This window comes from Cellulomonas sp. APG4 (assembly GCF_009996735.1).
Taxonomy (GTDB): domain Bacteria; phylum Actinomycetota; class Actinomycetes; order Actinomycetales; family Cellulomonadaceae; genus Actinotalea.
The window spans coordinates 1-57,039 of record NZ_JAACYI010000015.1 but is presented as its reverse complement, the minus strand read 5'-3'; the positions used below and the strand labels follow the sequence as shown (position 1 = coordinate 57,039).

The following is a 57,039-nucleotide window of genomic DNA, read 5'->3' as shown; positions in this document are numbered from 1 at the left end:
CGAGCTGCTGCTCATCGACGAGGACACCACGAGCCGCGGGTTCGCCCGCGAGCTGCGGTGGAACCAGGCCTACCACCGGCTCGCCCAGGGGTTCTGACGAGGGGCGCCGGTCGCGGCCGGAGGGTCGCTGTGTGGTTGTCGTGACTTTCGATATGACAACGTGCGGATCGGAGGAGCGAGGCGTCGAGAGCGCGCCGTCGCTGACCTTGGGCTGCACGTCGTCGCAGGTCACAGCCCCTACGTGACGCGCTGTGCGCCTCGACTCTGCCTCGTCAGGGCGAATGTGTCGGACGTTATGATTTCGCAATCAAAAGTTGACTTCAGGAAGTTGACGCAGCGTTGAAGCCTCCTCCACAGTTGTCCCGTGCTCAATGAGGAGACCGAGGTCCTGCCGGTGAACCTGCGGCGTGAACGCATGCTGCAGCAGGTCACCGAGCGCGACTTCGTGCGCGTCACGGAGCTGGCCGAGGCCTTCGGCATCTCCGAGGTCACCGTGCGCGCGGACCTCGCCGCCCTCGAGCTCTCGCACGGCCTGCGGCGCGTCCGCGGCGGCGCGATGGCACCCGCCCGCTCGAGCCGCACCGAGCCCTCCTTCGAGGAGGCCCTGGTCGAGTACGCGGGGGAGAAGCAGCGCATCGGCGAGTATGCCGCCTCGCTCGTGTCGTCGGGGATGAGCGTGATCCTCGACGTCGGGACGACGACCACGGCCGTCGCACGCGCACTCGTGGCCCGCGCGGACCTCGACCAGGTCACGGTCATCACGAACGGGCTCAACATCGCCCTCGAGCTCGAGGCCGCGATCGGACGGTTCACCGTGGTCGTCACCGGCGGGACGCTCCGCAGGCTCCAGCACTCGCTCGTGAACCCGCTCGCCAACGTGCTGCTGGGCGGCCTGCGGGCGGACCTCGCATTCATCGGCTGCAACGGCGTGGACGCGGAGCACGGGGTCACGAACCTCAACCTCCCCGAGGCCGAGGTCAAGCAGCAGATGGTCCGGGCCGCCGCGCGCGCGGTCGTCGTGTGCGACGGCTCGAAGCTCGGTCAGGCCCACCTGGGCAAGGTCGTCGACGCGTCGGCCGTCCACACCGTGCTCACCGGGGCCTCGGCCCCGATGCACGAGATCACCCGTCTGCGCCGTGAGGGCGTCGAGGTGGTCCGGGTCGAGTAGACCCACGCACTTCCTGGCCGGTCGAAGGTCAGGTCGCTCGGCCGGCCGTGGAGATCCAGGGCCAGCCCCCACAGGAAGACAGTTCTCGAGGAGGAGACATGAGCACCAGGAAGTTCGCCGCGGTCGCGGCGGGCATCACGCTCGCGATGGGCCTCGCCGCGTGCGGCGGCGGCGGCGCGGGCGACACGAGCGGTGACACCGACGCCGGCGGCGACTCGGGCACCGTCGAGGAAGGTGGCCTGATCGGCGTCTCGATGCCGACCCAGACCTCCGAGCGGTGGATCGCCGACGGCGAGGCCGTCGAGGCCGGGCTCACCGACGCGGGCTACGAGGTCGAGCTCCAGTTCGCCAACGACGACATCCCGACCCAGTCGCAGCAGATCGACCAGATGATCACCAACGGCGCCAAGGCGCTGATCATCGCGGCGATCGACGGCACGGCGCTGACGAGCCAGCTCGACGCGGCCGCGGCGGCGAACATCCCGGTCATCTCGTACGACCGGCTCATCCGCGACAGCGAGAACGTCGACTTCTACGTCACGTTCGACAACTACAACGTCGGCGTGCAGCAGGCGACCTCGCTGCTGGTGGGCCTCGGCCTGCTCAACCAGGACGGCTCCGAGGGCGACGCGACCGGTCCGTTCAACGTCGAGCTCTTCGCGGGCTCGCTCGACGACAACAACGCGCACTTCTTCTGGAAGGGCGCGATGGACACCCTCCAGCCGTACTTCGACGACGGCACGCTCGTGGTCCCGTCGGGCCAGATGGACATCGAGCAGGCGGCGATCTTGCGCTGGCAGCAGGAGACCGCGCAGAAGCGCATGGAGGACCTGCTGACCGCGTCGTACAGCGACGGCACCGAGCTGCACGGCGTGCTCTCGCCGTACGACGGCCTGTCGCGCGGCATCATCACCGCGCTCCAGGGCGTGGGCATGGGCCCGACGATCGCCGAGGGCCTGCCGGTCGTGACCGGTCAGGACGCCGAGATCGCCTCGGTCAAGCTCATCGCCGACGGCGTGCAGTTCGCCTCGATCTTCAAGGACACCCGCAAGCTCGCCGAGCAGGCCGTGGTCGCGGCCGAGGCATACCTGCAGGGTGAGGAGCCCGAGGCGAACGACACCGAGACGTACGAGAACGGCGTCAAGGTCGTCCCCTCGTACCTGCTCGAGTCGGACATCGTCTACGCCGACAACATCCAGTCGCTGCTCGTGGACTCGGGCTACTGGACGGCCGAGGAGGTCGAGTCCGGCGTCGCCGAGTGATCGGCTGACGTGAACCCGCGCCCGGCCCGGCGGTCCCCCTCCGCCGGGCCGGGCGCACCGGACGGCCGGGTTCCCGGCCCCGAGCAGTGAGGACCCGTCGCATGAGCGACAACATTCTGGAGATGCGCGGCATCACCAAGACGTTCCCCGGCGTCAAGGCGCTCCAGGACGTCACCCTCGAGGTGCGGCGCGGTGAGATCCACGCCATCTGCGGCGAGAACGGCGCCGGCAAGTCGACCCTCATGAAGGTGCTGTCGGGTGTGTACCCGCACGGCACCTACACCGGCGAGATCGTGTTCGAGGGCCAGGAGGCCCGGTTCGGCTCGATCAACGCGAGCGAGGACCGCGGCATCGTCATCATCCACCAGGAGCTCGCGCTGGTGCCGTACCTGTCGGTCGCCGAGAACATCTTCCTCGGCAACGAGACCCGCGGCCGCGCAGGGCTCATCGACTGGCACAAGGCGAACTCCGAGGCGGCGGCGCTGCTCGAGCGCGTCGGGCTCGCCGAGCTCCCCGTCACGCCCATCAGCCAGCTGGGCGTGGGCAAGCAGCAGCTCGTCGAGATCGCCAAGGCGCTGTCCAAGGAGGTCAAGCTCCTCATCCTGGACGAGCCCACGGCGGCCCTGAACGACAACGACTCCGAGCACCTGCTCGAGCTCCTGCGGCAGCTCAACGCCCAGGGCATCACCTGCATCATGATCTCGCACAAGCTCAACGAGATCGCCGAGATCGCCGACCGGACGACCATCATCCGCGACGGTCGCACGATCGAGACCATCGACATGAAGGACCCTGCCTCCACGCAGGACCGCATCATCCGCGGGATGGTCGGCCGCGACCTCGAGCACCGCTTTCCCGAGCGCACGCCTCAGATCGGCGAGGAGATGCTTCGCGTCGAGGGCTGGACGGTGCACCACCCCACGCAGCACGAGCGCGTCGTCGTCGAGGACGCGAGCTTCACGGTGCGCGAGGGTGAGGTCGTCGGCATCGCCGGCCTCATGGGTGCGGGGCGCACCGAGCTCGCGATGAGCCTGTTCGGGCGCAGCTACGGGAGCAACATCACGGGCCGCGTCTACAAGCGCGGCGAGGAGATCAGGCTGCGGTCGGTCTCCGAGGCCATCGCGCACGGGCTCGCGTACGCGACCGAGGACCGCAAGCGCTACGGGCTCAACCTCATCGAGGACATCCGGCGCAACATCTCCGCCGCGGGCCTGGGCAAGCTCGCGCGTCGTGGCTGGGTCAACGGCAACGAGGAGCTCAAGGTCGCCGAGGAGTACCGCCGGGACCTGAACATCAAGGCTCCCAGCGTGCTCTCGGTCGTCGGCAAGCTCTCGGGCGGCAATCAGCAGAAGGTCGTCCTGAGCAAGTGGATCTACACCGATGCCGACGTGCTGATCCTCGACGAGCCCACGCGCGGGATCGACGTCGGGGCCAAGTACGAGATCTACACGATCATCAACCGGATGGTCGCCGCCGGGAAGGCGGTCGTGGTCATCTCCTCCGAGCTGCCCGAGCTGCTCGGCACGTGTGACCGCATCTACACCCTCGCCTTCGGCCGGATCACCGGCGAGGTCCCCGCCGAGGGTGCCACCCAGGAGCGCCTGATGGAGCTCATGACCATGGAAAAGGAAACGGCCCGATGACCGCCATCGCCTCCCTGCGGGAGATCGCCACCCGCAACCTGCGGCAGAGCGGGATCATGATCGCCTTCGTGGCGATCGTGGCCCTGTTCTCGTTCCTGCACCCCAACTTCCTGAGCCCCGGGAACCTGACGAACATCGTCCTGCAGTACTCCTACATCCTGATCCTCGCGATCGGCATGGTCATCGTGATCATCGCGGGTCACATCGACCTCTCGGTCGGCTCCCTCGTGGCCCTCACGGGAGCCGTCGCGGCGACGGTCGTGGTCCGCGAGGGGATGCCCTGGTGGATGGGTGTGCTCGCGGCGATCGTGGTCGGCCTGATCGCCGGGCTCTGGCAGGGCTTCTGGGTGGCCTTCGTCGGTATCCCCGCGTTCATCGTGACGCTCGCGGGCATGCTCCTGTTCCGTGGGCTGACCTGGCTCGTCCTCGACAGCATCTCGCTCTCGCCGTTCGGCGGGACGTACTACCAGATCGCCAACGGCTTCCAGAACGGCCTGCTCGGTGGCTACGGCTACGACGTGTTCACCCTGCTGATCTTCGGCATCGCGGTGGTGGGCTACGCGGTGAGCGCGTGGCGGAACCGTCAGGGAGCCCTGCGCTACCAGCAGGCGGTCGAGGCGCTGCCGCTGTTCGTCCTGCGCATCGTCGTCGTGGGCGCCGTCGTCATGTGGTTCGCGTACCAGCTCGCGCAGAGCCGTGGCCTGCCGAACGTGCTGATCCTGCTCGCGATCCTGATCATCGTGTACTCGCTCGTGACCCAGCGCAGCGTCTTCGGGCGCCACGTCTACGCCATCGGCGGGAACCTCAACGCCGCGCAGCTGTCGGGCGTCAAGGTGCGCAAGGTCAACTTCGCGATCTTCGTGAACATGGGCTTCCTCGCGTCGGTGGCCGGCATCGTGTTCTCCTCGCGCATGAACGGTGCACAGCCGGGAGCCGGCGAGATGTTCGAGCTCGACGCGATCGCCGCGTGCTTCATCGGTGGCGCCGCGGTGACCGGCGGCGTGGGCCGCGTGACAGGCGCGATGATCGGCGGTCTGATCATGGCGGTCATGAGCAACGGCATGCAGCTCATGGGCGTCGACCAGTCCGTGCAGCAGGTCACCAAGGGTCTGGTGCTGCTCCTGGCCGTCGCGTTCGACGTGTTCAACAAGCGTCGCGCCGCCGGCGGTCGCTGACCCCACGCACCGGCGGCCCACCCCGCCGGCCCGACGCCCCACGCGTCGCACGAAGGCCCCGGACACCCTCCGGGGCCTTCGTGCGTCCCTGCACCCGGCCTGCTGCCGAGACGACGGCGTCCGGGGCACGTCGCTGCCGCACGCCGAAGGACTCCCGTGCCGGCCGCCGTCGGCCCACGCGCGCCGCGGTCGGCCCACGCGCGCCGCGGTCGGCCCACGCGGGGCGTGTGACGGGCGTGCCCCGTGAGGCGCGGGAGTCCACCCAGCCGCCCCGAGGGCCACTCTCGTCACGCGCACCGCATGGGCGGACCGCGCGGGCGAGTGCCGACCGCGGGCGACCTGTTGAGCGAGACGCGACCACGGGTGACCCGTTGAGCTGGGCACGACCGCGGGTGACCCGTTGAGCGAGTGCCGACCGCGGGCGAACCGTTGAGCGAGCGCGGCCGGGAGCGGCAGGCGGCGAGTGGGAGCGGTTCCGCACGCGTCGCGTTGCACGGCGTTATCGGAATGTGACCTGGGCGTCTTGTGAGCGCCGTTGTGAGCGCTAACAATTGGCGTCGACGGGTCGAGGACGACTCGTCCGGTCACACGGACCGCCCGCCAACCCGCGACGTCGCGGGTGTTCGGGCAGGTCGTGGCCGAGGGGCGCGCGACGAGGAGGACGCACGTGACGCCGCGGCGGACCGCGCTCTCGGCCCTCGGTACAGCGCCATGTGACGGAGCCCGAGCGCCCGACCACCCCGTCTCCCGCCCTCGGACGCGGCACCGCACGCCAGGAGGTTGCCCCCTCCCGACGTGCGGCGGCCACAGCCGGACGTGACCAGGAAGGAGATCCCGAACCACGCCCCCTGCGGGCGACTCCCCACCCTTGCCGAGCGTTGGAGCATGATGATCCTCTCTCACCGACGGGCCCGCGGGCCCGCTGATCCCACGTCCGCCTCAGGATTCACCCGGCGGCCCCTCGTCGCCGCTGCGACGTCCCTCGCGCTGGCCGCCGGACTGGCCGCGGCCGTGCCCACCGCTGCAGTGGCAGAGCCCTCGTCCGACGGCCTCGTCCTGCACTACGCGCTCGACACGCTCGACGGCACCACCGTGCCCGACCTGTCGGGTGCGGGCCGCGACGGGACCGTCGTCGGCGGCGCGACCGTCGACGCCACGGGGATCACCCTCGACGGCGTCGACGACTACGTCGACCTGCCCGACGACGTCATGGCCGGCCTCGACGCGATCACCGTCGCGTTCGACGTCAAGGTCGACCCGTCGCTCGGCGGCGTCCACTTCATCTACGGGCTCGGCAACACGACCGGCTCCGCGGGGGACGGCTACCTGTTCGCGGAGGCGAACCCGCTGCGCACGGCGATCGCCTCGGGCAACTGGTCGACCGAGCAGAACCTCGAGACCACGCCGCCGCGCAACCTCGCGCGCGGGGTCTGGAAGCACCTCACCTACACGCTCGACGGCGGCACGGCCGTGCTCTACGAGGACGGCGTCGAGGTGGCACGTCGCACGGACCTCACCCTCACGCCGGGCAGCATCGGCGACGGCCGCACCACGGAGAACTTCATCGGCCGCTCGGTCTACCCGGGCGACCCGCTGTTCAAGGGCTCGGTGCACGACTTCCGCATCTACGACCGCGCGCTGGGCGCCGACGAGGTGGGTGAGCTGACGGCGGCCAACGCGGCTGCGGCCCTCGCGGCCGACGTCGCCGCGTTCACGATCGGCGACACGTCGGCGGTCGAGGCGGACCTCGACCTCCCCGCGGTGAGTGCGGGAGGCTCGAGCGTGACGTGGGCGACGTCCGACGCGGGAGTGGTCACCGCGACCGGCGAGGTCACCCGGCCCGCCGCGGGGGAGGACCCGGCGACGGCGACGCTCACCGCGACGCTCTCCCAGCGCGGTGCCACCGCGACCAAGGACTTCGAGGTGACGGTGCTGCCCCAGCTCGACGACACGACCAGGGCACAGGCCGCGGCTGCGGCCCTCACGGTGCCGAACCTCGACGACGTCCGCGGCAACCTCACGCTGCCCACCGGCGGCCCGGACGGCAGCTCGGTGGCCTGGGAGAGCTCGGTGCCCGAGGTGATCACACCGACGGGTGAGGTCTCCCGCCCGGCGACCGGCGAGGACGCCGTCGTCGTCGAGCTCACCGCGACCGTGACGGTCGGCACGGCGTCGGTGACGCGGGTGCTGCCCGCGACGGTCCCGGCGCTGCCCGAGCGCGCGGACTACGAGGGCTACCTCTTCTCGCACTTCCTGGGTGAGGGCCTCGAGGACGGAGAGCAGGTCTACTTCGCGCTCAGCGAGGGGAACGACCCGCTCGCGTACACCGACCTCAACGACGGTGAGCCGGTGATGGTCTCGCGCAGCGGCGAGATGGGCCTGCGTGACCCGTACATCATCCGCTCGCCCGAGGGTGACAAGTTCTTCCAGATCGCGACCGACCTGCGCATGTGGAACTCCTCGAGCGGGAGCTGGGACGACGTCCAGCGGCACGGCAGCCGCAACATCGTGGTCTGGGAGTCGACCGACCTGGTCACGTGGTCCGAGAGCTGGGTGGCCGAGGTCGCGCCGTCCGAGGCGGGCAACGCGTGGGCACCCGAGGCGTTCTGGGACGAGTCGATCGGGGCGTACGTCGTGTTCTGGGCGTCCAAGCTCTACGCCGACGACGACCCCGACCACGCGGGCAGCACGCACAACCGGATGATGTACGCGACGACGCGCGACTTCCGCACGTTCAGCGAGCCCCAGGTGTGGATCGACCCGGGCTACTCGGTGATCGACTCGACCGTCGTCGAGCACGAGGGCGTCTACTACCGCTACACCAAGGACGAGCGGAACAACACCTCGAGCACGCCCTGCTCGAAGTTCATCACGGGCGAGCGGTCGGCGGACCTGCGCTCGACCGACTACGAGCTCGTGGCCGACTGCATCGGCGCCGGGACCGCCACGAGCCCCGGCATCGACCGCGGCGAGGGCCCCCTGGTGTTCAGGTCGAACACCGAGGAGCGCTGGTACATGTTCATCGACGAGTACGGCGGCCGCGGCTACGTCCCGTTCACGACGACGGACCTGTCCACCGGCGAGTGGGAGATGGTCGCCGAGGGCGAGTACTCCTTCCCGAGCCGGTACCGCCATGGCACGGTGCTCCCCGTGACCGCCGCGGAGTGGCGCGCGCTGCAGAACGCGTACGGCGAGGCCGACGACGCGACGTCCGTCGCGCGCGACCTCGCGGCCCTGGACATCCCGAACGCCGACGACGTGCGCGGCAACGTCACGCTCCCGGCCGAGGGTGAGAACGGCACGTCGTTCACGTGGGCGTCGAGCGCGCCCGCGGTCGTCACGACCACGGGTGAGGTCACGCGTCCCGCGCCGGGCTCGGCCCCGGTCGAGGTGGTGCTCGAGGTCGTGGCGGCGAAGGGCGAGGTGTCCGACAGCCGCACCTTCACCCTGCTCGTCCAGCCGGCGGTGGAGCTCGACGACCTCGAGGCGTACTTCTTCCCCTACTTCAAGGGCGAGACGGACACCACGTTCGAGGAGGTGTACTTCTCCGTCAGCAGGGGCGACGACCCGCTGCGCTGGCGCGAGCTCAACGACGGCGCATCCGTGCTGCGGTCCGGGGTGGGCGAGGAGGGCGTGCGCGACCCGTTCATCCTCCGCTCGCCCGAGGGCGACAGGTTCTTCCTCATCGCGACGGACCTCAACATGCACGACCGCTACGGCCGCTACGACTTCGGCTCCGCGCAGGAGCGGGGCAGCCGGAGCATCGTCGTGTGGGAGTCCACGGACCTCGTCACGTGGACCGACGAGCGCGCCGTCGAGGTCTCGTCGGCGTACGCGGGCAACACGTGGGCGCCCGAGGCGTTCTACGACGCCGAGGCCGGCCACTACGTCGTGTACTGGGCGTCGAACCTCTACCCGTCCACGGAGCAGGCGGGTCGCGACGTCGGCACCACCTACAACCGGATGATGTACGCCACCACGCGGGACTTCGTGACGTTCAGCGACCCGCAGCCGTGGGTCGACGTCCGGCGCGGCGCGGGCCGAGGGATGATCGACGCGACGGTGATCCGCGACGGCGACACCTACCACCGGTTCCTCAAGGACGAGGCGTCCATGACGATCCGGCAGGAGCGGTCGCCCGAGCTCGACGCCACGGTCGAGGGCACGCTGCCCACGACGACGTCGTCCCCGTGGCAGCTGGTCGCGGAGCAGGTGGGGACCGGGCAGCCCAACCCGTGGGGCGGGACCTTCACGCAGGGTGAGGGACCGCTCGTCTTCCGGGACAACGCCGACCCGTCGCACGTGTACCTGTTCATGGACCAGCCGTCGTACCACGGCGGGCAGGGCTACATGGCGTTCGAAACCGACGACCTGTCGTCCGGCGAGTGGACCTCGGTGCCGACGGCGCAGCTGCCCAGCAGTCCGCGGCACGGGACCGTCCTGCCGATCACGCAGGCCGAGCACGACAGGCTGCTGGCCGCGTACCAGCCCGATGCGCTCGTGGTCTCGGCCGCGCCCGTCGAGGTGACGGTCGACGTGGGCGAGGCGCCCGTGCTCCCCGGCGCCGTCGCCGTGACCCTCGGCGACGGGGCGACCGAGGAGCGTGCGGTCACGTGGGACGCGGTGGACCCGACGGCGTACGCGGCGCCGGGCACCTTCACCGTGGGCGGGCGGTTCGCCGACGGCGTCTCGGTGCGGGCCGAGGCCGTCGTGACGGTGCTCGCCCCGCTCACGGGGACCAGCGTGCGCGCCCAGGTGGTCCCGGGGTCCGTGCGCGAGGGCTGGCCGGCCCTCGTGCTCGCCAGGATCTCGTCCGACGAGCGGGTCCGCCTGTGGGATCGTCCGTCGGGCCGGATCGAGGTGCTCGCGGGCGACGACGTGATCGGTGAGGGTCCCGTGGTGCTCGGCATCGGCCTGGCCGCCGTGCTCACGGACGGCCTGGCGCCCGGGCGGCACGAGCTGACGGTGCGCTACGGCGGTGACGACCGCTTCGCGACGAGCGAGGACACCGTGACCCTCACCGTCCGCGCGGCACCGAGGGGCAGGTGGTCCCTGCGGTGACCTGAGCGGCCGCGCCGCGCGTCCCTGACCCGCCGCGGGTCAGGGACGCGCGGCGAAGCGCTCGAGCAGGTCCGCGTGGCCCGAGACGATGAGCAGGTCGTTGCCCGAGATGCGGGTCTCCTCGGTCGCGTAGACGAAGTCCTCGCCCGGGGGCTTCACGCCGATCACCGTCACGCCGTACTTCTTGCGGATCTGCGACTGACCCACGGTGAAGCCCTGCGTCTCGCGCGGCGGACGCATCTTGACGATCGTGAAGCCGTCCTCGACCTCGATGTAGTCGAGGAGCTTGCCCGAGACGAGGTGGGCCACCCGGTTGCCGGCGTCGGCCTCGGGGAGCACCACGTGGTGGGCGCCGATCCGGTGCAGGATCCGCGCGTGCTCGCTCGAGATCGCCTTGGCCCAGATCTGGGGCGTGCCGAGGTCCACCAGGTTGCCCGTGACGAGCACGCTCGCCTCGAGCGACGTCCCCACGCCCACCACGGCGACGCCGAAGTCGCGCGCACCGAGCTGCACGAGGGCCTCGGGGTTGGTCGCGTCGGCCTCGACGAGCGGGAAGCGGCCCGTGTAGTGCTGCACGAGCTCGGGGGAACGCTCGACCGCGAGCACCTCGTGCCCGAGGCGCTCGAGCGTGAGGGCGATCGAGGAGCCGAACCGGCCGAGCCCGATGACCAGCACGCCCGCATCGCGCTTGTCGGCGTCCTTGTCCCGGCCGCGAGGTCGCGGCTGCGGGACGGGGACGCCCTCGTCGACGGGCACCTCGAGCGCGCCCAGCAGGCTCGACGGTTCGGGGCGGTGCGTGTCAGCCAATGATCGGCCTCTCCTCGGGGTAGCGGATCACCCTGCGCCGGTCGCGTAGGGCGAGGGCCGCCGCCACGGTCATGGTCCCGGTGCGCCCCACGAACATGAGCGCGGTCAGGACGTACTTGCCAGTCTCGGGCAGGTCGGCGGTGACGCCGGTGCTCAGCCCCACGGTCGCGAACGCCGAGAGCACCTCGAAGAGCACGACGTCCAGCGTCCACCCGGTGATCTCGAGCAGCAACAGGCTCGCGACCAGCACGGTGGACGCGCCGATGAACACGACGGCGACGGCCAGGCGCAGGGTGTCGCGCGGGACCCTGCGACCGAACGCCTCGACGTCCTGGTCTCCGCGTGCCTCCGCGAGGATCGCGAGCAGCATGACGGCGAGGGTCGTGACCTTGATGCCGCCCGCGGTCGAGGCGCTGCCGCCGCCCACGAACATGAGCGCGTCGGTGAGCAGCCACGTCGCCTCGTGCATCTCGCCCGTGTCGACGGTCGAGAACCCGCCCGAGCGCGGCATCACCCCGGCGAACAGCGAGGCCAGGATCTTGGTCGGCAGGTCGAGGCCGCCGAACGTCTCGTCGCGGCGCCACTCGAACGCGCCGATGAGCACGCTGCCCGCGAGCACGAGCAGCCCTGACGTGGCGAGCGTGAGCTTGGTGTGCAGGCTCCAGCGCGCGACGTCACGGCCCCGGTTGGCGATGTTGAGGATCACCGGGAAGCCGAGCGACCCGATGAACACGCCCAGGATGATCGGCAGGCCCATCCACCAGTCACCGACGTAGGGCATCAGCCCTTCCTCGGTCGGCACGAAGCCGGCGTTGTTGAACGCCGAGACGGCGTAGAAGACGCCGTACCACAGCGCGTCGCCCAGGCTGTCGCCCAGCGTCAGGAAGCGCGGCACGAGCACGACGGCGATCGCGACCTCGAGGACGAGCGAGGTCAGGATGACCACGCGCACGAGCGAGCCGACCTCGCCGAGGCGCGCGGTCTTGGTCTCCGACGCCGTGAGGAGGCGCTGCGTCAGCCCGATGCGGCGCGAGACGGCCATGCCCAGCAGCGAGGCGAGCGTCATGACGCCCAGGCCGCCCACCTGGATGCCCGCGAGGATCACGGCCTGCCCGAACCCCGACCAGTAGGTGCCCGTGGGCACGGTCACCAGACCCGTGACGCACACGGCCGACGTCGCGGTGAACAGCGCGTCCGCGAAGGGGGCGCTCCGACCCGACGCCGTGGCCTGGGGCGTCAGGAGCAGCGCCGTGAAGACCGCGATGACGCTCGCGAACACCGTGAGGGCGAGCCGGGCGGGCGACTGGCGGGCGACCTGGTCGACCTTCTCGCGCGCGAGCAGGAACGGACGGGGGACCTCCACGCCGCTCCTTCCCGGGGCCGTCGACGAGCTGCTGCGCGCCAAGGCAACTCTGGCACGTCCCACGGCCACGGGCCCGCACGCGCCACGGCCGGTCGCCGGGCGCTAGCGTGCACCCATGGGCCCACCCGGACAGACCACGGCGCACGTGGTGTGGTCGCCCGAGATGCTGGGCTACGACTTCGGCCGGGGTCACCCGATGGCGCCGGTCCGGCTCGAGCTCACGTTCGCGCTCGCCGACGCGCTCGGACTGCTCGACGCGCCGGGCGTGCGCGTGGTGGGGGCCGCCCCGGCGCCCGACGACGTGCTGGCCCTCGCGCACGACCCGGCGTACGTCGCCGCGGTGCGTGCGGCCTCGCGCACGGGGGAGCCCGACGTGCCGCACGGTCTCGGCACCGAGGACGACCCGGTGTTCCCGGGCATGCACGAGGCGGCCGCCCGCATCGTCGCGGGCAGCGTCGCGGCCGCCGAGGCCGTGTGGTCCGGCCGGGCGCTGCACGGCGTGAACGTGGCGGGCGGGATGCACCACGCGATGCGGGACCGCGCGTCGGGCTTCTGCGTGTACAACGACGCCGTCGCGGCGATCCGTCGCCTGCTCGACGAGGGAGCGGAGCGCGTCGCGTACGTCGACCTCGACGCGCACCACGGCGACGGCGTCGAGCGCGCGTTCTGGGACGACCCCCGCGTGCTGACGGTCTCGGTGCACGAGAGCGGCCGCACCCTCTTCCCCGGCACGGGGCACGCGAACGACGTGGGCGGCGCCCACGCCCGCGGCCGCGCGGTCAACGTGGCCCTGCCGCTCCGCACGTCGGGCTCGCGGTGGCTGCGTGCTGTGGAGTCGGTCGCGGTGCCGCTCGTGCGCGCGTTCGCGCCCGACGTCGTCGTGAGCCAGCACGGGTGCGACGCGCACGGCGAGGACCCGCTCACCCACCTGGACGTCTCGGTCGAGGCCCAGCGCGTCGGGATCGAGGCGATGCACGAGCTCGCGCACGAGGTGAGCGGCGGACGCTGGCTGGCGCTCGGCGGCGGCGGGTACGCCGTCGCGCACGTCGTGCCGCTCGTGTGGACGCACCTCGTGGCGATCGCTGCCCACCGCCCTCTCGACCCGGTGGCGCCGGTGCCCGAGGCCTGGCGCGTGCTCGTGCACGAGCGCCTGGGGCTCGAGGCGCCGCTGACGATGAGCGACGAGCCCGACCTGCGCCGCCCGCGCGCGTGGTCGGAGGGGTACGACCCCGCCGACGACGTCGACCGCACCGTGCTGGCGACGCGCCAGGCCGTCTTCGACTGGTACGACCTCGACCCCCTCTACGACTGACCCGACGCCGACGGGGCTGTTCGGGTGATGTCACATGCGTCGCAGAGGTCGCGCCCTTTCACTCGCGTCCCTCCAGGCCCTAGGGTTCACGTGCGCGGCGCAGGGCCACGCACCGCGGGCCGTGCGCCCACGGACAGTCGGAGCGAGGCGTCATGCAGAACGGGCCCCAGCCGCGGGTGCGCTACCTCACGGTGGCCGAGGTCGCCGAGCTCATGCGCGTCTCGCGCATGACCGTCTACCGCCTCGTGCACGGTGGTGAGCTGCCCGCCGTCCGCGTGGGGCGCTCGTTCCGCGTGCCGCAGGACGCGCTCGACGCCTTCCTCGCGACGTCGTCCGTCGAGCACCTCGAGGAGCCCGTCGACGAGCGCCGCGAGGGCGAGGGCCGCCTGAGCTCCTGAGCCCGGCACCCGTCGTTCCGCGTCGACGCGGGGGACCGGGTAGAGTGGGCGACGGACTTTTCCGCGCGCGGGGTCCTGCCGAGCCGGACGACGGCACGTCGTCGGCACTGACAGCGGTCCGCGCAGACCCGATCAGACTGCGAGGACCCGTGGGCTCCGTCATCAAGAAGCGCCGCAAGCGCATGGCCAAGAAGAAGCACCGCAAGCTGCTGCGCAAGACGCGCCACCAGCGCCGCAACAAGAAGTAGTCACGTTCCCCGAAGGGCCCGGCCGTCACGGCCGGGCCCTTCGGCGTCCCGGGACGGGCCGCCGTCCTGGTCGATTGACAAGCCGGACGCGCTGCTGGGAGCGTGAGCACTCGCTGTTCTACATCGATGCAGAGGCGTCTGCCGTCGGTCTCACGGCCGCGTCGGACCCTGGCAGTGTGGGTACTGCCGCCCCGTGCCCCGCAGGTTGGAGAGTCCGCCGCATGTCCCAGGCCACCGTCGTCCTCGACCCCGCCTTCACCGTCGGCCCCGTCCGGCGACGCACCTTCGGCAGCTTCGTCGAGCACCTCGGCCGCTGCGTCTACGGAGGCATCCACGACCCCGAGCACCCGAGCGCGGACGCGGACGGGTTCCGCGGCGACGTGCTCGCGCTGGTCCGCGAGCTCGGTGTCTCGACCGTGCGCTACCCAGGCGGCAACTTCGTCTCGGGCTACCGCTGGGAGGACGGGATCGGCCCGGTGGACCAGCGTCCCCGCCGCCTCGACCTGGCCTGGCACACCACCGAGCCGAACACCGTGGGTGTCGACGAGTTCGTGCGGTGGTGCACCAAGGCGGGCGTCGAGCCGATGATGGCGGTCAACCTCGGGACCCGCGGCGTCCAGGAGGCGCTCGACCTGCTCGAGTACTGCAACGTGCCCGGTGGCACCCACTGGTCCGACCTGCGGCGCGCGCACGGCAGCGAGCAGCCGCACGGCATCCGCCTGTGGTGCCTCGGCAACGAGATGGACGGGCCGTGGCAGGTGGGTCACAAGACGGCGGCGGAGTACGGCCGGCTCGCAGCCGAGACCGCGCGCGCGATGCGCATGGTCGACCGTGACGTCGAGCTGGTCGCGTGCGGCAGCTCGGGCCGCGCGATGCCGACCTTCGGCGCGTGGGAGCGCACCGTGCTGGGCGAGACGTACGACCTGGTGGACATGGTCTCGGCGCACGCCTACTACTGGGAGCAGGACGGGGACCTCGCGAGCTTCCTGGGGTCGGCCCTCGACATGGACCGCTTCATCGACGACGTCGTGCACACCGCGGACTCGGTGCGCGCCGAGCGCGGCGTCGACAAGCGCATCGCGATCTCGTTCGACGAGTGGAACGTCTGGTACATGAACTCGGGCCCGTCGGCCCCGCCGCGCGAGGACTGGCCGGTGGCCCCCGCGCTGCTCGAGGACCGCTACAACGTCGCGGACGCCGTCGTCGTGGGCAACCTGCTGATCTCGCTGCTGCGGCACACGGACCGCGTGCACGCCGCGAGCCTCGCCCAGCTCGTCAACGTGATCGCCCCCATCGTCACCGAGCCCGACGGGCGCGTGTGGCGCCAGACCACGTTCCACCCGTTCGCCCTGACGTCGCGGCACGCGGCAGGTCAGGTGCTGCGACCCGAGGTCCGCACGCCGACGACGCAGACCGCGAAGTTCGGCGAGACCCCGTTGCTGGACGCGGTCGCGACCCATGACGACGAGTCGGGGGCGATCACGGTGTTCGCGGTCAACCGCTCGGTCGACGGGCCACTCACGCTCGACGTGGACCTCCGGGCGTTCGGTCGCGTGGAGGTGGTCGAGGCGGTCACGCTCGCGAACCCGGACGTCCACGCGCGCAGCAGCGCCGACGACGAGGACTCGCTCGTGCCGCGTCCGAACGCGACGGCCGCGGCCGAGGACGGGCGCGTGCGGGTCGAGCTCCCGGCCGTCTCGTGGTCGATGCTGCGCCTGCGGACCGCCTGAGGCGTCACCGCCGTCGGCGCGGTCAGCGCTGGAGCGCGCGCCGGGCCGCGCGGATCACGAGGCTCGCGGCCCAGGCGCCGCCCGCGAGGCTCGCGGCGTGCGTGCTGCGGCGCACCGCGGTGCGGCGCCGTCCGCGGAACTCGCGCACGGGCCACCCGGCCGCGCGCGCGTGACGGCGAAGCCGTGCGTCGGGGTTGATCGCCACGGGGTGGCCCACGCTCGACAGGATCGGGACGTCGTTCGTCGAGTCGCCGTAGGCGTAGCACGCGCCGAGGTCCAGGTGCTCGACCTCGGCGAGCTCGGCGACGGCGCGCGCCTTGGCGCGCCCGTGCATCATGTCGCCCACCAGGCGCCCGGTGTAGAAGCCGTCGACGTGCTCGGCGACGGTGCCGAGCGCTCCCGTGACCCCGAGCCTGCGGCCGATGAGCTCGCCGATCTCGACGGGGCTCGCGGTGATGATCCACACCTGGTGGCCCGCGCGCAGGTGCTGGGTGAGCAGCTCCTGCGTCCCGGCGAACACGCGCAGCGACAGGACCTCGTCCCAGACCTCCTCGCCGATCGCCGTGATCTCGGCGACCGAGCGGCCGGCCACGATCGACAGGGCGCGCGCCCGCACCTGGTCGATCTGGCGGAGGTTCTCGCCCATCATCAGGTAGCGCGACTGGTGCAGGGCGAAGCCCAGCAGGTCCCGTGTCCCGAAGAACCCGCGGCGGCGCAGACCCACCGCGAGGTGGAACGCGCTCGCCCCTCGGATGATCGTGTTGTCGAGGTCGAAGAACGCGGCGACGCGGGCGGGCCGCAGGTGCTCGTGCGCGGCCTCGACGACGGCCTCGGCCGAGTCCTGCGGAGCCCGTCGGGGGTCGCCGTCGGGGGCGACGCGGTTCGGCTCGGCCACCCGGCCACTGTAGTCACCGGCCTAGGGTTGACCCATGAGCTCACCCCGCGTGGTCCTGTACACGAGGGCCGGCTGCCACCTGTGCGACGAGGCCCGGCCCGTGGTCGCGCAGGTCGCGGCCGAGGCGGGTGAGCAGTGGGTGGAGGTCGACGTCGACACCGACCCGGTGCTCGTGGCCCGGCACGGCGAGTACGTGCCCGTGGTGACGGTCGACGGCGTGCAGCAGGCCTTCTGGCGCGTGGAGGCGCCGCGGCTGCGCCGGGCGCTCGGGGTCACGGGATGACGCGGGCGGTCCCGGCGTCGACGGTCGCGCGCCTGCCCGTCTACCTGCGCGCGCTCGAGCAGCTCGCCCAGCAGGAGGTCACGACGACGTCGTCGGGCGAGCTCGCGGCCCTCGCCGGGGTCAACCCGGCCCAGCTGCGCCGGGACCTGTCGTTCCTGGGGTCGCACGGCGTGCGGGGGGTCGGCTACGACGTCGAGCACCTGACCACGCAGGTCGCGGCGGCGCTGGGTGTGACGGGGGACCTCGTCGTGGTGCTCGTCGGGGTCGGCAACCTGGGGAACGCGTTCGCCAACTACGTGGCGGGTGCGGGCTCGGGCTTCCGGGTCGCGGCGCTGGTGGACGCCGATCCCGCCGTCGTCGGCCGCACCGTCGCGGGCCTGCGCGTCGAGCACGTCGACGGGCTCGAGGGCGTGGTGCGGCGTGAGGGTGCCCGCATCGGCGTGCTCGCGACGCCGGCGGAGGTGGCGCAGGACCTGTGCGACCGGCTCGTAGCCGTCGGTGTCACGGGCCTGCTGAGCTTCGTCCCGCGCGTGCTCCAGGTGCCCGACGGCGTGGACGTGCGCACCGTCGACCTGGCGAGCGAGCTGCAGATCCTCGCGTTCCACGAGCGGCGCAAGGCCGCGCGCCAGGCGAGTGCGGAGCCCGTCGGCTGACGGTCGGCACGTCCCGGGCAGCACGACGCCGCCGGTGCCCGAGGGCGCCGACGGCGTCGTGGTCACCCGGCCAGGGGGAGAGCCGGGGACGTGGGGGGTCAGGCCCGGACGGCCGAGACGTCGATCGCGATCTTGACGGTGTCGCCCACGAGCACGCCACCGGTCTCGAGCGCGGCGTTCCAGGTGAGGCCGAACTCCTTGCGCGAGACCTCCGTGGTCGCCTCGAAGCCCGTGCGCGCGTTGCCGAACGGGTCGGTCGCCGCGCCGTGGAACTCGGTCGCGAGCGCGACCGGGCGCGTCACGCCGTGGATGGTCAGGTCGCCACGGACCACGTAGTCGTCGCCGGCCTGCTCGACCGAGGTCGAGGTGAAGGTCCAGGTGCCGTGGTTCTCGACGTCGAAGAAGTCGGCGCTCTTGAGGTGGCCGTCGCGGTTCGCGTCCTTGGTGTCGATGGTCGCGGGGTCCAGGGTCGCCGTGACCGAGCTCGACGCGAGGTCCTCACCGATGACGATGGTGCCCTCGGTGATGGCCACGGTGCCGCGCACCTTGGCGATGCCGGCGTGGCGCACGGTGAACGAGGCCGAGCTGTGCGAGGCGTCGACGTTCCAGGTGCCGGTGGTGAGGCCGGCGGGCAGCGTGGTGGTGGTCATGGTGTCCCCTTCTCGCCCTGGCGGGCTTGATTGAAGTCTCAACTATCGGTTTCGTTGACGTTTTTACTACAGTTGAGGGCAGCGCGCAAGGGGCTCGTCCCACGTCTCGTCGGAGCGAGGTGGCAGGCTTGCCCCCACGCGCGACGCGACGCACACGCGACGCACCCGGTCCGCACCCGGGTGCCCCGACAGGACGGAGAGGGGACCACCATGGCCGAGACGACCCCCCGTCCCGCGCAGGCCGTGGGACCCGCGGACGAGCCGCGCTGGCTCACGGCCGACGAGCAGGTCGCATGGCGCTCGTACCTGCTGGGGAGCGCGCGCCTCGCCGAGGCGCTCAACCGCCAGCTCGAGGAGGACGCGGGCATCTCGCTCAGCGAGTACGAGATCCTCGTGCGCCTGTCCGAGGCACCGTTGCGCACCATCCGCATGTCCGAGCTCGCCGCCTCGCTCATGCACTCGCGCAGCCGCGTCACGCACACCGTCACCCGCATGCAGAAGCGCGGCCTGGTCGACCGTCGTACGTGCCTCGACGACGGCCGCGGGGTCAACTGCGTGATGACGGAGGCCGGCTGGCAGCTCCTCGTGCGCAGCGCTCCCGGGCACGTGCGCGCCGTGCGCGAGAACCTCGTGGACCTGCTGCCCGCGGGGCAGTTCGCGGCGCTGGGCGAGGCGATGGGCGCCGTCGCACGCGGCCCGGCGCGCGACGCGAGCGACGTCACGGGCTGACCGCGCCGGGCGGCCGGTGCCGCCGCGCGATTCCCGTGCACGCGTGCGCGTGAGCGACAATGGGCCCATGCCCACCACCACGACGGTCCACCTGCTCCGGCACGGCGAGGTCCACAACCCCGAGGGCATCCTCTACGGACGCCTCGAGGGCTACCGGCTCTCCGAGCGCGGCCTCGCGATGGCCGAGCGGGTCGCGGCCCACCTGTCCGGCGCCGAGGGCGGCGCACGGCACGACGTCGTGCACGTGGTCGCCTCACCCCTCCAGCGCGCGCAGGAGACCGCGGCACCGCTCGCCGCCGCGTTCGGGCTCGAGGTCGCGACCGACGAGCGCTTCCTCGAGGCCGAGAACCACTTCGAGGGAATGACGTTCGGCGTCGGCGACGGCTCGCTGCGCTACCCGCGCCACTGGCCGCGGCTGTGGAACCCGTTCCGGCCCTCGTGGGGTGAGCCGTACCGCGCCCAGGTCGCCCGGATGCTCGCGGGCATCGCCGCGGCTCGCGACGCGGCGGCCGGCCACGAGGCCGTCGTCGTGAGCCACCAGCTTCCCATCTGGGTGACGCGGCAGGCGCTCGAGGGCCGCCGGCTCTGGCACGACCCGCGGCGTCGCGAGTGCAGCGTCGCGTCGCTGACCTCGCTGCACTGGACCGACGGCGCCTTCACGGGGGTCACCTACTCCGAGCCCGCGGGCGACCTGCTGCCCGGCGCGCGGCAGGTGCCGGGCGCATGAGCCGGACCGCCCCCGCGCCGCGCCGCGCCGCCCGGCGCGCGCGCACCGCCGCCGCGCTGGTGCTCGTCGCGGCGCTCGCGGGCTGCGGCTCGCAGGTGGGCGGAGGCTTCACCGACGACGGCGAGCGTGCGGGCTACGTCTCGGCGGACACGTCGGTGACGACGTGGCCGGTGGGCGAGCGCGAGGGCCCCGTGACCGTCAGCGGGCTCGACTTCGACGGCGAGGCCGTGGACACCGCCGACTGGGCCGGTGACGTCGTGGTCCTCAACACCTGGTACGCCGCCTGCCCGCCGTGCCGCGCCGAGGCACCCGACCTCGTGGCCGTCGCCGAGGAGTACGCCGACGACGGCGTGCACCTGCTCGGCATCAACTCGACCGACGACGCGGGCGCAGCGCTGGCCTTCGAGCGCACGTTCGAGGTGCCCTACCCGTCGCTGCACGACGCCGACGGCGCCGCGGTGGCGGCGCTCCAGGGCGTCGTCGTGCTCAACGCCGTGCCCACCACCGTGGTGCTCGACCGCGAGGGCATGGTCGCGGCCCGGGTGCTCGGCAAGGTCGAGGGCTCGACGCTGCGCGGCCTCGTCGACGACGTGCTCGCCGAGGGCGAGGGCGCGTGACCCTGCTGTCGATCGGGGACACGTTCGCCCAGACCGTGCTCGGCGGGTCGATGCTGCTCGCGCTGCCGTTCGCCGTGCTCGCGGGCCTCGTGTCGTTCGCGTCGCCGTGCGTCCTGCCGCTCGTGCCCGGCTACCTGGGCTACGTGACCGGCATGGCCGGGGCGACCACCGGGACGTCGTCGGGCGCCACGGGTGGCGCAGCACCCGCACGGCTCGCCGATGCCGGCCGCGGCCGGATGCTCGCGGGCATGGGGCTGTTCGTCCTCGGCTTCACGGTGGTCTTCGTGGCGCTCGGGGTGCTCGCGGGTTCCCTGGGGGCGAGCCTGCTGCGCGCGAGCGACGTCGTGACCCGCGTGCTCGGGGTGGTCGTGGTGCTGCTCGGACTCAGCTTCGCGGGCTGGCTGCCCGTGGGGCAGCGCGAGCGCCGCCTGCACCTCGCGCCCCGGGCCGGCCTGTGGGGTGCGCCGCTGCTGGGCGTCGTCTTCGGCCTCGGGTGGGTCCCGTGCATCGGGCCCACCCTGATCGCGGTCTACACCCTCGCGCTCGACGAGGCGTCGGCCGGCCGCGGTGCCGCGCTCGCGGTCGCGTACTGCCTGGGCCTGGGCCTGCCGTTCGTGCTGGTCGCGCTCGCGTTCGAGCGCTCGACCCGGGTGCTGCGCGTGCTGCGTGACCACCGCGTGCTGCTCATGCGAGCCGGCGGCGTGGTGCTCGTGCTCGTCGGGCTCGCCCTGGTCACGGGCGTGTGGGCCGCGTGGACCCAGTCGCTCCAGGGCCTCGTCGGCGGCTTCGAGACGGTCGTGTGATGGCGGGCGACGAGCAGACCCCCCGCCCACCGGGCACACGGCCCGACGACGCGCCCACGCTGCCGGCCGTGGGCGTCGTGGGGCTGCTGCGCTGGACCTGGCGCCAGCTCACGTCGATGCGCGTCGCGCTCATGCTGCTGATGCTGCTCGCGGTGGTGGCCGTGCCCGGGTCGGTGCTCCCGCAGCGCCCGCAGTCGCCCGCCGACGTCGCGCGGTACCTCGAGGACAACCCGGGCCTGGGCCCGTGGCTCGACCGCCTCGGCTTCTTCGACGTCTACGCGAGCGTGTGGTTCTCGGCCGTCTACCTGCTGCTCTTCGTCTCGCTCGTCGGCTGCATCGTGCCGCGGCTGCGGCTGCACCTGCGGGCCGTGCGCGCGCGGCCGCCGCGCGTGCCGCGCCGGCTGGAGCGCTTCGCGGTGCACGACGAGGTGGTGACCGACGCGACGCCCGCGCAGGTGCTCGCGGCGGTCGAGCCCGTGCTGCGCGGGCCCCTCGCGCGCCTGCCGCGGTTCCGCACCGAGGTCGAGCGGTCGCCGCGGGACGGCGTCGCCGCGACCGTCGCGGCCGAGCGCGGCTACCTGCGCGAGACGGGCAACATCGCGTTCCACCTCGCCCTGCTGGGCATCCTCGTGAGCGTCGCGGCCGGGCAGATGCTCGAGTACCGCGGCCAGGCGATCGTGGTCGAGGGTCGCGGCTTCGCCAACGCGGTCACGGACTACGACACGTTCGAGGCCGGGACGTTCTTCGACGCGTCCACGCTCGTCCCGTTCACCATGCGGCTCGACCGTTTCACGGCCGACTTCTTCGCCGACGCCCGCCCGCGCGACTTCGTCGCCGACGTCACGCTCATCGACCCTTCGACGGGCGGTGAGCCGCGCCAGCGGGAGATCCGCGTGAACCACCCGATCACGGCCGGCGGGGCCAAGATCTACCTGCAGGGCAACGGCTACGCGCCCACGGTCGAGATCCGGGACGCCGCGGGTGAGCTCGCGTTCGCGGGGGCCGTGCCGTTCCTCCCCGAGGACGGCGTCTACACCTCGCGCGGGGTCATCAAGGTGCCCGACGTCTCGACCGGGCCGCAGATCGGCCTCGTCGGCTACCTCCTGCCCACGGCCGAGGTCACCCCCCTGGGTGTGCGCTCGGTGTTCCCGCAGCCGGCGGACCCCCGCCTCGTGCTCACGGTGTGGTCCGGTGACCTGGGGCTCGACGACGGCGTGCCCCAGAACGTCTACGAGCTCGACTCGGAGGCGATGACGCAGGCGGTCGACGACGCGGGGACGCCCGTGACCCTCGTCGTCGAGCCGGGGACGCCGGTCGAGCTGCCCGACGGCCTGGGCACCCTCACGTGGACGGACCTGCCGCGGTTCGTCGCGCTCGACCTGCGGCACGACCCGGCCCTGCCGTGGCTCGCGGGGTTCGCCGTCGCCGCGCTCGTGGGCCTCGCGGTGTCGCTCTTCACGCCCCGGCGCCGGATCTGGCTCCGGGTGACCGAGCGGGACGGACGTACAGTGGTCGGCGCGGCGGCCCTCGCGCGCGGGGACGACGTCGGGCTGCCCGACGAGCTCGAGCGCGTGCTGCGCGCCGTGCGGGACCTGGACGAAGGACGGGAATGAGCCTCGGAGAGATCAGCCAGCTGCTGGCATGGGGTGCGACCACGGCGTACGCGATCGCCCTGGTCGCGTTCGCGATGGACCTCGCGCGCCTCGCCGACCGGATGGGCGTCGAGCGGGCCCGTGCGGGCCGGTCCGTGCTCGCGACCGCGGGCGCACCGGGCGTCCCACCCGCCGCCGACGACGCGCCGGACGCCCCGGCCGCGGTGCTGGCGAGCCGCACCCGCGCCGTCGGCATCGCGATGGCGACGACGACGGCGGGCTTCGGCCTGCACCTCGCTGCCGCGGTGACGCGGGGCCTCGCGGCCGGGCGCGTGCCGTGGGCCAACATGTACGAGTTCGCCCTGGTGGGCGCGCTCGTCGCCGTCGGGGTGTTCCTCGGGCTGTGCCGGCGCCGGGACCTGCGGTTCCTCGGCACGATCGTCGTCGGGATCGCCGTGCTCGCGCTCGGCGTGGGCCTCGCCGTCTTCTACACGCCCGCGAGCGCCGTCGAGCCCGCCCTGCAGAGCTACTGGCTGGTCATCCACGTCTCGATCGCGATCGTCGCGACGGGGCTCTTCGCCGTCTCGTTCGCGACCAGCGTGCTGCACCTGCTCAAGGACTCGCGCGCCGCGGGCTCCCCGCGCCTGGCGGGCGAGCGGTGGCGGGCGCTCGACGTGCTGCCGTCGACGCGTGAGCTCGAGGCCCTGTCGTTCCGCGTCACCGCGGTGGGCTTCGTCCTGTGGACGTTCACCGTCATGGCGGGGGCCGTGTGGGCCGAGCACACGTGGGGCCGCTACTGGGGCTGGGACCCCAAGGAGGTCTGGAGCTTCGTCGTGTGGGTCGTCTATGCGGCCTACCTGCACGCGCGGACCACGCGTGGCTGGTCGGGTCGCCGTGCTGCGTGGTTCGTCGTGGTGGGCTTCGCGACCGTGGTCTTCAACTTCACGGGCGTGAACCTGTTCTTCCAGGGCCTGCACGACTACGGCGGCGTCCCCGGCGGGAGCTGAGGTCTCAGGCGGAGGAGCCGCCCGACTCGTCCTCGGGGGCCGTCTCGTCGCGGGCCCGGCGGCGCCGCTGCTCCTGCTCGAGGCGCCACAGGAAGTCCGGGTCGTCGTCGGGGGCGACAGGCCCGCCACGCCGCGGGCCTGGGCGACCGCCACCACCCGGCCGAGCGCCCTGGGCCCCCGCTGCGCGTCGGCTCAGCACGATCCAGACGATCGGTCCCACCACCGGCAGCAGCACCACGATCGCGACCCACGCGAGCGCCGACAGACCCGAGCGTTCCTCCTCGCGGCTGCGTGCGAGGTCGACGAGCGCGTAGACGGCGAGCGCCACGGGGACGATGTAGACCAGGGCCCTGAGCATGACTCCAGCGTAAGCGGGCTGCGCCTACGCTGGGTCCGTGCCCCTCGTCGTCTACTCGCTGCTCAGGCTGGCCCTGCTCGTCGCCGCGGTCGTCGCGGGCTGGGCCGTGGGCATGCGTGGCTGGCTCCTGGTGGTCGTCGCCACGGTGGTCGCGTGGGCGGTCTCGTACCTCGTGCTCAACGGCCGGCGCGCGGCCGCGGCGACGTGGCTCGCCGAGCGCGCCGAGCGGCGGCGTGCCTCAGGCCGGCGGATCAGCGCGCACGTCGATGCCGACGACGCCGCGGAGGACGCCGAGGCCGAGCGGCTCGGGAGCCGGAGCACCGTGCCGGCCCCGCAGCCGCGCTCACATGGCCAGGCCGAGGCCGAGCAGCACGCCGTAGGCGAGCTCGAGCGCGCCGGTCGCGGCGAGGACGGGGCGCAGCAGGACGCCGCGCGCCCCGAGCAGGACGGTTCCCACGAGGATCCCGGCGGGGACGGTCAGCAGCAGCACCAGCAGTGACCACGGCGCGACGAGCGCGCACGCGAGGCCCAGCAGGATCGCGACCGCGACGAGTCCCGCGTACACGCGCCGGGCGCGCCGGTCTCCCAGGCGTACCGCGAGCGTGCGCTTGCCGGCCGGGGCGTCGGTCGGGATGTCGCGGATGTTGTTGACCATGAGCAGCGCGCAGGCGAGCAGGCCGATGCCCGTCGCCCCGGCGACCGCCGCCCAGGAGACCCGGTCGGCCTGCGTGTAGGTGGTGCCGAGCGTCGCGACGAGGCCGAAGAAGACGAAGACGCCCACCTCGCCCAGGCCGAGGTACCCGTAGGGGCGCCGCCCGCCGGTGTAGTACCAGGCTGCGACGACCGACGCCGCACCCACCGCGAGCAGCCACCAGTGGCCGCTCACGGCGACCAGCGCGAGCCCCAGCGCGGCGCCCACGCCGAGCGCCCCGAACGCCGCCGCACGGACGTGGCCCGGCCGGGCGGCCCCGGACGCGGTGAGCCGCAGCGGGCCCACGCGGTCGAGGTCGGTGCCGCGCACGCCGTCCGAGTAGTCGTTCGCGTAGTTGACGCCCACCTGGAGCGCGAGGGCGACGCCCGCGGCGAGCAGCGCGCGGCCCACCGAGGCGGCACCGAGCTGCGCGGCCGCGCCGGTCCCCACGAGGACGGGCGCGACGGCGGCGGGCAGCGTGCGCGGGCGGGCTCCCTCGAGCCACTCGGCGGGCGTGGCCATGGTCCTCCGGAGGTCGGGCCGGTCGGGCCGGCTGCGTGCGGGGCCGGACGGGCCGGCGGTCTACGGGGCGCTCAGCCCCTCCGGGCCGACGGCGAGGCGGTGGGCTGCCAGTCGTGCCGCCCCGGCCCGGTCGGTCTTGCCGGGCCCCCGTTCCGGGAGGGCGTCGACGAGCACGAGGTGCCGCGGAGCGGCCGCGGGTCCCAGCCTACGGCGCACGGCGTCGCGCACCTGGTCGAGCGAGGGCGCCGCCCCCGCCGGGACGACGACGGCGACCACCGAGCGGCCCCACTCCGGGTCGGGGACCCCGACCACGCACGCCCCGCGGACGCCGGCGAGGGCCGTGATGACGTCCTCGACCGCCGCGGGTGCCACGTTGACACCCCCGGTGACGATCACGTCGTCCGCGCGGCCCAGCACGCGCAGCGCGCCGTGCGTCATCTCACCCACGTCGGTCGTGCGCAGCCAGCGGCGCCCGTCGTGCTCGACGAACAGCCGGGCGTCGAGCTCGGGTCGTCCCAGCACGCCGCGGGCGAGCACCGGGCCCGCGAGGAGCACGCGGCCGTCGGGCTCGGTGCGCACGCTCACGCCGTCGAGCGGGGTCCCGTCGTACACGCAGCCGCCCGCGGTCTCGGTCATGCCGTAGGTGGTGATCACGGGCAGGCCCAGCGCATGGGCGCGGTCGAGCAGCGGCGCGGGCGTCCCGGCGCCGCCCACGAGCACCGAGGTGAGGTCGAGGAGCGGTGCGAGGTCGCCGGTGAGCGCGTCGCCCGCGGCCTCGACCACGCGGTGCAGCTGGGTCGGGACGAGCGCGGTGTGCACGGGCGCACCGTCGGCGGCGGCGCGCGCGACCGCCGACGCGAGGGCCGCCGGGTCGAACCTGCCCGGGCGCACCACCACGGGTGCCCGGCCGGCGTCGAGCGACCGCACGAGCACCTGGACGCCCGCGACATGGTCGGTGGGCAGGGCGAGCACCCACCGGCCGGGGCCGCCGAGCCGGGCGTGGGTGGCACGGGCCGAGGCGTGCAGGGCCGCGGCGTCGATCATCACGTCGCGCGGGTCGCCCGTCGAGCCCGACGTCCGCAGCACGACGGCGACCTCCCCGGGCACCGTCACGTGCCCGGCACGGGTGGCGCCGCCGTCGGCGTCACCCGCGCGGTCACCCTCGGCCTCGAACCGCGGCCGCCCGGGCGCGAGCGCGGGTCCGGTGCCCTCGAGCGCAGCCTCGAGCGCGCTCAGCAGACGGGTCACCGAGCCGTCGTCGGGCGTCCCCGCGGGCACCGGGAGGAGGGCGCGTTCCACGTCCTCACCCTAGGCGCGCCGTACAGTTGGGCGGTGCCCGGCCCGTGCGGGCCTCGCACCGCGGTCATCCGCGACCGCGCTGACGTACGCGAACGAGCCGGTCCGCCGGCGCGAAGGAGATGCCCCGTGGCCCTGCCCACGACCCACACCCGCACACCGCGCCGGTCCCGCGCGACCGTCGCCCTCGCCGTGCTCGCGACCGCCCTCCTCGCGGCGTGCTCGCCCGCAGAGCCCGAGGTGCCGGCTCCGGTCACCGTGACGCCCACGGTCGAGGCCGACCGTTCGGCGCCGCCCGAGCCCGTGATCCCGGTGGTGTGGCCGCTCACCGGCGTCGAGACCGAGGAGGTCGCCGCGCGCCCGGCGCTCGCCGTCAAGGTCGAGAACACCACCTCGGCCCGCCCGCAGACGGGTCTGGACCAGGCGGACGTGGTGTGGGAGACGATCGTCGAGTTCGAGGTCTCGCGGTTCATCGCGGTCTTCCACTCGCAGGTCCCCGCCGAGGTGGGGCCGATCCGCTCGGTGCGCCCCATGGACCCGCTCGTCGTGGCGCCGCTCCAGGGCCTGCTCGCCTACTCGGGCGGTCAGTCCGGGATCCTCAGCCAGGTCCAGGGCAGCGGCGTGCAGTCGCTCAGCCACGACGCCGGTGCGCCCGGCATGTACCGCGTGAGTTTCCGCCGGGCGCCGCACAACGTCTACGGCGAGCCCGAGACGTTCTGGGCCGCGGCCGACGCGGGTCACTCGGCGCCGCCGGCCGAGCAGTTCGCGTTCGCGCGCACGGCCGAGGACGCCTCGGCCGTGGTGGCCGGGGCCCCCGCGACCACGCTCGCGTTCCGGATGTCCTCCCAGGCCCGCCCCACGTGGACGTGGGATGCGGAGGCCGGCAGGTGGCTGCGTGCCGAGGGCTCGACGCCCGCGACCACGCCCGACGGCGATCGGCTCTCCGCGGTCAACGTCGTGGCGATCGACGCCGCGCACGTCGCGAGCGGCTTCCGCGCGCAGGGCGGTGCGGCGGTGCCCACCTACGAGCTCGTGGGCTCGGGTTCCGCGACGGTCGCGACCGGAGGCAAGTACCTCGACGGCACGTGGTCCAAGGAGTCGCCCGAGGCGCCGCTCGTGCTGCTCGACGAGGCCGGCGAGCCGTTGACGCTCGCGCCCGGCAACACCTGGGTCGAGCTGGTCCCCCTGGGCTCGGGCTCGCTCACCGTGAGCTGACCCCTACGACCTGAGGATGACCCGTCGGCCCCTGCGCCCCACCCCGGGCGGAGGGGCCGACGTGCAGGTGGGTCCCAGGGGCCGATCCGCGGGCCGGGTGCCCCGGAGCAGGCTGGTGCCATGGCCCAGATCACCGTCCACCACCACCTCGACCACGAGCCCGCCGACGCCCCGCGGGGCGACGAGGAACGGCCCCACGACACCCTGCGTTCGGTGGTCCCCGTGACCGTCGCGTTCGCGCTGCTGCTCGGCGTGGTCGTCGTCGCCGGGATCGCCCTCAAGGACGTCCTCGACTTCGGCGTCTGGCTGCTCAGCGCGGGCTGACGGGCCGCCCACGGCGACCCCGCCGTGGGTGGGGCGCTCAGAAGTGGTACGGGAAGCCCGACCAGTCGGGCGTCCGCTTCTCGAGGAACGCGTCCCGGCCCTCGACCGCCTCGTCCGTCATGTAGGCGAGCCGCGTCGCCTCCCCCGCGAAGACCTGCTGGCCCATGAGGCCGTCGTCCGCGAGGTTGAAGGCGAACTTCAGCATCCGCACGGCCTGCGGGGACTTGCCCGCGATCGTCCGCGCGTACGCCAGCGCGAGCTGCTCGAGCGCGTCGTGGTCGGCGACCTCGTTGACCGCCCCCCAGCGCTCGGCGTCGTCGGCCGAGTACTCGCGAGCGAGGAAGAAGATCTCGCGCGCACGCTTCTGGCCCACCTGACGTGCGAGGTAGGCCGAGCCGTAGCCGCCGTCGAACGAGCCGACGTCGGCGTCGGTCTGCTTGAAGCGGCCGTGCTCGCGGCACGCGATCGTCAGGTCCGCGACCACGTGCAGCGAGTGCCCGCCGCCCGCGGCCCAGCCGTCGACGACGGCGACGACCACCTTGGGCATGGTGCGGATGAGACGCTGCACCTCGAGCACGTGCAGGCGACCGGCGCGCGCCGGGTCGATCGCGTCCGCCGTCTCGCCGTCGGCGTAGCGGTAGCCGTCGCGGCCGCGGATCCGCTGGTCGCCGCCCGAGCAGAACGCCCAGCCGCCGTCCTTGGGGCTCGGGCCGTTGCCCGTGAGCAGCACGACGCCCACGTCGGGACTCTGCCGTGCGTGGTCGAGCACGCGGTAGAGCTCGTCGACGGTGCCGGGGCGGAAGGCGTTGCGCACCTCGGGGCGGTCGAACGCGACGCGGACCACCGGCAGGTCGCGCTCGTCCGGACCCGTGCGGTCGACCCCCCGGTGGTACGTGAGGTCGACGAGGTCCTCGAACCCCGCGACCGTGCGCCAGCGCCGAGGGTCGAAGGTCTGCGAGACGGGGGCGGGCAGCGAGCTCATGGGCGTCACAGTAGCCAGCGCGCCGCTAGCATCGACCGCGGGTCGCCGTCGTGGCGACCCCCGCCGGGACGGCCCGGCCAGGCGACGCCAGACCCGTGACGGGACGACCCGGCACGACGACGGGAGAGAACATGGCCTGGGCCGTGCTCATCGTGTCAGGACTGCTCGAGGCCGGTTGGGCTCTGAGCCTCAAGGCGTCCGAGGGCTTCACGCGCCTCGGCCCGACGATCGCGTTCGGCGTGCTGCTCGTGCTCTCGATGGCGGGCCTCGGCTGGGCCCTGCGCACCCTCCCCGTGGGGGTCGCGTACGCCGTGTGGACCGGTGTGGGCGCCGTCGTCACCGCGGTCGCCGGGATGCTCTGGCTGGATGAGCTCGTGTCGGTCGGGAAGATCGTCTCGATCCTGCTCATCGTCGCGGGCATCGTGGGGCTGCACCTGTTCGGCGGCGACGAGGCCGCCGCCGCTGCGGGCGGGGGCGGTGACGTGACGGCGAGCGACGTGACTACGGTGGCCGAGTGAGTCGTGACCTGCACGTCTACCGCGTCGGCCTGCGGACGCGGTTCCGCGGCCTGACCGAGCGCGACGGGGTGCTCCTGCGCGGCCCGGCCGGCTGGGGCGAGTTCTCCCCGTTCTGGGACTACGACGACGCCGAGGCGCGTGCGTGGTGGGCCGCTGCGGTCGAGGCTGCCGACGAGGGGTGGCCCACGCCCGTGCGCACCCGCGTCCCGGTGAACGTCACGGTGCCCGCGGTCGACGGCGTCCGTGCGCACGCGATCGTGCGCGGCTCGGGCGGGTGCCGCACCGCGAAGGTCAAGGTCGCCGAGCCGGGCCAGACCGAGGTGGACGAGGTCGAGCGGCTCGAGGCCGTGCGCGACGCCCTGGGTCCGGACGGGCGCATCCGCGTCGACGCCAACGGCGCGTGGGACGTCGGCACGGCGCGCGCACGGCTGCGCGTGCTCGACCGAGCCGCGGGCGGGCTCGAGTACGTCGAGCAGCCGTGCGCGAGCGTCGAGGAGCTCGCGGCCGTCCGGCGCGGGTCTCACGTACCCGTCGCCGCCGACGAGTCGATCCGTCGCGCGGCCGACCCGCTCGCGGTGGTGCGGGCGCAGGCCGCGGACGTCATCGTCCTCAAGGTGCAGCCGCTCGGTGGCGTGCGCGCATGCCTCCGGCTCGCCGAGCAGGTCGGCCTGCCGGTCGTGGTGTCGTCGGCACTCGAGACCTCCGTCGGGCTCGCCGCAGGGCTCGCGCTCGCCGCAGCCCTGCCCGAGCTCGAGCACGCGTGCGGGCTCGCGACCGCGCACCTCCTGGCCGACGACGTCGCCCCGTCCCTCCTCCCGTGCGACGGCGCGATCGAGGTCCGCCGGATCGAGGCGGATCCCGCGCTGCTCCGTGCGCACGCGGCGCCACCCGAGCTCGAGGCGCGCTGGCGTGCCCGGGTCGCGGCCGTCGAGGAGGCCGCATGAGCGCGCCCGCCCCGCCTCCGCCGGCCGTACCCTCGCCCGCGGTGCCCTCGCCCGCCGTGCACGCGGCGCGCGTGCTGCTCCAGGCGCTCGCGGGCCTCGGCCTGCGCGACGTGGTGCTCGCGCCGGGGTCGCGCTCGGCCCCGCTCGCCTACGCGGTCGCGGAGGCCGCGGCCGACGACCGCGTGCGCGACCCGCACGCGCCGGCCCTGCGACTGCACGTCCGTGTCGACGAGCGAGCCGCCGCGTTCCTCGCGCTCGGCCTCGCGGCGGCCGCCCGGGCCGAGGGCTCGTCGCGCCCGGTGGCCGTCGTGACGACGTCGGGCACGGCCGTCGCGAACCTGCTGCCCGCGACGCTCGAGGCGCGCCACGCGGGCCTCCCGCTGCTGCTCCTGACGGCCGACCGTCCGCACGAGCTGCGCGGCACGGGTGCGAACCAGACCACCGACCAGGTGGGCCTGCTGCCGCCCGCGCTGCGCACGCTGGACGTCCCCGCGCCCACGGGGCGGCCGGGGGAGGACCGCGACATCCGCCACGTGGGCGTGCGAGCGGTCGCGACGGCGCTCGGGCTGCGCACGGCCCGCCCGGGCCCCGTGCACCTGAACCTCGCCTTCCGCGAGCCGCTCGTGCCCGACGGGGCGCCCTGGCCGGCGCGCGCGCGCGAGGGCGTGCCCGTGGTCGAGCCGCGGGTGCCCGCACCGCCGTCCGACCCGGGCTGGTCGCCCGCGCCGCGCACGCTCGTGGTCGCCGGCGACGGTGCCGGGCCGGTGGCCCGCGAGGTCGCCGAGGCCAACGGCTGGCCGCTCGTGGCCGAGCCGAGCTCGGGGGCCGCCGGCGGACCACGGCTGGTGCGCGCCTACCGGCACGTGCTGACCTCGCCCCTCGCCGACGCCGTCGAGCGCGTCCTCGTCCTCGGGCGACCGACCCTCGACCGTGCCGTCCAGAGGCTGCTCGCGCGCGAGGACGTCGAGACGGTCGTGGTGGGCGGCCCGGACCCGGAGTGGACCGACGCACCGCGCGCGGCCGACCGCGTGCTGGCGGGCGTCCCCGACGAGCTGCGTGCGGGGCTCCCGGGGACAGGGCCCGAGGGCTGGGCCGAGGCCTGGGCGCAGGCGGGTGCGCTCGCGTCGGACGCCGTCGCCCACGTGCTGGCGACGACCGACCGCCTCACGGGTCCCGTGGTCGCGCGCACCGTGGCGAGGGCCTGCGGACGCGACGACGTGCTCGTGGTCGGGTCCAGCAACCCGGTGCGTGACCTGGCCCTCGTCGCGGCCTGGGACGAGCCGCCCCTGGTGCACGCGAACCGCGGGCTCGCGGGCATCGACGGCGTCGTCTCGACGGCCGTCGGCGTGGGCCTCGGGCTCGGGCGCCCCGTGCGCGCGCTCGTGGGCGACCTGACGTTCCTGCACGACGTCGGGGGACTGCTCGTGGGCCCGCTCGAGCAGCGTCCCGACCTCACGCTCGTGGTCGCCAACGACGACGGCGGCTCGATCTTCGCGACCCTCGAGCACGGTCAGGAGGGTGGCGAGGGAGTGTTCGAGCGGGTCTTCGGCACGCCCCACGGTGCCGACCTCGCGGCGCTGTGCGCGGGTTACGGCGTGCCCCACGTGCGGGTCCACGACGAGGTCGCGCTCGAGGGCGCGCTGCGTGCGCAGGTGCGTGGGGTGCGCGTCGTGGAGGCCGTCGTCGACCGCGTGGGCCGGCGCGCTCTCGACCGCGCGGTCGCGCGGGCCGTGGCCGAACGCCTCGCCGACGACTCCACCCTGCGGGGTGCCTGAGGTTCCCAGGAACCTCCCAGGTGCGGCCCAGCCTGCGACAAGGCCCATGGGGTCTCCTGGGGTGCGACACCCGAGGAGGACCCATGACGCAGCAGACCGGACCCACCGACCCCCAGCAGCCCACCCAGGTGGTGCCCACCCAGGCGCCGCAGGCCCCGCACTTCGCACCGCCCGGACACCCCGGGCCGGCTCCCGCCGGGACGCCCGACGGGGGATCGGCGCCCACGCCCGCGTACGGCCCTGCCACGCAGGCCCCGACGCCCGCGTCCGCCGCGGCGACGCGACGCACGCCGTGGCTCGCGCTCGTCGGGACGGCCACGGGCGCCGCCCTCGTCGCGAGCCTCGCGACCGCGGGCCTCGTGGGCGCGTTCGACGCGACCCCGGCGACCACGTCCACCCGCGCGGCCGAGGAGCCCGCCACGTCGACCACGGTGCCCGTCGCCGGCTCGAGCTCGCAGCAGCCCGACTGGGAGGCCGTCGCGGACGCCGTGCGGCCGTCGGTGGTCGCGATCGACGTGCGCACCGCGCAGGGCGCAGGCACGGGCTCGGGCGTGCTCATCGACACCGAGGGGCACGTGCTGACCAACGACCACGTCGTGGGCGACGCCGTCGACGACGGCCTGCGGGTCACGCTGTCCGACGGCCGCGTGTACGAGGCCGAGGTCGTGGGGCTCGACCCCACCACCGACCTCGCGGTCATCCGCCTGGTCGACCCGCCCGCCGACCTCGCTCCCGCGCAGATCGGCAGCTCGGACGAGGTCGAGGTCGGGGAGTCGGTCATGGCCGTGGGCAACCCGCTGGGCCTCGACAGCACCGCGACCACGGGCATCGTCTCGGCCGTCGACCGGCCGGTGTCGACCTCCGACGGCGGCTCGACCGTGGTCACCAACGCGATCCAGATCGACGCCGCGATCAATCCCGGCAACAGCGGCGGCCCGCTGTTCGACGCGCAGGGGGCCGTGGTGGGGATCACGTCGTCCATCGCGACCGACGGCTCGAGCAACGGCTCGATCGGGCTCGGCTTCGCGATCCCGTCCAACCTCGCGAGCCGCATCGCCGAGCAGCTCATCACCGACGGGACCGCCGAGCACGCGTTCCTCGGCGTGGGTCTCGTGGACGGCACGGCCTCGGCCGACGGCACCACCCGGCGCGGCGCCCAGGTCGAGCAGGTCAGCGACGGTTCCCCGGCCGCTGACGCCGGGCTGCGCTCGGGAGACGTCGTCGTCGCGATCGACGGCTCGCCCGTGAGCGGTGCCGAGTCGCTCACCGCGCACGTGCGCGAGCACGGCGCGGGGGACACCGCGGTGCTGACCGTGGTGCGAGGCGGCTCGACGACCGAGGTGACGGTGACGTTCGCGGTGCGTCAGGCCGACGAGGAGACGCCGCAGCAGCAGGAGCAGGAGCAGCAGCAGCTGCCGGACCGCGGCGGCTTCCCCTGGGACATGTTCGGGCGCGGCTGAGTTCCCGGCCGTCAGCCGCCGAGCGCGTGGCGCATCGGCTCGAGCTTGGCCTCCGACTCGGCGAGCTCCGCCGCCGGGTCGGAGGCCGCGACGATCCCGCAGCCCGCGAACAGGCGCAGACGGTGCGGGTCGGCCGGGTCGAGCTCGGCCGAGCGCAGCGCGATGCCCCACTCGCCGTCGCCGTCGGCCCCGAGCCAGCCCACCGGTCCCGCGTACCGGCCCCGGTCCATCACCTCGACCTCGCCGATCAGCTCGCAGGCCGCCTCGGTGGGGGTGCCCGCGACCGCGGCGGTCGGGTGCAGCGCGGCGGCGAGCCCGAGGCTCGTGGGCCCCTCGCCCGGCCCGGCCGTGAGCACGCCGGTGACGTCGGTCGCGAGGTGCAGCACGTTCGGCAGGTGCAGCACGAACGGGGTCTCGGGCACGTTGGTCGACGAGCAGAACGGACCGAGGGCGCGGGTGAGCGACTCGACCGCGTACTCGTGCTCCTCGAGGTCCTTGGACGAGTGGGCGAGGATCGCGGCGCGCGCGAGGTCGGCGTCGTCGTCGCCCGTGCGGCGGATGGTCCCCGCGAGCACGCGCGAGGTGACCAGGCCCTTCTCGCTGCGCAGCAGCAGCTCGGGCGTCGCGCCGAGCATCCCGTCGACGCTGAACGTCCAGCACGACGCGTACCCCTCGGCGAGGCGGTGCAGCACCCAGCGCGGGTCGAGCGGCTCGGCGGTGGTCGCGACCACGTCTCGTGCGAGCACCACCTTGTCGAGGCGGCCCGCGCGGATCTCGGCGACGGCCCGCGCCACCGCGTGCTTCCAGCCCTCGGGGTCGAGGGACCCGGGCGCGAGCGCCACCCGGCCCGGCGCGACCGGACGTGACGCCGTCGTCGGCGTCGGGACGGGCGCGACAGACCCCACCTCGAGCGACGTGACCCAGGCCCGCCCGCCACGTCGGCCGACGACGACGCGCGGCACCACGAGCGCCCCGCCCGCGGGGGAGCCCGCCGCGAAAGCGAACGAGCCGAACGCCACCGGGCCCGTGCCGGGCATCCGCACCTCGTCGCGCACGACGGCGTGCCGCACGACCTGGCGCCACGCGGCCTCGGCCTCGGCGAAGCGCCCGGCACCTCGCGTCTCGACGCGCAGCAGCTCACCCCAGGCGACCAGGCCGTCGCCGCGGCGCACCCAGGCGGCACCGCCCTGGGCGGGCAGCAGGTCGAGCAGCACCGCCGGGAGCGAGGCGACGTCGACCTCGACCGTGCGTGCCACGAGCGGCCCAGGGAGGGCCGGCGTGCCGGGCCGGTCGGTCGGGGACGGGTCGGTGCTCATCGCCGTACAGCGTAGGACCGCCGCGGGCCCTCGGCCGCCGCACGCGCACCACGTGACGGCCTGGGAGGATGGCCACCATGAGTCGCCCCTCCCTCGAGAAGCGTCCGCACGAGGTCGCCGCGATGTTCGACGGCATCGCGCAGCGCTACGACCTGACGAACGACGTGATCTCCCTCGGCCAGGACCGCCGGTGGCGCACCGCGACCATCGCCGCGGTCGACGCGCGTCCCGGCCAGCGCGTGCTCGACCTCGCGGCCGGTACCGGCACGTCGAGCGAGCCCTTCGACGCCGCGGGCGTGCACGTGGTCCCGTGCGACTTCTCGGTGGGCATGCTCGCGGTGGGCAAGGCGCGCCGCCCGGACCTGCCGTTCACCGCCGGCGACGCGACGCGCCTGCCGTTCGCGGACGCGTCGTTCGACGCGGTCACCATCTCGTTCGGCCTGCGCAACGTGGTGGACACGGGCGCGGCCCTCGCCGAGATGCTGCGCGTGACGCGCCCGGGCGGTCGCCTCGTGGTGTGCGAGTTCTCGACGCCCGCCTGGCCCCCGTTCCGTGCGGTGTACTCGGGCTACCTGGTGCGTGCGCTGCCGGGGCTCGCGCGCGCGGTGACGGGTCAGGAGGGTCCCTACACCTATCTCGCGGAGTCGATCCGGGACTGGCCCGACCAGGAGGGTCTGGGCCGTCGCATCCGTGCGGCGGGCTGGACCGACGTCGCGTACCGCAACCTCTCGGGCGGGATCGTCGCGCTGCACCGCGCGACGCGGCCGTCGACGTGACGACCGCCGCCGTCGCACCGGGCCCGGGCGCGAGCGGCCAAGGAAGGTAAGCCTCACCAGACGGCACCCGGGACGGGCACTAGACTCGCGGCGATCAGTGGTGAATCCGTTCACAAGGATGAGGCGGGGCGTGGGGTCTCAGGGCATGGGTGGGGACGCGGACGTCATCGTCGTCGGCGCAGGTCCCGCCGGCGCGACCGCGGCGTACTACCTCGCGACGCACGGCGTCGACGTCCTCGTGCTCGAGAAGTCGGCCTTCCCGCGCGAGAAGGTGTGCGGCGACGGCTTCACCCCGCGTTCGGTGCGCGAGCTCGTCGCGATGGGTGTCCCCATGCGCGAGGAGGACGGCTGGATCCGCAACAAGGGCCTGCGGGTCTACGGCGGCGGCCACCGTCTCGAGCTCCCGTGGCCCGAGCTCGACGAGTTCCCGAGCTGGGGCGTGAGCCGCACCCGCCGCGACTTCGACGACACCCTCGCGCGGCACGCGCGCGCCGCGGGTGCGCGCATCCAGGAGCTGACCAACGTCACGGGCCCCGTGCTCGACGAGCGCACCGGCCACGTGGTCGGTGTCACCGCCCGGCCGGTCGACGAGGCCGGCCGCCGCGCGGGGGACGAGGTCACCTACCGCGCACCCCTCGTGATCTCGGCCGACGGCGTCTCGGGGCGCCTCGCGCTCGCGCTCGGCATCGAGAAGAACCCGCGCCGGCCCATGGGCGTCGCGGTGCGCACGTACTTCCGCACCCGGCGGCACGACGACGACTGGATGGAGTCCCACCTCGAGCTGTGGGACGGCGCGCCGAACCGGTCCAACCTGCTGCCGGGCTACGGCTGGATCTTCGGCCTGGGCGACGGCACCGCGAACGTGGGCCTGGGCAGCGTGAGCTCGACGGCTGCCGCCACGAAGATCGACTACAAGGACCTGCTGCAGCGCTGGGTCGCGAACACGCCCGCGTCGTGGGAGTTCACACCCGAGAACCAGGTGGGCCCGGTGCGCAGCGCCGCGCTGCCCATGGGGTTCAACCGCAAGCCGCACTACACGCGCGGCCTCATGCTCGTGGGCGACTCTGGCGGGATGGTCAACCCGTTCAACGGCGAGGGCATCGCCTACGCGATGCAGGCCGCGCGTCGGGCGGCCGAGGTGGTCGCGCAGTCGCGCGCGAAGACCACCGACGCGGCGCGCGAGAGCACGCTCGCGACCTACCCGCGGATCATGGCCGAGGAGCTCGGCGGCTACTACACGCTGGGCCGCGTGTTCGTGAAGCTCATCGAGCACCCCGAGGTCATGCGGATCTGCACGCGGTACGGCCTGCCCCGGCCGGCGCTGATGCGGCTCACCCTCAAGCTCCTGGCCGACGTGTACGAGCCGCGCGGCGGTGACCTGTCCGACAGGTTCATCGCGGCGCTGACCCGGATTGCGCCGGCCGCATGACCCGACCACACTCGGCGGAGGCGTCGCCGCGACCGCGCCTGACCTGGAGGGCCCGATGACGAACCCCTACATCCCGATCCTGGTCCTCATGGGCGTCGCAGCCGTGCTGGCCCTGGGTGGCGTGGGCGCGAGCCGCATCATCGGCCCCCACCGCTACAACCGGGCCAAGCTCGAGGCCTACGAGTGCGGGATCGACCCCACCCCGCACGCCGTCGGCGGCGGTCGGTTCCCGATCAAGTACTACCTCGTCGCGATGACGTTCATCGTCTTCGACATCGAGGTCGTGTTCATGTACCCCTGGGCGGTCGCGTTCTCCGAGCTCGCGCTGTTCGGGGTGGTCGCGATGATCACCTTCCTCGTCCTCATCACGGTGCCGTTCGTCTACGAGTGGCGCCGTGGCGGGTTCGAGTGGGACTGAGGGACGAGGAGGGAGGAGCACCATGGGCATCGAGGAGTCCGCGCCGTCAGGCTTCCTGCTGACGACGATCGAGAGCTTCGCCGGCTACATGCGCAAGGCGTCGCTGTGGCCCGTGACCTTCGGTCTCGCGTGCTGCGCGATCGAGATGATGGCCACCGGCACGCCGCGCTTCGACATGTCGCGGTTCGGCATGGAGGTCTTCCGCGCCTCGCCGCGCCAGGCCGACCTGATGATCGTGGCCGGCCGCGTGAGCCAGAAGATGGCGCCCGTCGTGCGCCAGGTGTACGACCAGATGTCCGAGCCCAAGTGGGTGCTCTCGATGGGCGTGTGCGCGTCCTCGGGCGGGATGTTCAACAACTACGCGATCGTGCAGGGCGTGGACCACATCGTGCCCGTCGACATCTACCTGCCGGGCTGCCCGCCGCGGCCGGAGATGCTGCTCAACGCGATCCTCACGCTCCACGAGCAGATCCAGTCCTCGCCGCTCGGCGTCAACCGCGAGGAGGCGGCCCGCGCCGCCGAGGCCGCGGCGCTCGAGGCCACCCCGACCTCCCAGATGAAGGGCCTGCTGCGGTGAGCGACGCCCCCAAGAAGCCCTCCGACGAGGAGAAGGACGCCGCGGCAGCCGCCAAGGGCGGCTCGGGACCCGTGGGCACGCCTGACCCCGGCACGCCGCAGACCACGAGCGAGGCCGCGCTCGAGGCGGGCGCGCAGAACGCCCCCGCGAACGCCGTGGGTCAGGTCGGCCCCGGTGGGCGGCCCGAGCTCGATGTCGTCGACGTGCGCTCGGGCATGTTCGGTGTGGCAGACGCGGGTGACACCTCGGGCTACGGCGGCCTCGTGCGCACCATCGCGATGCCTGGCCCGAGCGAGCGGCCGTACGGCGGCTGGTTCGACGAGGTCGTGGACGTGCTCGCCGAGGTGCTCGGCGAGGGCGGCACCGCGTGGGACGACGCGATCGAGAAGGTCGTCGTCGACCGCGGCGAGCTCACGCTGCACGTCGCCCGGGAGCACGTGGTGCCCGTGTGCCAGGCGCTGCGCGACGACCAGGACCTGCGCTTCGAGCTCGGCCTCGGCGTCTCGGGTGTGCACTACCCGGGCGACGCGGGACGCGAGCTGCACGCGGTCTACCACCTGACCTCGGTGACGCACGGGCGCTCGCTGCGGCTCGAGGTGTCCGTGCCGGAGACCGACCCTCACATCCCGTCGTCCACGTCGGTCTACCCGGGCCACGACTGGCACGAGCGTGAGACCTGGGACTTCTTCGGGATCGTGTTCGACGGGCACCCCGGCCTCGCGCGCATCGAGATGCCGGACGACTGGCCCGGGCACCCCCAGCGCAAGGACTACCCGCTCGGCGGGGTCCCGGTCGAGTACAAGGGCGCGAGCATCCCGCCGCCCGACGAGCGGAGGGCGTACAACTGATGGCCACCTCACAGACCCCTCACGCGAGCCCGCACATCGTCGACGAGGCGACCGAGGGCGTGCCCACCTTCGAGGCCTCGGGCGGCGACTGGTCGGACATCGCCGAGGAGGCAGCGCGCCTGGGCGAGGAGCGCATCGTCGTCAACATGGGCCCGCAGCACCCGTCGACCCACGGCGTGCTCCGCCTCATGCTCGAGATCGACGGCGAGACGGTGACCGAGGCCCGCACGGGCATCGGCTACCTGCACACCGGCATCGAGAAGAACATGGAGTACCGGACCTGGTCCCAGGGCCCCACGTTCTGCACGCGCATGGACTACCTCGCGCCGCTGTTCCAGGAGACCGCGTTCTGCCTGGGCGTCGAGAAGCTCCTCGGCATCACCGACGACGTCCCCGAGCGCGCGACCGTCATCCGCGTGCTGATGATGGAGCTCAACCGCGCCTCGTCCCACCTCGTGGCGCTCGGCACGGGCGGCAACGAGCTCGGCGCGACCACGATCATGACGCAGGCGTTCACGGGCCGCGAGGAGATCCTGCGGATCTTCGAGCTGATCACGGGCCTGCGGATGAACCACGCGTACGTGCGACCCGGAGGCGTCGCCCAGGACATCCCGCCCGGCGCGCTCGAGGCGATCCGCGACGCGCTGCCCAAGGTCCGCGACTACACGGGCCAGCTCGGCGACCTGATGCTCGCGAACCCGATCTACAAGGGCCGCACCGTCGGCGTGGGCCACCTGAGCCTCGCGGGGTGCATGGCGCTCGGCATCACCGGGCCCGTGCTGCGCTCGACGGGCCTCCCGTACGACGTGCGCAAGGCCCAGCCGTACTGCGGCTACGAGACGTACGACTTCGACGTCCCCACGTCGACCGACGCCGACTCGTTCTCCCGGACCGTGCTGCGTCTCGAGGAGATCTACCAGTCGCTGCGGATCGTCGAGCAGTGCGTCGACCGTCTCCAGCAGATGGGGCCGGGACCGGTGATGGTCGCGGACAAGAAGATCGCGTGGCCCGCGCAGCTCGCGATCGGCTCCGACGGCATGGGCAACTCGCTCGACCACATCAAGCAGATCATGGGCACCTCGATGGAGGCCCTGATCCACCACTTCAAGCTGGTCACCGAGGGCTTCCGCGTCCCCGCGGGCCAGGTGTGGCAGAACGTCGAGGCGCCGCGCGGCGAGCTCGGCGTGCACCTCGTGTCCGACGGCGGCACGCGGCCCTACCGGGCGCACTTCCGCGACCCGTCCTTCAACAACCTGCAGGCCGTCTCGCTCATGTGCGAGGGCGGCCAGGTCGCCGACGTCGTCGTCGCGGTGGCCGCGCTCGACCCTGTGCTGGGAGGGGTGGATCGCTGATGGCGACCACGGCGTACGAGCCCTACGAGGGCACCAAGCTCGAGCGGCTCGAGCGGGACGCGGCGCAGGCCATGGCGCGCTACCCGGACACGCGCTCGGCGCTGCTGCCACTGCTGCACCTGGTGCAGTCCGAGGACGGCTACGTGAGCCCTGACGGGATCGCGTTCTGCGCGCGCCAGCTCGGTCTCACCACGGCCGAGGTCTCGGCCGTCGCGACCTTCTACACCCAGTACAAGCGACACCCCAACGGCGAGTACACCGTCGGTGTCTGCACCAACACGCTGTGCGCGATCATGGGCGGCGACGCGATCTTCGACGAGCTCAGCGAGCACCTCGGCGTGGGTCACGACGAGACCACCGAGGACGGGAAGATCACGCTCGAGCGCGTCGAGTGCAACGCGGCGTGCGACTACGCGCCCGTGATGATGGTCAACTGGGAGTTCTTCGACAACCAGACGCCCGACTCGGCGACCCAGGTGGTCGACCGGCTGCGGTCGGGGGAGCCCGTCGCACCCACGCGAGGGGCGTCGTCGGTGTGCTCGTTCAAGGCGATGTCGCGCGTGCTGGCCGGCTTCCCGGACGGCCGCGCGGACGAGGGCGTGGGCGCGGGCGAGGCGACCGTGGTCGGCCGTCGCCTCGCGCGCGAGAAGGGCTGGACCGCCCCGGCCGGGCCCGCGTCGGCCGAGAGCACGGACACCGAGGCGTCGTCGGCCGGGCAGGCTGCGGGGATGACGCGCGGGCGTGACTCGAGCGTCGACCAGCCCGCGGCACCGCCCCAGGGCGGCACCCAGGGCGGCGACACGGGTCGCGGTACCGACGCGAGCAAGGAGTCGTGATGAGCACCACCCTGAGCCCCGTGCTGAGCGACCAGTGGGACGCCGAGCGGTCCTGGACCCTCGCGACCTACGAGCAGGGTCGCGGCTACCGCGCCCTGCGCACCGCCCTGGGCATGGCCCCGGCCGACGTCGTGACCGCGGTCAAGGACTCGGGCCTGCGGGGTCGCGGTGGCGCCGGCTTCCCGACCGGTCTCAAGTGGAGCTTCCTGCCCCAGCCCGACGGCGGCCCGCGCTACCTCGTGGTGAACGCCGACGAGTCCGAGCCGGGGACGTGCAAGGACATCCCGCTGATGATGGCCACGCCCCACCTGCTGGTCGAGGGCGTCGCGATCACGTCGTTCGCGATCGGGTGCACGCACGCCTTCATCTACGTGCGCGGCGAGGTGCTGCACGTGTACCGACGGCTGCTGCGCGCCGTCGAGGAGGCCTACGCGGCCGGGCACCTCGGCAAGAACATCCACGGCTCGGGCTTCGACCTCGACGTGACGGTGCACGCGGGCGCCGGGGCGTACATCTGCGGTGAGGAGACCGCGCTGCTCGACTCGCTCGAGGGTCGCCGCGGTCAGCCGCGGCTCAAGCCCCCGTTCCCCGCGGTCGCGGGCCTGTACGCGCGCCCGACGGTCGTCAACAACGTCGAGTCGATCGCCTCGGTCCCGTCGATCATCGACCGCGGGGTCGACTGGTTCCGCTCGATGGGGACCGAGAAGTCCGCCGGGTTCGGCATCTTCTCGCTCTCGGGCCACGTCGAGCGGCCCGGCCAGTACGAGGCGCCGCTCGGCATCACGCTGCGCGAGCTGCTCGACATGGCGGGTGGCGTGCGCGGCGGCCACGAGCTCAAGTTCTGGACCCCCGGAGGCTCGTCGACCCCGCTGTTCACGGCGGAGCACCTCGACGTGCCGCTCGACTACGAGTCGGTGGGCGCCGCAGGGTCGATGCTCGGCACGCGCGCGCTGCAGATCTTCGACGACAGCACGTGCGTGGTCCGCGCGATCACGCGCTGGGCCGAGTTCTACGCGCACGAGTCGTGCGGCAAGTGCACGCCGTGCCGCGAGGGCACCTACTGGCTCAAGCAGATCCTCGCGCGGATCGAGCACGGGCGCGGGACCATGGAGGACCTCGACACCCTCCTCGACGTCTGCGACAACATCCTGGGCCGCGCGTTCTGCGCGCTCGGCGACGGTGCGACCTCGACCATCACCTCGGGCATCGCGCTGTTCCGGGAGGAGTTCGAAGCGCACATCACGGGCGGGGCGTGCCCGTTCGACCCGGTCGCCTCGGCCAAGTTCGACTACACCCCACGCAACCGGCGGGCCGACGTGCACGCGCTCTCCGGTGTGGCGGCAGGAACGGTGGGAGCATGACGACGACGACCCCCGCAGCCTCGACGGGCGCCCCGCCCGTCGAGCAGGTGACGCTGACGATCGACGACGTCGAGGTCTCCGTCCCCAAGGGCACGCTCGTGATCCGCGCGGCTGAGCAGATGGGCATCGCGATCCCGCGGTTCTGCGACCACCCGCTGCTCGAGCCCGTCGGCGCGTGCCGGCAGTGCCTCGTCGAGGTCTCGACGCCGGACCGCGAGGGCAACCTGCGCCCCATGCCCAAGCCCCAGGCGTCGTGCACGCTCGAGGCGACGCCGGGCATGGTCGTGCGCACGCAGCGCACGTCGGCGGTCGCCGACAAGGCCCAGCACGGCGTGATGGAGCTCCTGCTCATCAACCATCCGCTCGACTGCCCCACCTGCGACAAGGGCGGCGAGTGCCCCCTGCAGAACCAGGCGATGAGCAACGGCCGCCCGACGAGCCGCTTCCACGACGTCAAGCGCACGTTCCCCAAGCCGCTGGCGATCTCGACGCAGATCCTGCTCGACCGGGACCGCTGCGTCCTCTGCCAGCGCTGCACGCGCTTCTCGGAGGAGATCGCGGGCGACCCGTTCATCGACCTCCAGCAGCGCGGCGTGCGTCAGCAGATCGGTGTGTTCGACCCGGGCGTGCTCGGGTTCGCGGGCTCGGAGCCGGCCGAGGTGTACCGGGGCGTCCAGCCCGACGGCACCCCGATCAGCAAGGCCGAGGGCCTCCCGGCGCAGGACCCGGCGGGCCCCGCCGGTCAGGCGACCGTCGACACCTCGGGCCGCCCCTTCGCGTCCTACTTCTCGGGCAACACCGTGCAGATCTGCCCGGTCGGCGCCCTCACGAGCTCGGCCTACCGGTTCCGCTCGCGTCCGTTCGACCTCGTGTCGACCCCCGGCATCGCCGAGCACGACGCGAACGGTGCCGCCATCCGCGTCGACCACCGCCGCGGCGTCGTCCTGCGCCGCCTCGCGGGCAACGACCCGGCCGTCAACGAGGAGTGGATCAGCGACAAGGACCGCTTCGCCTACCCGTGGCAGGGCATGCCCGACCGTCTGACCGTGCCGCTCGTGCGTGAGCGCGCGGCCGACGGCACGCGTGGCGAGCTGCGCCCCGCGAGCTGGGGCGAGGCCCTCGAGGCCGCGGCCACCGGGCTCGCCGCCGCACGTGACGCGGGCGGCGTCGGCGTGCTCCCTGGCGGCCGCGTCACGCTCGAGGACGCGTACGCCTACGCCAAGTTCGCGCGCGTCGCCCTGGGCACCAACGACGTCGACCACCGTGCTCGTCCGCACTCGGCCGAGGAGGCCGAGTTCCTCGCGCACCACGTGGCGGGCGCCCGGATGTCCGTCACGTTCGACGACCTCGAGAAGGCACCGACCACGCTGCTCGTGGGCTTCGAGCCCGAGGACGAGGGCGGCATCGTCTTCCTGCGTCTGCGCAAGGGCGTGCGCGCGCACCGCAACCGTGTCGTGTCCGTCGCGCCGTTCGCGAGCCGCGGGCTCGAGCGCCTCTCGGGCACGCTCGTCCCGGCCGCGCCGGGGACCGAGGCCGAGGTGCTCGACGCGCTCGTCCCGGGCGCCGACGGCGTGCTCGGCGAGGCCGCTGGGCTGCTCGGCCCTGACGCCGTCGTCGTCGTGGGCGAGCGTCTGGCGACCGTGCCGGGTGCGTACTCGGCCGCGCTGCGTCTCGCGGAGCGCACGGGTGCACGGCTCGTCTGGATCCCGCGCCGCGCAGGTGAGCGGGGCGGCGTCGAGCTCGGCACCCTGCCCGGCCTGCTCCCGGGCGGGCGACAGGTGACCGACGGCGCCGCGCGCGTGGACGTCGCGGCGGCGTGGGACGTCGAGCGGCTGCCCGAGACCCCGGGCCGTGACGCCTCGGCGATCCTCGCGGCCGCGGCTGCGGGTGAGCTGGGCGGCCTCGTCGTCGGTGGTGTGGACCCCGACGACCTGGCGGACCCGGTGCTCGCGCGCGAGGCGTTCGCCTCGGCCGGCTTCCTCGTCTCGCTCGAGGTGCGCGCCTCGGCGGTGACCCAGCTCGCCGACGTCGTCCTCCCGGTGGCGCCCCCGGTCGAGAAGCCCGGGACCTTCCTCAACTGGGAGGGACGGCCCCGGCCCTTCCCGCAGGCCCTCACGTCGACCGCGATGGCCGACCACCGCGTGCTCGACGCGCTCGCCGACGCGATGGACGTGCCCCTCGGCCTGCGGACGTTCGGCCAGGTGCGCGCCGAGATCGACCAGCTCGGGGGCTGGGACGGCGCCCGCGCCGCGGCCCCCTCCGTCGCCGCGACCGAGCCGCCCTCGCTCGCCGACGGCGAGGCGGTGCTCGCGACGTGGCACCTGCTGCTCGACGCAGGTCGCTGCCAGGACGGCGAGGCGTTCCTGGCCGGCACGGCGCAGCGGCCCGTCGCCCGGGTCTCGCCGGAGCTCGCCGGCCACCTCGGCGTCGACACGGGCGCCGGCCTCACGGTGCGCACCGAGCGCGGGCAGGTCACCCTGCCCGTGGTGGTGACGCCCATGCCCGACGGCGTGGTGTGGCTCCCGACGGCCTCGACGGGCTCCGCCGTGCGCGCGACCCTCGGGGTCGACGCGGGCGCGGTGGTGCGCGTGCAGGCCGCCGCGCTGCCCGGGGCCGCACGCGCCGAGGTCGGACCAGCCGGGGGAGCGGCGCAGCCGCAGCCCCTGACCGAAGGTGAGGAGCGGTGATGGGTGCACTCCTGGCGCCGGCCGGGCCGGTGCTCGCGCAGGTGAGCGGGGACCAGGTCGCGACCGCCGACTTCAGCAACGACACGTGGTGGATCGTCCTGATCAAGGCGGTCGGCATCATCGTGTTCCTGCTCACGAGCGTGCTCATCGCGATCTGGTTCGAGCGCAAGGTCGTCGCGCGCATGCAGGTGCGGCCCGGCCCCAACGTGCACGGCCCGTTCGGTCTGCTCCAGTCGCTCGCCGACGCGATGAAGCTCCTGCTCAAGGAGGACATCACGGTGCGCGCGGCGGACAAGGTCGTGTACATCGTCGCGCCGATGATCTCGGTGTTCTGCGCGCTGCTCACGTTCGCCGTGATCCCGCTGGGGCCGCAGGTGAGCATGTTCGGCATCGAGACGCCGCTGCAGCTCACGGACTTCCCGGTCGCGGTGCTCTACATCCTCGCGGCGACGTCGCTCGGCGTGTACGGCATCGTGCTCGGCGGCTGGTCCTCGGGCTCGACGTACCCGCTGCTGGGTGCCGTGCGCTCGACCGCACAGGTGATCTCGTACGAGCTCGCCATGGGCCTGTCCCTCGTGAGCGTGTTCATCCTCGCAGGCTCGATGTCGACCTCGCAGATCGTCGAGTCGCAGACGCAGGTGTGGTGGTTCCTGCCGCTGCTGCCCGCGTTCGTCATCTACTTCATCTCGATGGTCGGTGAGGTCAACCGGCTGCCGTTCGACCTTCCCGAGGCCGAGGGCGAGCTCGTCTCGGGCTTCATGACGGAGTACTCGTCGATGAAGTTCGCGTGGTTCTTCCTCGCGGAGTACATCAACATGCTCAACGTGTCGGCCGTGGCCACGACGCTCTTCTTCGGTGGGTGGCGCGCGCCGTGGCCGATCTCGGCCATCAACGACGGCATGTTCAACGAGGGCTGGTGGCCGGTCCTGTGGTTCCTGGCCAAGCTCTGGTTCTTCATGTTCCTGTTCGTCTGGATCCGCGGCACCCTGCTGCGCTTCCGCTACGACCAGTTCATGAAGTTCGGCTGGAAGGTGCTCATCCCCGCCGCGCTCGTGTGGATCGTTGCGGTCGCCGCCGTGCAGGGTGTGCGGCAGTTCACCGACGTCGACCTCCAGACGCTCCTGTTCGTGCTCGCGGGGCTCGCCGTCGTCGGCGTGGTGGTCTCGTTCCTCGTGCCCGAGCGACGCCAGGCGCCCGTGGACACGGGACCCGAGGAACCGTTCGACGCGTTCGCGGGCGGCTACCCTGTTCCGCCGTTGCCCGGACAGACGCTGCCCCCGTCCCCACGGAGGCTGCGTGCCGAGCGCGCGGCCGAGGGCGGTGGAGGCACCGGCACCCTGGCCGTCACGGCCGCACCCGACCAGACCGACACGCCCGAGGACGAGGACGAGGAGGGGACCCGTGGCTGACGACAAGGAGATCTCCCGGCGCGAGGGCGCCGGCGAGGTCGGTGCGCCGTCGGGTCAGGAGTACGAGTCCCTGATCCCGGCGAAGAAGGGCCTGGGCGAGCTGCTCGCTCCGGCGGCGGGCTTCGGCGTCACCTTCGCCAACATGTTCAAGCCGGCCGTCACCGAGCAGTACCCGTTCGAGAAGGTGCCGACCAAGCCGCGCTACCACGGACGTCACCAGCTCAACCGGTACCCGGACGGCCTCGAGAAGTGCATCGGGTGCGAGCTGTGCGCGTGGGCGTGCCCGGCCGACGCGATCTACGTCGAGGGCGCCGACAACACGCCCGACGCGCAGTTCTCGCCAGGTGAGCGGTACGGCCGCGTCTACCAGATCAACTACCTGCGCTGCATCTTCTGCGGGCTGTGCATCGAGGCGTGCCCCACGCGCGCCCTGACGATGACGAACGACTACGAGCTCGCCGGGCCCACGCGCCGCGGGATGATCTACGAGAAGACGGACCTGCTGGCGCCTCTCGGCGAGGGCATGCTGGCCGCACCGCACCCGATGGTCCCCGGCACCGAGGACGACGACTACTACCGCGGCGAGGTCACCGGCCCCGTGCCCGAGCAGATCGACTGGGTCGCGCAGTGGCGTCCGGACGAGCCCTCGCTCGCGAACGTCCAGCGGACCGAGGCAGGCCGATGAGCGTCCTGACCTCCCTGGCCGAGACCGGCAGCACCACCACCGCCGAGGCCGTGCTCTTCTGGTGCCTCGCGCCGGTCATGGTGCTCGCGGCCCTCGGCCTGCTCTTCGCGCGCAAGACGGTCCACGCGGCGATGAGCGTCGTCGTCGTCATGGTCTCGCTCGCGATCCTCTACGTCGCCCAGGAGGCGCCGTTCCTCGGCGTCGTGCAGGTGATCGTGTACACGGGCGCCGTGATGATGCTCTTCCTGTTCGTGCTGATGCTCGTGGGCGTCGACGCCTCCGACTCGCTGGTCGAGACCATCCGCGCGCAGCGCTGGATCGGCGCCCTCCTCGGCCTGGGGCTCGGCGTGGTGCTCGTGGGTGTGGTGCTCACGGCGACCGACATCGCCCCGGCGGGCCTCGCCGCGGCCAACGCGGACGGCAACCCCGTCGGCGTCGCGCGCGTGATCTTCGGCGACTTCGTCTTCACGCTCGAGGTGGTCGGCACCCTCCTGGTGGTCGCGGCGCTCGGTGCGCTCGTGCTGACGCACCGGGAGCGGCTGACCCGACGCATCGGCCAGAAGGAGCGGGCCGACGCGCGCGTCGCGGCCGGTGGGCTCCTGACGCCGCTGCCGGCACCGGGCGTGTACGCCCGCAGCAACGCGATGGACGTGCCGGCCCTCGGGCCCGACGGGCGTCCGCTCGACGTCTCGGTGCCGCGCGTGCTGCGCATCCGTGGTCAGGAGCGCTCGATCGCCGAGGTCGCCGCGAACGGCGACGCGGTGGCGGACGAGCAGCTCGAGGGCGTGGACGAGGGGCCGGGGGGCGCGGGCATCGGCTCGACCCCGCCCGAGCGCTCGATCACCGGTGAGGAGCAGGTGCGATGAACCTCGGCAACTACCTGGTGCTGTCGGCGCTGCTGTTCACGATCGGCGCGACGACGGTGCTGCTGCGCCGCAACGCGATCATCGTCTTCATGGGCGTCGAGCTCATGCTCAACGCGGCCAACCTGGCCTTCGTGACCTTCGCGCGGATGCACGGTGACCTCCAGGGGCAGGTCGTCGCGTTCTTCGTGATGGTCGTGGCCGCCGCCGAGGTGGTCATCGGCCTCGCGATCATCGTCGCGATCTTCCGCACCCGACGCTCGGCCTCGGTCGACGACGCCAACCTTCTGAAGAGCTGAGGAGCGCGCGACGGTGACGACACTTCCTGCTGCCCTTCCCGCCGCCGCGGGCGAGATGGCCCACGCCGTGCCTGCCGAGGGCGTCTTCACGAGCGCCTGGCTGCTCGTGGCGCTGCCGCTGCTCGGTGCCGCGGTGCTGCTGCTGGCCGGACGTCGCAGCGACCGCTGGGGACACTGGCTCGGCGTCCTCGCCTCGGCCTCCTCCTTCGTGGTCGGTGCGGTGCTGCTCGTCGCGATGCTCGGGCTGCCGGCCGAGGAGCGCGTCCAGGACCTGCACCTGTTCGACTGGATCACGGCCGGTGCGTTCGAGCTCGCCGCGGGCCTGCGGGTGGACCCGCTCTCGCTCGCCTTCGTCCTCCTGGTCACCTTCGTCGGCACGCTGATCCACGTCTACTCGGTCGCCTACATGGAGCACGACCGCGACCGGCGTCGCTTCTTCTCGTACCTCAACCTGTTCGTCGCGGCGATGCTGCTGCTGGTGCTGGCGGACAGCTACGTGCTGCTCTTCGTGGGCTGGGAGGGCGTGGGTCTCGCGTCCTACCTGCTCATCGGCTTCTGGAACCACGAGATGCCCAACTCGGTCGCGGCCAAGAAGGCCTTCGTGGCCAACCGCGTGGGCGACATCGGCATGCTCGTCGCGATCATGATCCTGTTCGCCGCCTTCGGCGCGACGGACTTCGAGACCGTCTTCTCGCTCACGGAGGGCGCGAACGAGGGGCTGCTCACGGCGGCCGGCCTCATGCTGCTCCTCGCCGCGACGGGCAAGTCCGCGCAGTTCCCGCTGCAGTCGTGGCTCGGCGACGCGATGGCCGGCCCCACGCCGGTCTCGGCGCTCATCCACGCCGCGACCATGGTGACCGCCGGCGTCTACCTCGTCGTGCGCTCGGCCCCCGTCTACGCGGGTGCGCCGACCGCGCTGCTCGTGGTCGCGATCATCGGCGCGTTCACGCTGCTGTTCGGGGCGATCGTCGGAACCGCGAAGGACGACATCAAGAAGACGCTCGCGGCCTCGACCATGAGCCAGATCGGCTACATGATGCTGGCCGCCGGCCTGGGTCCGATCGGCTACGCGTTCGCGATCTTCCACCTGATCACCCACGGCTTCTTCAAGGCCGGGATGTTCCTGGGTGCCGGCTCGGTGATGCACGGCATGTCCGACGACGTCGACATGCGCCGCTTCGGCGGGCTGAGCCGGGTCATGAAGATCACGTGGCTCACGTTCGCGGCCGGGTGGCTCGCGATCCTCGGGCTGCCCCCGTTCTCCGGGTTCTGGAGCAAGGACAAGATCATCGAGTCCGCGTTCGCGACGGCCGACGCCCAGGGCTGGCAGCCGTGGGTCTTCGGCACCGTCGCCCTCGTGGGCGCCGGGATCACCGCGTTCTACATGTCGCGCCTGTTCTTCATGACGTTCCACGGCGAGCGCCGGTGGACGGACGGGCACGGTGGCGCGGGCTCGTCGGACCTCCCGGTGCGTCACCCGCACGAGTCGCCCGTGCTCATGGTCGGCCCGATGGTCGTGCTGGCCGTCGGCTCGGTCGCCCTCGGCGGTGTGCTCGCGCTCGGCAACGGCTTCGTGACGTGGCTCGAGCCGGTCACCGGGCACGCCGAGCACCACGAGCCGGTGCTCCCGGTGCCGGTCATCATGGCCGCGACGATCGTGCTGGTGCTCGTCGGCGCGTTCCTCGCCTGGCGCCAGTACGCCGCGTCGCCGGTCGCGGTCGTGCCGCCGCGCGGGTCGGCGCTCACGCGCGCCGCGCGTCGCGACCTGTACCAGGACGACGTCAACGAGGCGCTGCTGATGCGCCCGGGCCAGTACCTGACCCGGTCGCTCGTGTACGGCGACCGGCACGTCGTCGACGGAGCGGCCACGGGCCTCGCCCGCGTGGTCGCCGGCTCGGGCGAGCTCGTGCGGCGCGTGCAGAACGGATACGTACGCTCGTACGCCGCGACGATGGTCGCCGGCGTCGTCGTCCTGGTCGCCGTCGTCCTGGCGTTCCGGATCTGAGGGGAAGAGACACACGATGGCTGAACAGACCTTCCCCTGGCTCACCGCGATGATCGTGGTGCCGCTGGTGGGCGCGGCCGTGCTCTGGGCGCTGCCCAGAGGCGCGCGGCGCCACGCGCGCGCCGTTGCGGTCGCGGTCTCCCTGGTGGTCCTCGCGCTCGGCGTGGCCGCGACGCTCGCGTTCGACACCGCGCAGGCGGCGACCCACCAGCTCACGGAGCAGGCGGCCTGGATCCCGGCGCTCGGCGTGAGCTACGCCCTCGGGGTCGACGGCGTGGGCCTGTCCCTCGTGCTGCTGTCGGTCGTGCTCGTGCCGCTCGTGCTCCTCGCGGCCTGGCGCGAGCACCCCGACGCCGCGCTGGCGGACGGCGAGCTCGACCCCGCCGAGGCGACCGCGGGCGACGTCGCCGGTGACCGGATCCGCCGGTACATGGCCCTCGTCCTGGTGCTCGAGGCGTTCATGGTCGCGATCTTCGCGGCGCGCGACGTCTTCCTCTTCTACGTCCTCTTCGAGGCCATGCTCATCCCGGTCTACTTCATGATCGGTGCCTTCGGCGGCCTCCAGCGGCGCTACGCGGCGGTGAAGTTCCTGCTGTTCTCGCTCGCGGGCGGCCTCGTGATGCTGGCCGGCGTCATCGCGCTCTACCTCCAGGGACCCGGTGGGCCCGACGGGTTCCTCGTCGAGAACCTCGTGGGCGCGGAGATGTCGACCACGACCGAGCGCCTGATCTTCCTCGCGTTCTTCCTCGCGTTCGCGATCAAGGCACCCATGTGGCCCGTGCACACGTGGCTCCCCGACGCCGCCGAGCAGGCCCCGGCGGGCACCAACGTGCTGCTCGTGGGCGTGCTCGACAAGGTCGGGACGTTCGGCATGCTCACGCTGTGCCTCCCGCTGTTCCCCGAGGCGTCACGCTGGGCCGCACCCGTGATCATCGTGCTCGCGGTGATCTCGATCCTCTACGGTGCGCTGCTCGCGATCGGTCAGGCCGACCTCATGCGCCTGATCGCCTACACCTCGGTGAGCCACTTCGGCTTCATCGTGCTGGGCATCTTCGCGTTCACCTCGGTGAGCATCCAGGGCGCCTCGTTCTACATGGTCAACCACGGGCTCTCCACGGGGGCGCTCTTCCTGCTGGCCGGGTTCCTGGTCGCGCGCCGCGGCTCGCAGCGGATCGCCGACTTCGGCGGCCTGCAGAAGGTCGTGCCCGTGCTCGCGGGCACGTTCCTCGTCGCGGGTCTGTCGGCGCTGTCGCTGCCCGGCCTGTCGACGTTCGTCAGCGAGTTCCTCGTGCTGGTGGGCACCTACGCGTCGAACCGCCCGGCCGCCGTCGTGGCGACGCTCGGGGTGGTCCTCGCCGCGCTCTACGTGCTGTGGACCTACCAGAAGGTCTTCACCGGCCCGGTGCGTCCCGAGCTCGCCGCCACCGTGGACCTCTCGGCGCGCGAGAAGTGGGTCGTGGGGCCGCTGATCGCCGCGATGCTCGTGCTCGGCTTCTACCCGGCCCCGGCGCTCGACCTGGTGCGTGAGCCCGCGCAGACCTCGCTCACGCAGGTCGGCGTGGACGACCCGCAGGCGACCCAGGTGGCCAGTACCACCATCTCCGAGGACGGGAGCGACCAGTGACATCGGCCTTCGTGGCTCCGGAGATCCCCTGGGCCGAGCTGACGCCGGTGGCGGTCGTGCTGCTCGCGGCGGTGGTGGGCGTGCTCGTCGAGGCGTTCGTGCCGCGTCGCGCGCGTCGCGTCACCCAGCTGGTGCTCGCCTTCGTGGCCCTCGCGGGCGCGCTCGTCGCGGTCGCGGCCCTGTGGTCGGACACGCTCGCGACCGGCGGCGCGTCGCACCTCGGCGGCGCGTACGTGCTCGACGGCCCCGCACTCGCGCTCCAGGGCGTCCTGGCCCTCATGGGTCTCGTCTCGATCCTCGTGGTCGCCGACCGGACCGAGGACGGCGCCGAGGACGCGTTCGCGCCCACCGCGGCCGCCGTGCCCGGGTCGGACTTCGAGGAGCTCGCGCGCCGTCGCGGGCTCGCGCAGACCGAGGTCTTCCCGCTGGTGATGTTCGCGCTCGGCGGCATGATGATCTTCCCGGCCGCGGGTGACCTGCTCACGCTGTTCGTCGCCCTCGAGGTGCTCTCGCTGCCCCTCTACCTGCTCGCGGGGATGGCCCGTCGTCGCCGGCTCCTGAGCCAGGAGGCGTCACTCAAGTACTTCCTGCTCGGCGCCTTCGCCTCGGCGTTCTTGCTGTTCGGCGTCGCGCTCCTCTACGGGTTCGCGGGCTCGGTGCGACTCGCCGACATCTCGCTCGCCGTCAGCGGCGTCAGCGGGCTCGACCCGCTGCTGCTCGCGGGTGCCCTGCTCGTGCTCGTCGGGCTGCTGTTCAAGGTCGGTGCCGTCCCGTTCCACTCGTGGACGCCCGACGTGTACCAGGGGTCACCCACGCCGGTCACCGGGTTCATGGCGGCGTGCACCAAGATCGCCGCGTTCGGCGCGCTGCTGCGTGTCCTCTACGTGGTGCTCGCACCGCTCGAGTGGGACCTCATGCCGCTGATGTGGGGCGTCGCGGTGCTGACGATGCTGGTGGGCACGGTCGTCGCGATCGTGCAGACCGACGTCAAGCGCATGCTCGCGTACTCGTCGGTCGCCCACGCGGGCTTCGTCCTCGTCGGCGTCGTGGCACTGACCCAGAGCGGGATCAGCTCGGTGCTCTTCTACCTGGTGGCCTACGGACTCGCGACGATCGGCGCGTTCGGCGTCGTGTCGCTCGTGCGTGAGGTCAACGCGGGCCCGGGCGGCGCCGTCGTCGCGGAGGCGACGCACCTGTCGCAGTGGTCGGGGCTCGGACGTCGCCACCCCCTGCTCGCAGGGTCGTTCGCGCTCTTCCTCCTCTCGTTCGCGGGCATCCCCCTCACGGCGGGCTTCACCGGCAAGTTCGCGGTGTTCACCGCGGCGCTCGAGGGCGGCCTCGGCTGGCTCGTCGTGGTCGGCGTGCTGGCGTCGGCGGCCGCCGTCTTCTTCTACGTGCGCCTCATCGTGCTGATGTTCTTCACGGACGCGGTGGGCACCCCTGGGGAGACCACCACGGTCGTCCGCTCGGAGGGCTTCACCGCGGTCGCGGTGGGTGTGGCCGTGGTCGGCACGGTGCTGCTCGGGGTGCTCCCGTCGCCCGTGCTCGACCTGCTCGGGGACGTGGCGGCGTTCGTCCCGTGACCACTCCCGCCCTGCCGCTCACCGACCCGGCGCTCTCGGAGCTGCTCACCGGTCGGCTCGCGCTCGTCGAGGAGCGGCTGCGCGACGCGGTGACCCACACCGACGTGCTCGCCGACACGGCGTCACGGCACCTGGTCAACGCGGGTGGCAAGCGGCTCCGGCCGCTGCTGTGCCTGCTCGCGGCACAGCTCGGCGACGGCCGTCGCCCCGAGGTCGTCGACGCCGCCGTCGTCGTCGAGCTCACGCACCTCGCGACGCTCTACCACGACGACGTCATGGACTCGGCGCCGCTGCGGCGCGGTGCCCCTGCGGCGCACGAGGTCTGGGGCAACCAGGTCGCGATCCTCACGGGCGACCTGCTCTTCGCACGCGCCTCCGGCCTGGTCGCGGGCCTCGGGCCGGAGGCCGTCCGCATCCAGGCGGCGACCTTCGAGCGGCTGTGCCTCGGGCAGCTCCACGAGACGGTCGGCCCGGCGGACGGTGCGGACGCGGTCGAGCACTACCTCCAGGTGCTCGCCGACAAGACGGCGTCGCTCATCGCGACGTCGGCCCGGTTCGGTGCGATGTTCGCGGGATGCCCGGCAGACGTGGTGGACACCCTCGTGCAGTACGGCGAGAAGGTGGGCGTGGCGTTCCAGCTCGCCGACGACGTGATCGACCTCGCCGTGGACGGTGCGGCGACGGGCAAGACCCCCGGGACGGACCTGCGCGAGAAGGTCCCGACGATGCCGGCGCTGCTGCTGCGCGCCCGTGCGGCGCGGCCCCAGGCCGCGCAGGCGGACCGTGACCTGGTGGCGCTGCTGGACTCGGACCTCTCGGGCGACGAGGCGCTGGCGCAGGCCGTCGCGGCCCTGCGCGCGCACCCGGTGCTCGACGAGACGCGTGACCTCGCGGGCCGTTGGGCACGGGAGGCGGTCACCGCGCTGGGTACCCTTCCCCCCGGGGCCGTGCGGGACTCGTTCGTCTCGTTCACCGAGGCGCTCGTCGACCGCGCCGCCTGACGACGCATCTCGTTCACCCGTTCGGCTCATGTCCGGGGCCGAACGCGCCGATGTGTCACTCGTCCGGACGAGCAGCCACGAGGGGAGGGCCGTGCGCACGACGTGGGGGTCGGCCACCGACCGGGGTCGCGTGCGCCCGCACAACGAGGACTCGCTGCTCGCCTACCCGCCGGTGTTCATGGTGGCCGACGGCATGGGCGGGCACTCGGCGGGCGACGTGGCGAGCAGGCTCGCGGTCGAGGAGTTCGGACGGCTCGCGGGCCGTGCGACCGTGACCCCCGACGACGTCCACGCGTGCATCGGGCGTGTGGCGGAACGCCTGCGCGGCGCGGTGGGCACGCAGTCCGCCGGGACCACCGTGGCCGGCGCCGCGGTCGTCTCGCACGAGGGCTCCGCCTACTGGCTCGTCTTCAACATCGGCGACTCGCGCGTCTACCGCTGGGCAGCGGGCACGCTCGAGCAGATCAGCGTGGACCACTCGGTGGTCCAGGAGATGGTCGACTCGGGTGAGCTGCACCCCGACGACGCGCGCGAGCATCCCGAGCGGCACGTGATCACCCGCGCCGTCGGCACGCGGTCCGAACCGGACCCGGACTACTGGCTCATCCCCGCAGCGCCCGCCGACAGGCTGCTCATCTGCTCGGACGGGCTCACCACCGAGCTCGACGACACCCAGATCGCGCGACTCCTCGCGACCGAGCCGGACCCGCAGGAGGCTGCTCGGAGCCTCGTCGCGTCGGCGGTCGAGGCCGGTGGCCACGACAACGTGAGCGCCGTCGTCGTCGACGTGGCGGCGGCCCGCGACGCCGCGGACGTCGACACCACGGTGCCGCCTGCCACGGTCCACCACGTGTGGGACGAGGACGTCGACGGCGCGACCCAGCCCCGCCCCACCCGACCCCACCACCCGGAGGTGGCACCGTGATCGTCCCCGGCTACGCCCCTGGCGACTGGTACGCCGTCGTGAGCGACGGGACCGTCGTGCTGCTGCCCCCCGAGACGGATGCGACCGTTCTCGACCAGATGTGGACCTCGCTGCGCGAGCACACGGACCTCACCGACCACCTCGGCGTGCTCACGCGCGAGCGGATCACCTCCCTGCCCCCGTTCGCGATGGTCTCGGTCGTCGCGGGACTCGTCCGCGTGATCGTGCGCGGGGACGTCGAGGTCGAGGTCGTGGGTGACCGCGGCAGCCGCGTGCTGACCGCACCCGACGTGTCGACCTGGAGCGAGGCCGTGGTGCAGGGCGCGCTCGCGGTCACGGTGCGAGCGGACAGCGCCGCCGACGCCCCCGAGGCCTCGCTCGCCGTGCTCTCGGCGGTCGTGCGCGCGTCGCAGGTCCGCGTCGGGCTTCGGGCCGACGTCGGCACCGCCGCGGGCGCCGACGCGGCGGCGGCACCCGCTCCTGAGGCGCCCGGTCGCGGTCAGTCCGGGCGGCGGGCGCACGCTGCTCTCGAGCCGGACGCCGAGCCGTCGGTCAGCGAGGCGTCGGTCGGCGAGGCGTCGAGCACAGAGCCGTTCAGCACAGAGCCGTCCCTCCCGGAGCCGACCACCGCAGGCGGCGAACCGGCCACCCCTGCCCCGGCGGTGGACGAGCACGCCACCGGGGAGCAGACGGACGCATCCCCTGCGTCCGTCGAGCCGACTCCCGCCGCCACCCTCCCGCCGCCCGCGCCCGCGCCCGCTCCCGCGCCACCCGCCGCTGCCCCGGCGCAGCCGGCCCCCTGTCCCCTATACACATCTGACGTTGCCGACCATACGC

The 57,039-nt window shown here is 73.2% G+C and carries 51 protein-coding genes and 2 pseudogenes (1 of these 53 only partly in view); 44 read left to right on the top strand and 9 right to left on the bottom strand.

Going from position 1 to position 57,039, the window contains the following annotated elements:
• From araA to GXB85_RS11980, 6 genes are all read left to right on the top strand, one after another.
• Positions 1-97: the 3' portion of an L-arabinose isomerase gene (araA, locus tag GXB85_RS12005; RefSeq protein WP_161917889.1), read on the top strand. Its footprint begins 1,412 nt before the window's first position; only the last 97 of its 1,509 coding nucleotides appear in the window; its start codon lies beyond the left edge, outside the window; the stop codon is at positions 95-97.
• Positions 98-364: 267 nt separating this feature from the next.
• The gene (locus GXB85_RS12000) at positions 365-1,168 is read left to right on the top strand and encodes a DeoR/GlpR family DNA-binding transcription regulator (RefSeq protein WP_370524201.1); all 804 of its coding nucleotides are present in this window, start codon (positions 365-367) and stop codon (positions 1,166-1,168) included.
• 98 nt (positions 1,169-1,266) lie between these two features.
• A complete protein-coding gene (chvE, locus tag GXB85_RS11995) occupies positions 1,267-2,430 on the top strand; it encodes a multiple monosaccharide ABC transporter substrate-binding protein (protein WP_161917888.1) in 1,164 nt (387 codons plus the stop codon).
• Between the two features lie 101 nt (positions 2,431-2,531).
• On the top strand, positions 2,532-4,073 hold the full coding sequence (mmsA, locus tag GXB85_RS11990; protein WP_161917887.1) for a multiple monosaccharide ABC transporter ATP-binding protein: 1,542 nt from the start codon (positions 2,532-2,534) through the stop codon (positions 4,071-4,073).
• Complete coding sequence (mmsB, locus tag GXB85_RS11985; RefSeq protein ID WP_161917886.1) at positions 4,070-5,248, top strand: multiple monosaccharide ABC transporter permease; 1,179 nt, start codon at positions 4,070-4,072, stop codon at positions 5,246-5,248. Before mmsA ends, mmsB begins: the two co-directional genes overlap by 4 nt.
• 885 nt (positions 5,249-6,133) lie before the next feature.
• On the top strand, positions 6,134-10,309 hold the full coding sequence (locus GXB85_RS11980; protein WP_161917885.1) for an immunoglobulin-like domain-containing protein: 4,176 nt from the start codon (positions 6,134-6,136) through the stop codon (positions 10,307-10,309).
• A gap of 39 nt (positions 10,310-10,348) precedes the next feature.
• Here GXB85_RS11980 and GXB85_RS11975 read toward each other — a convergent pair whose 3' ends face one another.
• Positions 10,349-10,984, bottom strand: a complete 636-nt coding sequence (locus GXB85_RS11975; protein ID WP_370524209.1) for a TrkA family potassium uptake protein — start codon at positions 10,982-10,984, stop codon at positions 10,349-10,351.
• 124 nt (positions 10,985-11,108) lie between these two features.
• Positions 11,109-12,479 carry a potassium transporter TrkG gene (locus GXB85_RS11970; RefSeq protein WP_161917884.1) on the bottom strand — a complete coding sequence of 457 codons (1,371 nt, stop codon included), beginning with the start codon at positions 12,477-12,479 and terminating at the stop codon, positions 11,109-11,111.
• A gap of 115 nt (positions 12,480-12,594) precedes the next feature.
• On the opposite strand from GXB85_RS11970, the gene GXB85_RS11965 reads away from it, so the two are divergent.
• The 4 genes from GXB85_RS11965 (at position 12,595) to GXB85_RS11950 (ending at position 16,167) form a co-directional block, all read left to right on the top strand.
• Positions 12,595-13,791: an acetoin utilization protein AcuC gene (locus GXB85_RS11965; RefSeq protein WP_161917883.1), complete on the top strand. Its 1,197-nt coding sequence runs from the start codon at positions 12,595-12,597 to the stop codon at positions 13,789-13,791.
• Positions 13,792-13,943: 152 nt separating this feature from the next.
• Positions 13,944-14,189, top strand: coding sequence for a helix-turn-helix domain-containing protein (locus GXB85_RS11960; protein ID WP_161917882.1), 246 nt, complete (start codon positions 13,944-13,946; stop codon positions 14,187-14,189).
• A 149-nt stretch (positions 14,190-14,338) separates the two neighbouring features.
• Entirely contained in the window at positions 14,339-14,437 is a 99-nt protein-coding gene (locus GXB85_RS11955) for a 30S ribosomal protein bS22 (protein WP_003792170.1), read from the top strand.
• A 221-nt stretch (positions 14,438-14,658) separates the two neighbouring features.
• Positions 14,659-16,167 carry an alpha-N-arabinofuranosidase gene (locus tag GXB85_RS11950; protein WP_161917881.1) on the top strand — a complete coding sequence of 503 codons (1,509 nt, stop codon included), beginning with the start codon at positions 14,659-14,661 and terminating at the stop codon, positions 16,165-16,167.
• A 22-nt stretch (positions 16,168-16,189) separates the two neighbouring features.
• Here the strand turns inward: GXB85_RS11950 and GXB85_RS11945 are convergent, their stop codons facing one another.
• Complete coding sequence (locus GXB85_RS11945; protein WP_370524200.1) at positions 16,190-17,062, bottom strand: HAD family hydrolase; 873 nt, start codon at positions 17,060-17,062, stop codon at positions 16,190-16,192.
• 34 nt (positions 17,063-17,096) lie between these two features.
• Between GXB85_RS11945 and GXB85_RS11940 the strand changes: the two genes are divergently transcribed.
• A complete protein-coding gene (locus tag GXB85_RS11940) occupies positions 17,097-17,345 on the top strand; it encodes a glutaredoxin family protein (protein ID WP_161917880.1) in 249 nt (82 codons plus the stop codon).
• Positions 17,342-17,998 (top strand): redox-sensing transcriptional repressor Rex, encoded by a 657-nt coding sequence (locus GXB85_RS11935; RefSeq protein WP_161917879.1) that lies wholly within the window; start codon positions 17,342-17,344, stop codon positions 17,996-17,998. Before GXB85_RS11940 ends, GXB85_RS11935 begins: the two co-directional genes overlap by 4 nt.
• A gap of 98 nt (positions 17,999-18,096) precedes the next feature.
• Here the strand turns inward: GXB85_RS11935 and GXB85_RS11930 are convergent, their stop codons facing one another.
• Positions 18,097-18,648, bottom strand: coding sequence for a YceI family protein (locus GXB85_RS11930; protein ID WP_161917878.1), 552 nt, complete (start codon positions 18,646-18,648; stop codon positions 18,097-18,099).
• Positions 18,649-18,858: 210 nt separating this feature from the next.
• Here GXB85_RS11930 and GXB85_RS11925 point away from each other — a divergent pair, with 210 nt between their 5' ends.
• The 6 genes from GXB85_RS11925 to ccsB all read left to right on the top strand — a co-directional run bounded on the left by GXB85_RS11925 (position 18,859) and on the right by ccsB (position 24,123).
• Entirely contained in the window at positions 18,859-19,377 is a 519-nt protein-coding gene (locus tag GXB85_RS11925) for a MarR family winged helix-turn-helix transcriptional regulator (RefSeq protein ID WP_161917877.1), read from the top strand.
• A gap of 67 nt (positions 19,378-19,444) precedes the next feature.
• Entirely contained in the window at positions 19,445-20,104 is a 660-nt protein-coding gene (locus tag GXB85_RS11920) for a histidine phosphatase family protein (protein ID WP_161917876.1), read from the top strand.
• Positions 20,101-20,721, top strand: coding sequence for a TlpA disulfide reductase family protein (locus tag GXB85_RS11915; RefSeq protein ID WP_161917875.1), 621 nt, complete (start codon positions 20,101-20,103; stop codon positions 20,719-20,721). Before GXB85_RS11920 ends, GXB85_RS11915 begins: the two co-directional genes overlap by 4 nt.
• Before the next feature lie 50 nt (positions 20,722-20,771).
• Positions 20,772-21,524 (top strand): cytochrome c biogenesis CcdA family protein, encoded by a 753-nt coding sequence (locus GXB85_RS11910; RefSeq protein ID WP_161917920.1) that lies wholly within the window; start codon positions 20,772-20,774, stop codon positions 21,522-21,524.
• Positions 21,524-23,137: a cytochrome c biogenesis protein ResB gene (locus GXB85_RS11905; RefSeq protein ID WP_161917874.1), complete on the top strand. Its 1,614-nt coding sequence runs from the start codon at positions 21,524-21,526 to the stop codon at positions 23,135-23,137. Before GXB85_RS11910 ends, GXB85_RS11905 begins: the two co-directional genes overlap by 1 nt.
• Positions 23,134-24,123 (top strand): c-type cytochrome biogenesis protein CcsB, encoded by a 990-nt coding sequence (ccsB, locus tag GXB85_RS11900; protein ID WP_161917873.1) that lies wholly within the window; start codon positions 23,134-23,136, stop codon positions 24,121-24,123. The genes GXB85_RS11905 and ccsB overlap by 4 nt, the downstream gene beginning before the upstream one ends.
• 4 nt (positions 24,124-24,127) lie before the next feature.
• On the opposite strand, the gene GXB85_RS11895 is transcribed toward ccsB, so the two are convergent.
• Positions 24,128-24,481, bottom strand: a complete 354-nt coding sequence (locus tag GXB85_RS11895) for a PLD nuclease N-terminal domain-containing protein (protein WP_161917872.1) — start codon at positions 24,479-24,481, stop codon at positions 24,128-24,130.
• A 37-nt stretch (positions 24,482-24,518) separates the two neighbouring features.
• Here GXB85_RS11895 and GXB85_RS18570 point away from each other — a divergent pair.
• Positions 24,519-24,701 (top strand): annotated as a pseudogene (locus tag GXB85_RS18570) (DUF4229 domain-containing protein); the annotation flags it as partial.
• Between the two features lie 123 nt (positions 24,702-24,824).
• Here the strand turns inward: GXB85_RS18570 and GXB85_RS11885 are convergent.
• Positions 24,825-25,694, bottom strand: a complete 870-nt coding sequence (locus GXB85_RS11885) for a 1,4-dihydroxy-2-naphthoate polyprenyltransferase (RefSeq protein ID WP_161917871.1) — start codon at positions 25,692-25,694, stop codon at positions 24,825-24,827.
• 60 nt (positions 25,695-25,754) lie between these two features.
• Positions 25,755-26,993, bottom strand: a complete 1,239-nt coding sequence (locus GXB85_RS11880; RefSeq protein ID WP_161917870.1) for an AMP-binding protein — start codon at positions 26,991-26,993, stop codon at positions 25,755-25,757.
• Between the two features lie 126 nt (positions 26,994-27,119).
• On the opposite strand from GXB85_RS11880, the gene GXB85_RS11875 reads away from it, so the two are divergent.
• Together GXB85_RS11875 and GXB85_RS11870 are read left to right on the top strand one after the other, a co-directional pair.
• Positions 27,120-28,205: a DUF3048 domain-containing protein gene (locus GXB85_RS11875; protein WP_370524199.1), complete on the top strand. Its 1,086-nt coding sequence runs from the start codon at positions 27,120-27,122 to the stop codon at positions 28,203-28,205.
• 120 nt (positions 28,206-28,325) lie between these two features.
• A complete protein-coding gene (locus GXB85_RS11870) occupies positions 28,326-28,529 on the top strand; it encodes a hypothetical protein (RefSeq protein ID WP_161917869.1) in 204 nt (67 codons plus the stop codon).
• Between the two features lie 37 nt (positions 28,530-28,566).
• On the opposite strand, the gene GXB85_RS11865 is transcribed toward GXB85_RS11870, so the two are convergent.
• Positions 28,567-29,511, bottom strand: coding sequence for a 1,4-dihydroxy-2-naphthoyl-CoA synthase (locus GXB85_RS11865; protein WP_161917868.1), 945 nt, complete (start codon positions 29,509-29,511; stop codon positions 28,567-28,569).
• A 95-nt stretch (positions 29,512-29,606) separates the two neighbouring features.
• On the opposite strand from GXB85_RS11865, the gene GXB85_RS11860 reads away from it, so the two are divergent.
• The 4 genes from GXB85_RS11860 (at position 29,607) to GXB85_RS11845 (ending at position 34,208) form a co-directional block, all read left to right on the top strand.
• Complete coding sequence (locus GXB85_RS11860; protein WP_370524198.1) at positions 29,607-30,029, top strand: multidrug efflux SMR transporter; 423 nt, start codon at positions 29,607-29,609, stop codon at positions 30,027-30,029.
• On the top strand, positions 30,026-30,973 hold the full coding sequence (locus GXB85_RS11855) for an o-succinylbenzoate synthase (protein ID WP_161917867.1): 948 nt from the start codon (positions 30,026-30,028) through the stop codon (positions 30,971-30,973). Before GXB85_RS11860 ends, GXB85_RS11855 begins: the two co-directional genes overlap by 4 nt.
• Complete coding sequence (menD, locus tag GXB85_RS11850) at positions 30,970-32,748, top strand: 2-succinyl-5-enolpyruvyl-6-hydroxy-3-cyclohexene-1-carboxylic-acid synthase (RefSeq protein ID WP_161917866.1); 1,779 nt, start codon at positions 30,970-30,972, stop codon at positions 32,746-32,748. The genes GXB85_RS11855 and menD overlap by 4 nt, the downstream gene beginning before the upstream one ends.
• An 83-nt stretch (positions 32,749-32,831) precedes the next feature.
• Entirely contained in the window at positions 32,832-34,208 is a 1,377-nt protein-coding gene (locus tag GXB85_RS11845) for a S1C family serine protease (protein WP_161917865.1), read from the top strand.
• Positions 34,209-34,219: 11 nt separating this feature from the next.
• Here the strand turns inward: GXB85_RS11845 and GXB85_RS11840 are convergent, their stop codons facing one another.
• Positions 34,220-35,524, bottom strand: coding sequence for an isochorismate synthase MenF (locus GXB85_RS11840; protein WP_161917864.1), 1,305 nt, complete (start codon positions 35,522-35,524; stop codon positions 34,220-34,222).
• 77 nt (positions 35,525-35,601) lie between these two features.
• Here GXB85_RS11840 and GXB85_RS11835 point away from each other — a divergent pair, with 77 nt between their 5' ends.
• The 19 genes and pseudogenes from GXB85_RS11835 to GXB85_RS11745 form a co-directional block, all read left to right on the top strand.
• Positions 35,602-36,300 carry a demethylmenaquinone methyltransferase gene (locus GXB85_RS11835; protein ID WP_161917863.1) on the top strand — a complete coding sequence of 233 codons (699 nt, stop codon included), beginning with the start codon at positions 35,602-35,604 and terminating at the stop codon, positions 36,298-36,300.
• A 145-nt stretch (positions 36,301-36,445) separates the two neighbouring features.
• Positions 36,446-37,729: a geranylgeranyl reductase family protein gene (locus GXB85_RS11830; protein ID WP_202627908.1), complete on the top strand. Its 1,284-nt coding sequence runs from the start codon at positions 36,446-36,448 to the stop codon at positions 37,727-37,729.
• A gap of 55 nt (positions 37,730-37,784) precedes the next feature.
• Positions 37,785-38,147: an NADH-quinone oxidoreductase subunit A gene (locus tag GXB85_RS11825; RefSeq protein WP_161917861.1), complete on the top strand. Its 363-nt coding sequence runs from the start codon at positions 37,785-37,787 to the stop codon at positions 38,145-38,147.
• A gap of 22 nt (positions 38,148-38,169) precedes the next feature.
• Positions 38,170-38,724, top strand: coding sequence for an NADH-quinone oxidoreductase subunit B family protein (locus GXB85_RS11820; RefSeq protein ID WP_161917860.1), 555 nt, complete (start codon positions 38,170-38,172; stop codon positions 38,722-38,724).
• Positions 38,721-39,572, top strand: a complete 852-nt coding sequence (locus tag GXB85_RS11815; protein ID WP_370524197.1) for an NADH-quinone oxidoreductase subunit C — start codon at positions 38,721-38,723, stop codon at positions 39,570-39,572. The genes GXB85_RS11820 and GXB85_RS11815 overlap by 4 nt, the downstream gene beginning before the upstream one ends.
• Positions 39,572-40,924, top strand: coding sequence for an NADH-quinone oxidoreductase subunit D (locus GXB85_RS11810; RefSeq protein WP_161917859.1), 1,353 nt, complete (start codon positions 39,572-39,574; stop codon positions 40,922-40,924). Before GXB85_RS11815 ends, GXB85_RS11810 begins: the two co-directional genes overlap by 1 nt.
• Positions 40,924-41,760, top strand: coding sequence for an NADH-quinone oxidoreductase subunit NuoE (nuoE, locus tag GXB85_RS11805; RefSeq protein ID WP_161917858.1), 837 nt, complete (start codon positions 40,924-40,926; stop codon positions 41,758-41,760). The genes GXB85_RS11810 and nuoE overlap by 1 nt, the downstream gene beginning before the upstream one ends.
• Positions 41,760-43,121 carry an NADH-quinone oxidoreductase subunit NuoF gene (nuoF, locus tag GXB85_RS11800; protein ID WP_161917857.1) on the top strand — a complete coding sequence of 454 codons (1,362 nt, stop codon included), beginning with the start codon at positions 41,760-41,762 and terminating at the stop codon, positions 43,119-43,121. The genes nuoE and nuoF overlap by 1 nt, the downstream gene beginning before the upstream one ends.
• The gene (locus GXB85_RS11795) at positions 43,118-45,808 is read left to right on the top strand and encodes an NADH-quinone oxidoreductase subunit G (protein ID WP_161917856.1); all 2,691 of its coding nucleotides are present in this window, start codon (positions 43,118-43,120) and stop codon (positions 45,806-45,808) included. Before nuoF ends, GXB85_RS11795 begins: the two co-directional genes overlap by 4 nt.
• A complete protein-coding gene (gene nuoH, locus GXB85_RS11790) occupies positions 45,808-47,217 on the top strand; it encodes an NADH-quinone oxidoreductase subunit NuoH (RefSeq protein ID WP_161917855.1) in 1,410 nt (469 codons plus the stop codon). The genes GXB85_RS11795 and nuoH overlap by 1 nt, the downstream gene beginning before the upstream one ends.
• A 10-nt stretch (positions 47,218-47,227) precedes the next feature.
• A complete protein-coding gene (gene nuoI / locus GXB85_RS11785; protein ID WP_370524208.1) occupies positions 47,228-47,902 on the top strand; it encodes an NADH-quinone oxidoreductase subunit NuoI in 675 nt (224 codons plus the stop codon).
• Positions 47,899-48,768: an NADH-quinone oxidoreductase subunit J gene (locus tag GXB85_RS11780; RefSeq protein WP_161917853.1), complete on the top strand. Its 870-nt coding sequence runs from the start codon at positions 47,899-47,901 to the stop codon at positions 48,766-48,768. The genes nuoI and GXB85_RS11780 overlap by 4 nt, the downstream gene beginning before the upstream one ends.
• A complete protein-coding gene (gene nuoK, locus GXB85_RS11775) occupies positions 48,765-49,064 on the top strand; it encodes an NADH-quinone oxidoreductase subunit NuoK (protein ID WP_161917852.1) in 300 nt (99 codons plus the stop codon). The genes GXB85_RS11780 and nuoK overlap by 4 nt, the downstream gene beginning before the upstream one ends.
• Before the next feature lie 55 nt (positions 49,065-49,119).
• Complete coding sequence (gene nuoL, locus GXB85_RS11770; RefSeq protein WP_161917916.1) at positions 49,120-51,069, top strand: NADH-quinone oxidoreductase subunit L; 1,950 nt, start codon at positions 49,120-49,122, stop codon at positions 51,067-51,069.
• A 16-nt stretch (positions 51,070-51,085) separates the two neighbouring features.
• Positions 51,086-52,693 (top strand): NADH-quinone oxidoreductase subunit M, encoded by a 1,608-nt coding sequence (locus GXB85_RS11765; protein ID WP_161917851.1) that lies wholly within the window; start codon positions 51,086-51,088, stop codon positions 52,691-52,693.
• Positions 52,694-52,704: 11 nt separating this feature from the next.
• Positions 52,705-54,276: an NADH-quinone oxidoreductase subunit NuoN gene (gene nuoN, locus GXB85_RS11760; RefSeq protein ID WP_370524196.1), complete on the top strand. Its 1,572-nt coding sequence runs from the start codon at positions 52,705-52,707 to the stop codon at positions 54,274-54,276.
• Positions 54,273-55,277, top strand: coding sequence for a polyprenyl synthetase family protein (locus GXB85_RS11755; protein ID WP_161917849.1), 1,005 nt, complete (start codon positions 54,273-54,275; stop codon positions 55,275-55,277). The genes nuoN and GXB85_RS11755 overlap by 4 nt, the downstream gene beginning before the upstream one ends.
• A 91-nt stretch (positions 55,278-55,368) precedes the next feature.
• Entirely contained in the window at positions 55,369-56,202 is an 834-nt protein-coding gene (locus GXB85_RS11750; RefSeq protein ID WP_161917848.1) for a protein phosphatase 2C domain-containing protein, read from the top strand.
• Positions 56,199-57,039: pseudogene (locus GXB85_RS11745) on the top strand (hypothetical protein); the annotation flags it as partial. The gene GXB85_RS11750 and the pseudogene GXB85_RS11745, both read left to right, overlap by 4 nt.

Coding starts and splice junctions, on each gene's coding strand:
- GXB85_RS11940 (WP_161917880.1), top strand. CDS start 17,097: ATGAGCTCACCCCGCGTGGTCCTGTACACGAGGGCCGGCTGCCACCTG.
- GXB85_RS11840 (WP_161917864.1), bottom strand. CDS start 35,524: ATGAGCACCGACCCGTCCCCGACCGACCGGCCCGGCACGCCGGCCCTC.
- GXB85_RS11960 (WP_161917882.1), top strand. CDS start 13,944: ATGCAGAACGGGCCCCAGCCGCGGGTGCGCTACCTCACGGTGGCCGAG.
- GXB85_RS11910 (WP_161917920.1), top strand. CDS start 20,772: ATGCTGCTCGCGCTGCCGTTCGCCGTGCTCGCGGGCCTCGTGTCGTTC.
- mmsB (WP_161917886.1), top strand. CDS start 4,070: ATGACCGCCATCGCCTCCCTGCGGGAGATCGCCACCCGCAACCTGCGG.
- GXB85_RS11920 (WP_161917876.1), top strand. CDS start 19,445: ATGCCCACCACCACGACGGTCCACCTGCTCCGGCACGGCGAGGTCCAC.
- nuoL (WP_161917916.1), top strand. CDS start 49,120: ATGGCCCACGCCGTGCCTGCCGAGGGCGTCTTCACGAGCGCCTGGCTG.
- GXB85_RS11820 (WP_161917860.1), top strand. CDS start 38,170: ATGGGCATCGAGGAGTCCGCGCCGTCAGGCTTCCTGCTGACGACGATC.
- menD (WP_161917866.1), top strand. CDS start 30,970: ATGAGCGCGCCCGCCCCGCCTCCGCCGGCCGTACCCTCGCCCGCGGTG.
- GXB85_RS11980 (WP_161917885.1), top strand. CDS start 6,134: ATGATGATCCTCTCTCACCGACGGGCCCGCGGGCCCGCTGATCCCACG.
- GXB85_RS11830 (WP_202627908.1), top strand. CDS start 36,446: ATGGGTGGGGACGCGGACGTCATCGTCGTCGGCGCAGGTCCCGCCGGC.
- GXB85_RS11810 (WP_161917859.1), top strand. CDS start 39,572: ATGGCCACCTCACAGACCCCTCACGCGAGCCCGCACATCGTCGACGAG.
- GXB85_RS11825 (WP_161917861.1), top strand. CDS start 37,785: ATGACGAACCCCTACATCCCGATCCTGGTCCTCATGGGCGTCGCAGCC.
- nuoF (WP_161917857.1), top strand. CDS start 41,760: ATGAGCACCACCCTGAGCCCCGTGCTGAGCGACCAGTGGGACGCCGAG.
- GXB85_RS11905 (WP_161917874.1), top strand. CDS start 21,524: ATGGCGGGCGACGAGCAGACCCCCCGCCCACCGGGCACACGGCCCGAC.
- GXB85_RS11965 (WP_161917883.1), top strand. CDS start 12,595: ATGGGCCCACCCGGACAGACCACGGCGCACGTGGTGTGGTCGCCCGAG.
- GXB85_RS11835 (WP_161917863.1), top strand. CDS start 35,602: ATGAGTCGCCCCTCCCTCGAGAAGCGTCCGCACGAGGTCGCCGCGATG.
- GXB85_RS11845 (WP_161917865.1), top strand. CDS start 32,832: ATGACGCAGCAGACCGGACCCACCGACCCCCAGCAGCCCACCCAGGTG.
- GXB85_RS11895 (WP_161917872.1), bottom strand. CDS start 24,481: ATGCTCAGGGCCCTGGTCTACATCGTCCCCGTGGCGCTCGCCGTCTAC.
- mmsA (WP_161917887.1), top strand. CDS start 2,532: ATGAGCGACAACATTCTGGAGATGCGCGGCATCACCAAGACGTTCCCC.
- GXB85_RS11795 (WP_161917856.1), top strand. CDS start 43,118: ATGACGACGACGACCCCCGCAGCCTCGACGGGCGCCCCGCCCGTCGAG.
- chvE (WP_161917888.1), top strand. CDS start 1,267: ATGAGCACCAGGAAGTTCGCCGCGGTCGCGGCGGGCATCACGCTCGCG.
- GXB85_RS11865 (WP_161917868.1), bottom strand. CDS start 29,511: ATGAGCTCGCTGCCCGCCCCCGTCTCGCAGACCTTCGACCCTCGGCGC.
- nuoK (WP_161917852.1), top strand. CDS start 48,765: ATGAACCTCGGCAACTACCTGGTGCTGTCGGCGCTGCTGTTCACGATC.
- ccsB (WP_161917873.1), top strand. CDS start 23,134: ATGAGCCTCGGAGAGATCAGCCAGCTGCTGGCATGGGGTGCGACCACG.
- GXB85_RS11950 (WP_161917881.1), top strand. CDS start 14,659: ATGTCCCAGGCCACCGTCGTCCTCGACCCCGCCTTCACCGTCGGCCCC.
- GXB85_RS11885 (WP_161917871.1), bottom strand. CDS start 25,694: ATGGCCACGCCCGCCGAGTGGCTCGAGGGAGCCCGCCCGCGCACGCTG.
- GXB85_RS11930 (WP_161917878.1), bottom strand. CDS start 18,648: ATGACCACCACCACGCTGCCCGCCGGCCTCACCACCGGCACCTGGAAC.
- GXB85_RS11935 (WP_161917879.1), top strand. CDS start 17,342: ATGACGCGGGCGGTCCCGGCGTCGACGGTCGCGCGCCTGCCCGTCTAC.
- GXB85_RS11765 (WP_161917851.1), top strand. CDS start 51,086: ATGGCTGAACAGACCTTCCCCTGGCTCACCGCGATGATCGTGGTGCCG.
- GXB85_RS11870 (WP_161917869.1), top strand. CDS start 28,326: ATGGCCCAGATCACCGTCCACCACCACCTCGACCACGAGCCCGCCGAC.
- GXB85_RS11915 (WP_161917875.1), top strand. CDS start 20,101: ATGAGCCGGACCGCCCCCGCGCCGCGCCGCGCCGCCCGGCGCGCGCGC.
- nuoE (WP_161917858.1), top strand. CDS start 40,924: ATGGCGACCACGGCGTACGAGCCCTACGAGGGCACCAAGCTCGAGCGG.
- GXB85_RS11925 (WP_161917877.1), top strand. CDS start 18,859: ATGGCCGAGACGACCCCCCGTCCCGCGCAGGCCGTGGGACCCGCGGAC.
- GXB85_RS11780 (WP_161917853.1), top strand. CDS start 47,899: ATGAGCGTCCTGACCTCCCTGGCCGAGACCGGCAGCACCACCACCGCC.
- nuoH (WP_161917855.1), top strand. CDS start 45,808: ATGGGTGCACTCCTGGCGCCGGCCGGGCCGGTGCTCGCGCAGGTGAGC.